Origin of the sequence: Pseudoxanthomonas suwonensis, assembly GCF_010093235.1 — a bacterium.
GTDB lineage: Bacteria > Pseudomonadota > Gammaproteobacteria > Xanthomonadales > Xanthomonadaceae > Pseudoxanthomonas > Pseudoxanthomonas suwonensis.
Genome location: NZ_PDWP01000007.1, coordinates 57,672 through 112,165 on the forward strand (window position 1 = coordinate 57,672; position 54,494 = coordinate 112,165).

General features: G+C 70.2%; 50 protein-coding genes, 3 tRNA genes and 1 pseudogene. 23 read left to right on the forward strand and 31 right to left on the reverse strand.

Features of this window, described 5'->3' with window-relative positions; all coding sequences use genetic code 11:
- Positions 1–58: 58 nt before the first annotated feature.
- The 5 genes from CSC68_RS04580 to CSC68_RS04600 all read right to left on the reverse strand — a co-directional run bounded on the left by CSC68_RS04580 (position 59) and on the right by CSC68_RS04600 (position 1,563).
- Positions 59–134 (reverse strand) — tRNA-Ala (locus CSC68_RS04580).
- Positions 135–175: 41 nt separating this feature from the next.
- Positions 176–251: transfer RNA gene (locus tag CSC68_RS04585), tRNA-Glu, on the reverse strand.
- A 33-nt stretch (positions 252–284) separates the two neighbouring features.
- Positions 285–360: transfer RNA gene (locus CSC68_RS04590), tRNA-Ala, on the reverse strand.
- Positions 361–381: 21 nt separating this feature from the next.
- On the reverse strand, positions 382–1,164 hold the full coding sequence (locus CSC68_RS04595) for a sulfurtransferase (protein ID WP_162202358.1): 783 nt from the start codon (positions 1,162–1,164) through the stop codon (positions 382–384).
- Positions 1,165–1,197: 33 nt separating this feature from the next.
- Positions 1,198–1,563: a DUF6164 family protein gene (locus CSC68_RS04600; RefSeq protein ID WP_162202359.1), complete on the reverse strand. Its 366-nt coding sequence runs from the start codon at positions 1,561–1,563 to the stop codon at positions 1,198–1,200.
- 74 nt (positions 1,564–1,637) lie between these two features.
- Between CSC68_RS04600 and CSC68_RS04605 the strand changes: the two genes are divergently transcribed.
- Positions 1,638–2,075 (forward strand): FKBP-type peptidyl-prolyl cis-trans isomerase, encoded by a 438-nt coding sequence (locus CSC68_RS04605; RefSeq protein WP_162202360.1) that lies wholly within the window; start codon positions 1,638–1,640, stop codon positions 2,073–2,075.
- 3 nt (positions 2,076–2,078) lie between these two features.
- Positions 2,079–3,332, forward strand: a complete 1,254-nt coding sequence (locus tag CSC68_RS04610; RefSeq protein WP_162202361.1) for a TIGR03862 family flavoprotein — start codon at positions 2,079–2,081, stop codon at positions 3,330–3,332.
- A 10-nt stretch (positions 3,333–3,342) separates the two neighbouring features.
- Here the strand turns inward: CSC68_RS04610 and thpR are convergent, their stop codons facing one another.
- Together thpR and CSC68_RS04620 are read right to left on the reverse strand one after the other, a co-directional pair.
- Entirely contained in the window at positions 3,343–3,918 is a 576-nt protein-coding gene (thpR, locus tag CSC68_RS04615; protein ID WP_162202362.1) for an RNA 2',3'-cyclic phosphodiesterase, read from the reverse strand.
- An 11-nt stretch (positions 3,919–3,929) separates the two neighbouring features.
- On the reverse strand, positions 3,930–4,274 hold the full coding sequence (locus tag CSC68_RS04620; protein ID WP_162202363.1) for a RidA family protein: 345 nt from the start codon (positions 4,272–4,274) through the stop codon (positions 3,930–3,932).
- A gap of 197 nt (positions 4,275–4,471) precedes the next feature.
- Between CSC68_RS04620 and CSC68_RS04625 the strand changes: the two genes are divergently transcribed.
- The 4 genes from CSC68_RS04625 (at position 4,472) to CSC68_RS04640 (ending at position 7,929) form a co-directional block, all read left to right on the forward strand.
- On the forward strand, positions 4,472–5,620 hold the full coding sequence (locus CSC68_RS04625; RefSeq protein ID WP_162202364.1) for a tetratricopeptide repeat protein: 1,149 nt from the start codon (positions 4,472–4,474) through the stop codon (positions 5,618–5,620).
- A 9-nt stretch (positions 5,621–5,629) separates the two neighbouring features.
- Positions 5,630–5,848, forward strand: a complete 219-nt coding sequence (locus CSC68_RS04630; RefSeq protein WP_162202365.1) for an RNA-binding S4 domain-containing protein — start codon at positions 5,630–5,632, stop codon at positions 5,846–5,848.
- A gap of 60 nt (positions 5,849–5,908) precedes the next feature.
- Positions 5,909–7,063, forward strand: a complete 1,155-nt coding sequence (locus tag CSC68_RS04635) for a tetratricopeptide repeat protein (RefSeq protein WP_162202366.1) — start codon at positions 5,909–5,911, stop codon at positions 7,061–7,063.
- 260 nt (positions 7,064–7,323) lie between these two features.
- Positions 7,324–7,929, forward strand: coding sequence for a mechanosensitive ion channel family protein (locus CSC68_RS04640; protein ID WP_162202367.1), 606 nt, complete (start codon positions 7,324–7,326; stop codon positions 7,927–7,929).
- Between the two features lie 9 nt (positions 7,930–7,938).
- Here the strand turns inward: CSC68_RS04640 and CSC68_RS04645 are convergent, their stop codons facing one another.
- From CSC68_RS04645 to CSC68_RS04660, 4 genes are all read right to left on the reverse strand, one after another.
- On the reverse strand, positions 7,939–8,205 hold the full coding sequence (locus tag CSC68_RS04645) for a DksA/TraR family C4-type zinc finger protein (RefSeq protein ID WP_162202368.1): 267 nt from the start codon (positions 8,203–8,205) through the stop codon (positions 7,939–7,941).
- A gap of 209 nt (positions 8,206–8,414) precedes the next feature.
- Positions 8,415–8,891, reverse strand: coding sequence for a Cu(I)-responsive transcriptional regulator (gene cueR / locus CSC68_RS04650; RefSeq protein WP_162202369.1), 477 nt, complete (start codon positions 8,889–8,891; stop codon positions 8,415–8,417).
- Positions 8,888–11,386: a heavy metal translocating P-type ATPase gene (locus CSC68_RS04655; RefSeq protein WP_162202370.1), complete on the reverse strand. Its 2,499-nt coding sequence runs from the start codon at positions 11,384–11,386 to the stop codon at positions 8,888–8,890. The genes cueR and CSC68_RS04655 overlap by 4 nt, the downstream gene beginning before the upstream one ends.
- Before the next feature lie 135 nt (positions 11,387–11,521).
- Positions 11,522–12,559, reverse strand: coding sequence for a S66 peptidase family protein (locus tag CSC68_RS04660; RefSeq protein WP_162202371.1), 1,038 nt, complete (start codon positions 12,557–12,559; stop codon positions 11,522–11,524).
- Between the two features lie 123 nt (positions 12,560–12,682).
- Between CSC68_RS04660 and CSC68_RS04665 the strand changes: the two genes are divergently transcribed.
- The 4 genes from CSC68_RS04665 (at position 12,683) to CSC68_RS04680 (ending at position 17,222) form a co-directional block, all read left to right on the forward strand.
- Positions 12,683–13,951 (forward strand): efflux RND transporter periplasmic adaptor subunit, encoded by a 1,269-nt coding sequence (locus tag CSC68_RS04665; RefSeq protein WP_162202372.1) that lies wholly within the window; start codon positions 12,683–12,685, stop codon positions 13,949–13,951.
- 4 nt (positions 13,952–13,955) lie between these two features.
- The gene (locus CSC68_RS04670; RefSeq protein WP_162202373.1) at positions 13,956–15,158 is read left to right on the forward strand and encodes an ABC transporter permease; all 1,203 of its coding nucleotides are present in this window, start codon (positions 13,956–13,958) and stop codon (positions 15,156–15,158) included.
- Entirely contained in the window at positions 15,151–15,870 is a 720-nt protein-coding gene (locus CSC68_RS04675) for an ABC transporter ATP-binding protein (RefSeq protein ID WP_162202374.1), read from the forward strand. Before CSC68_RS04670 ends, CSC68_RS04675 begins: the two co-directional genes overlap by 8 nt.
- Positions 15,871–16,055: 185 nt before the next feature.
- On the forward strand, positions 16,056–17,222 hold the full coding sequence (locus CSC68_RS04680) for a PQQ-dependent sugar dehydrogenase (protein ID WP_162202375.1): 1,167 nt from the start codon (positions 16,056–16,058) through the stop codon (positions 17,220–17,222).
- A gap of 483 nt (positions 17,223–17,705) precedes the next feature.
- On the opposite strand, the gene CSC68_RS04685 is transcribed toward CSC68_RS04680, so the two are convergent.
- The gene (locus CSC68_RS04685) at positions 17,706–18,485 is read right to left on the reverse strand and encodes a 3-oxoacyl-ACP reductase (protein ID WP_246193445.1); all 780 of its coding nucleotides are present in this window, start codon (positions 18,483–18,485) and stop codon (positions 17,706–17,708) included.
- 267 nt (positions 18,486–18,752) lie between these two features.
- On the opposite strand from CSC68_RS04685, the gene CSC68_RS04690 reads away from it, so the two are divergent.
- The 3 genes from CSC68_RS04690 to CSC68_RS04695 all read left to right on the forward strand — a co-directional run bounded on the left by CSC68_RS04690 (position 18,753) and on the right by CSC68_RS04695 (position 19,951).
- A complete protein-coding gene (locus tag CSC68_RS04690) occupies positions 18,753–19,232 on the forward strand; it encodes a VOC family protein (protein ID WP_162202377.1) in 480 nt (159 codons plus the stop codon).
- Positions 19,233–19,343: 111 nt separating this feature from the next.
- Positions 19,344–19,481 (forward strand): hypothetical protein, encoded by a 138-nt coding sequence (locus CSC68_RS15780; RefSeq protein ID WP_170296335.1) that lies wholly within the window; start codon positions 19,344–19,346, stop codon positions 19,479–19,481.
- Positions 19,478–19,951: a YaiI/YqxD family protein gene (locus tag CSC68_RS04695; protein WP_162202378.1), complete on the forward strand. Its 474-nt coding sequence runs from the start codon at positions 19,478–19,480 to the stop codon at positions 19,949–19,951. Before CSC68_RS15780 ends, CSC68_RS04695 begins: the two co-directional genes overlap by 4 nt.
- 48 nt (positions 19,952–19,999) lie before the next feature.
- Here the strand turns inward: CSC68_RS04695 and CSC68_RS04700 are convergent, their stop codons facing one another.
- Complete coding sequence (locus tag CSC68_RS04700; RefSeq protein ID WP_162202379.1) at positions 20,000–22,702, reverse strand: glycoside hydrolase family 3 C-terminal domain-containing protein; 2,703 nt, start codon at positions 22,700–22,702, stop codon at positions 20,000–20,002.
- Positions 22,703–22,963: 261 nt separating this feature from the next.
- Here CSC68_RS04700 and CSC68_RS04705 point away from each other — a divergent pair, with 261 nt between their 5' ends.
- Entirely contained in the window at positions 22,964–23,935 is a 972-nt protein-coding gene (locus CSC68_RS04705) for an alpha/beta hydrolase (protein ID WP_162202380.1), read from the forward strand.
- A 16-nt stretch (positions 23,936–23,951) separates the two neighbouring features.
- Here CSC68_RS04705 and CSC68_RS04710 read toward each other — a convergent pair whose 3' ends face one another.
- On the reverse strand, positions 23,952–24,815 hold the full coding sequence (locus CSC68_RS04710) for a hypothetical protein (RefSeq protein WP_162202381.1): 864 nt from the start codon (positions 24,813–24,815) through the stop codon (positions 23,952–23,954).
- Between the two features lie 200 nt (positions 24,816–25,015).
- On the opposite strand from CSC68_RS04710, the gene CSC68_RS04715 reads away from it, so the two are divergent.
- Complete coding sequence (locus CSC68_RS04715) at positions 25,016–26,317, forward strand: hypothetical protein (protein WP_162202382.1); 1,302 nt, start codon at positions 25,016–25,018, stop codon at positions 26,315–26,317.
- 3 nt (positions 26,318–26,320) lie between these two features.
- Here the strand turns inward: CSC68_RS04715 and CSC68_RS04720 are convergent, their stop codons facing one another.
- Positions 26,321–26,572 (reverse strand): hypothetical protein, encoded by a 252-nt coding sequence (locus CSC68_RS04720; RefSeq protein ID WP_162202383.1) that lies wholly within the window; start codon positions 26,570–26,572, stop codon positions 26,321–26,323.
- Between the two features lie 123 nt (positions 26,573–26,695).
- On the opposite strand from CSC68_RS04720, the gene CSC68_RS04725 reads away from it, so the two are divergent.
- On the forward strand, positions 26,696–27,793 hold the full coding sequence (locus CSC68_RS04725) for an ROK family protein (protein ID WP_246193446.1): 1,098 nt from the start codon (positions 26,696–26,698) through the stop codon (positions 27,791–27,793).
- Here CSC68_RS04725 and CSC68_RS04730 read toward each other — a convergent pair.
- On the reverse strand, positions 27,766–28,191 hold the full coding sequence (locus tag CSC68_RS04730; protein ID WP_162202384.1) for an NIPSNAP family protein: 426 nt from the start codon (positions 28,189–28,191) through the stop codon (positions 27,766–27,768). The two genes, CSC68_RS04725 and CSC68_RS04730, sit on opposite strands and share 28 nt — an antisense overlap.
- Positions 28,192–28,323: 132 nt before the next feature.
- The gene (locus tag CSC68_RS04735; RefSeq protein WP_162202385.1) at positions 28,324–30,564 is read right to left on the reverse strand and encodes an LpqB family beta-propeller domain-containing protein; all 2,241 of its coding nucleotides are present in this window, start codon (positions 30,562–30,564) and stop codon (positions 28,324–28,326) included.
- Between the two features lie 131 nt (positions 30,565–30,695).
- On the opposite strand from CSC68_RS04735, the gene CSC68_RS04740 reads away from it, so the two are divergent.
- Together CSC68_RS04740 and CSC68_RS04745 are read left to right on the forward strand one after the other, a co-directional pair.
- Entirely contained in the window at positions 30,696–32,177 is a 1,482-nt protein-coding gene (locus tag CSC68_RS04740) for a PQQ-dependent sugar dehydrogenase (protein ID WP_162202386.1), read from the forward strand.
- Positions 32,178–32,213: 36 nt separating this feature from the next.
- Entirely contained in the window at positions 32,214–32,675 is a 462-nt protein-coding gene (locus CSC68_RS04745; RefSeq protein WP_162202387.1) for a heme-binding protein, read from the forward strand.
- Between the two features lie 25 nt (positions 32,676–32,700).
- Here CSC68_RS04745 and CSC68_RS04750 read toward each other — a convergent pair whose 3' ends face one another.
- From CSC68_RS04750 to gntA, 4 genes are all read right to left on the reverse strand, one after another.
- The gene (locus CSC68_RS04750; RefSeq protein ID WP_162202388.1) at positions 32,701–33,141 is read right to left on the reverse strand and encodes an HhH-GDP family DNA glycosylase; all 441 of its coding nucleotides are present in this window, start codon (positions 33,139–33,141) and stop codon (positions 32,701–32,703) included.
- Between the two features lies 1 nt (position 33,142).
- Entirely contained in the window at positions 33,143–33,706 is a 564-nt protein-coding gene (locus tag CSC68_RS04755) for a DUF6151 family protein (RefSeq protein WP_246193447.1), read from the reverse strand.
- Positions 33,707–33,791: 85 nt separating this feature from the next.
- The gene (locus tag CSC68_RS04760; protein WP_162202390.1) at positions 33,792–34,403 is read right to left on the reverse strand and encodes a DUF1989 domain-containing protein; all 612 of its coding nucleotides are present in this window, start codon (positions 34,401–34,403) and stop codon (positions 33,792–33,794) included.
- Entirely contained in the window at positions 34,400–35,107 is a 708-nt protein-coding gene (gene gntA, locus CSC68_RS04765) for a guanitoxin biosynthesis heme-dependent pre-guanitoxin N-hydroxylase GntA (RefSeq protein ID WP_162202391.1), read from the reverse strand. Before gntA ends, CSC68_RS04760 begins: the two co-directional genes overlap by 4 nt.
- A gap of 224 nt (positions 35,108–35,331) precedes the next feature.
- Here gntA and CSC68_RS04770 point away from each other — a divergent pair, with 224 nt between their 5' ends.
- Positions 35,332–36,132 carry an alpha/beta fold hydrolase gene (locus tag CSC68_RS04770; RefSeq protein WP_162202392.1) on the forward strand — a complete coding sequence of 267 codons (801 nt, stop codon included), beginning with the start codon at positions 35,332–35,334 and terminating at the stop codon, positions 36,130–36,132.
- An 87-nt stretch (positions 36,133–36,219) separates the two neighbouring features.
- Here CSC68_RS04770 and CSC68_RS04775 read toward each other — a convergent pair whose 3' ends face one another.
- Together CSC68_RS04775 and CSC68_RS04780 are read right to left on the reverse strand one after the other, a co-directional pair.
- Positions 36,220–37,320, reverse strand: a complete 1,101-nt coding sequence (locus tag CSC68_RS04775; protein ID WP_162202393.1) for an alkene reductase — start codon at positions 37,318–37,320, stop codon at positions 36,220–36,222.
- A gap of 45 nt (positions 37,321–37,365) precedes the next feature.
- The gene (locus CSC68_RS04780; RefSeq protein WP_162202394.1) at positions 37,366–38,127 is read right to left on the reverse strand and encodes an MBL fold metallo-hydrolase; all 762 of its coding nucleotides are present in this window, start codon (positions 38,125–38,127) and stop codon (positions 37,366–37,368) included.
- 108 nt (positions 38,128–38,235) lie between these two features.
- Between CSC68_RS04780 and CSC68_RS04785 the strand changes: the two genes are divergently transcribed.
- Positions 38,236–39,093 (forward strand): protein NO VEIN domain-containing protein, encoded by an 858-nt coding sequence (locus tag CSC68_RS04785; RefSeq protein WP_162202395.1) that lies wholly within the window; start codon positions 38,236–38,238, stop codon positions 39,091–39,093.
- A gap of 25 nt (positions 39,094–39,118) precedes the next feature.
- Here the strand turns inward: CSC68_RS04785 and CSC68_RS04790 are convergent, their stop codons facing one another.
- On the reverse strand, positions 39,119–40,369 hold the full coding sequence (locus CSC68_RS04790) for an amidohydrolase family protein (RefSeq protein WP_246193448.1): 1,251 nt from the start codon (positions 40,367–40,369) through the stop codon (positions 39,119–39,121).
- Positions 40,370–40,518: 149 nt separating this feature from the next.
- Here CSC68_RS04790 and CSC68_RS04795 point away from each other — a divergent pair, with 149 nt between their 5' ends.
- Positions 40,519–41,052: a hemerythrin domain-containing protein gene (locus tag CSC68_RS04795; RefSeq protein ID WP_162202396.1), complete on the forward strand. Its 534-nt coding sequence runs from the start codon at positions 40,519–40,521 to the stop codon at positions 41,050–41,052.
- Positions 41,053–41,100: 48 nt separating this feature from the next.
- Here the strand turns inward: CSC68_RS04795 and CSC68_RS04800 are convergent, their stop codons facing one another.
- Both CSC68_RS04800 and CSC68_RS04805 read right to left on the reverse strand, forming a co-directional pair.
- The gene (locus CSC68_RS04800; protein ID WP_162202397.1) at positions 41,101–42,033 is read right to left on the reverse strand and encodes a DUF4344 domain-containing metallopeptidase; all 933 of its coding nucleotides are present in this window, start codon (positions 42,031–42,033) and stop codon (positions 41,101–41,103) included.
- A gap of 108 nt (positions 42,034–42,141) precedes the next feature.
- The gene (locus tag CSC68_RS04805) at positions 42,142–42,963 is read right to left on the reverse strand and encodes a hypothetical protein (protein ID WP_162202398.1); all 822 of its coding nucleotides are present in this window, start codon (positions 42,961–42,963) and stop codon (positions 42,142–42,144) included.
- 205 nt (positions 42,964–43,168) lie between these two features.
- Between CSC68_RS04805 and CSC68_RS04810 the strand changes: the two genes are divergently transcribed.
- Both CSC68_RS04810 and CSC68_RS04815 read left to right on the forward strand, forming a co-directional pair.
- The gene (locus CSC68_RS04810) at positions 43,169–46,258 is read left to right on the forward strand and encodes a DUF3427 domain-containing protein (protein WP_162202399.1); all 3,090 of its coding nucleotides are present in this window, start codon (positions 43,169–43,171) and stop codon (positions 46,256–46,258) included.
- Between the two features lie 64 nt (positions 46,259–46,322).
- Positions 46,323–46,721: a DUF1801 domain-containing protein gene (locus CSC68_RS04815; protein ID WP_240626201.1), complete on the forward strand. Its 399-nt coding sequence runs from the start codon at positions 46,323–46,325 to the stop codon at positions 46,719–46,721.
- A 63-nt stretch (positions 46,722–46,784) separates the two neighbouring features.
- Here CSC68_RS04815 and CSC68_RS04820 read toward each other — a convergent pair whose 3' ends face one another.
- The 5 genes and pseudogenes from CSC68_RS04820 to CSC68_RS04840 form a co-directional block, all read right to left on the reverse strand.
- Positions 46,785–49,364, reverse strand: a complete 2,580-nt coding sequence (locus CSC68_RS04820) for a M14 family metallopeptidase (RefSeq protein ID WP_162202400.1) — start codon at positions 49,362–49,364, stop codon at positions 46,785–46,787.
- Positions 49,365–49,477: 113 nt separating this feature from the next.
- Positions 49,478–52,099: pseudogene (locus tag CSC68_RS04825) on the reverse strand (TonB-dependent receptor plug domain-containing protein).
- 378 nt (positions 52,100–52,477) lie between these two features.
- Complete coding sequence (locus CSC68_RS04830) at positions 52,478–53,158, reverse strand: lysoplasmalogenase (RefSeq protein WP_162202401.1); 681 nt, start codon at positions 53,156–53,158, stop codon at positions 52,478–52,480.
- Between the two features lie 7 nt (positions 53,159–53,165).
- Positions 53,166–53,537, reverse strand: a complete 372-nt coding sequence (locus CSC68_RS04835) for a hypothetical protein (protein WP_162202402.1) — start codon at positions 53,535–53,537, stop codon at positions 53,166–53,168.
- Positions 53,538–53,649: 112 nt separating this feature from the next.
- Complete coding sequence (locus CSC68_RS04840; protein WP_162202403.1) at positions 53,650–54,153, reverse strand: hypothetical protein; 504 nt, start codon at positions 54,151–54,153, stop codon at positions 53,650–53,652.
- Positions 54,154–54,494 lie beyond the last annotated feature (341 nt).

The window sequence follows — 54,494 nt, forward strand, 5'->3', positions numbered from 1 at the left end:
CACGGAATTCCCGGGCAATGTCGTCAAAGAGGGAATGGCGCGCGGCAACGCCAGAAGATGGTGGAGCCAGGCGGGATCGAACCGCCGACCTCCTGCATGCCATGCAGGCGCTCTCCCAGCTGAGCTATGGCCCCACGAGCATCGGCCACCAGGCCTCTGCGTACCGCTGGAAATGTGGCGTCCCCACGGGGATTCGAACCCCGGTCGCTACCGTGAAAGGGTAGTGTCCTAGGCCTCTAGACGATGGGGACAATATCGTCGCTTCGCCCGACTTGCGTCGGATTTGGTGGAGCCAGCCGGGATCGAACCGGCGACCTCTTGCATGCCATGCAAGCGCTCTCCCAGCTGAGCTATGGCCCCACGAAGCTGAGGGCGCGAATATTAGACAGTCTCCGTAACTTGCGCAAGCGTTTCTTCACGAAAATTTTCGTCCACCAGCGGACGCAGTTGCGGATCGAGCGCGACGCGCTCGTCGAACACGAAACAGCGGCCTTCGTACCCCTGCCCGCCGACCTGCTCGAACCAGCCGAGGATGCCGCCCTCCAGCTGCAGCACGTTGTCCATGCCGTCCTGGCGCATCCATAGCGCCGCCTTCTCGCAGCGGATGCCGCCGGTGCAGAAGCTGACAACGGTCGCGTCGGCCAGCGCCTGGCGATGCGGCTCCAGCGCGGCCGGCAGGTCGGTGAACTTCGTGATCGGCAGGGTCAGCGCGCCCTGGAAGGTGCCGTAGGCCACCTCCTGTGCATTGCGGGTATCGAGCATCACGACCGGCCGGCCCTGGTCGTCGCGGCCGCCCTGGGCCAGCCAGCGCGCCACCGTGGCCGGATCCACCGCCGGCGCGCGCGCACCCTGGGCCAGCGGCGTGGCCTCGGGATGGCGGAAGCTGATGATCTCCGGCTTCACCTTCACCTTGAGGCGGGCGAACGGCACGGTGCCGCTGCGGCTGTAGCGCGGCTTCAGCCCGGCCAGGCGTGGATCGGCATGCAGTCCGTCGACGAAGCCGCGCAGGGCCTCGTCCGGTCCGGCGAGGAACAGGTTGATGCCCTCGCCGGCCACGAGGATGGTGCCCTTGAGGTCGGCCGCCCGGGCGGCTTCATGCAGGTGCCCGGCGAGCGCGTGCGGATCGTCGATGTGGACGAACAGGTAGGCGGCGAGATTGAGCATGCCGCCATTGTAATGGCCGCCCCTGCCCGATCCTCAGCGCAGCAGCCACCACGGCAGCGACAGGGTGAACGCCAGGATCACCAGTATCGCCAGCAGTCGCGGCAGCACGAAGGCCGGGCGCGTACGCAGCAACTGCATGAAGGACTCCCCTTCGCCGCGCTGCTGGCGCTCCAGCGCCTCGGCCTGGACCCGGCTCCGGCGCTGCAGCTGGTACTCGTCCAGCAGCGCCCGGGCGCGTGGATACTCGCCGGCGTCGCGCAGCCACAGGCCCGGCGCGGACAGGCCCAGGATGCCGGCGTCGGTCTCGTACCAGCCGAAGCCATATTGATCGAGCAGCGCACGCACCTCGGATGCCTCATCCTCGGGCACGTTGCGCAGGGAAAACAGCAGCTTGGCCATGCGCGCATGATACGCGCCATCGCCGCGGCCGCCGCCGGCGGTTTACCCTTGCGTCCCCTCGAGGACCCGAAGTCATGCGTCTTTTCCTGCTTTCCGCCCTGCTCTGCTCCCTGCTGCTGGCCGCCTGCGGCCAGTCCGGCCCGCCGCCTGGCGGTTCGGTCGCGCAGCTGGAGCGCATCGACGAGGTGACCGGCCAGGGCGACCTTGCCACCCCCGGCAGCCGCGTCACCGTGCACTACACCGGCTGGCTGTACGACGAGCGCCTGCCGGAGAAGCGCAGCCGCAAGTTCGACAGCTCGCTGGACCGCGGCGAGCCTTTCACCTTCGTGCTCGGCGCCGGCCAGGTGATCCGCGGCTGGGACGACGGCGTGGCCGGCATGCGCGTCGGCGGCCGGCGCATCCTGATGATCCCGTCCGCGCAGGCCTATGGCGCACGCGGCGCCGGGCGCGCGATCCCGCCGCACGCCTCGCTGGTGTTCGAGGTCGAGCTGCTGGGCGTGGAAGCGCGCTGATCCATGCCTGCGGAGCTGACCACCCTGCCGGGCCTGGCGATCGTCGGCGGCGGCGCGGCTGGCCTGATGGCCGCCGAGGTCGCACGCGCGGCCGGCATCGAAGTCGACCTTTACGAAGCCAAGGGCTCGGTCGGGCGCAAGTTCCTGATTGCCGGCAAAGGCGGCCTCAACCTCACCCACGCCGAGCCCATGCCCGGCTTCGCCCGGCGCTACGGTGTCCGCGCGCCCCAGGTCGCCGCCTGGCTGGCCGACTTCGGACCGGGCGAGCTGCGGGACTGGGCACGCGGCCTCGGCGTGGAAACCTACGTGGGCAGCTCGGACCGCGTGTTCCCGCAGGACCGCAAGGCCGCGCCCCTGCTGCGCGGCTGGGTGCGCCGACTGAAGGAACAGGGCGTGCGCTTCCACGTGCTGCACCGCTGGGAAGGCTGGGACGATGACGGTGCCCTGCGCTTCCGCAACGGGGATGGCGAGCTGCGCGTGCGCGCCCCGGCCACGGTCCTGGCCATGGGCGGCGGCAGTTGGCCGCAGCTCGGTTCCGATGGCGCCTGGGTCGGGTCCGTGGCCGCCGCCGGCATCGAGGTCTCGCCGCTGGTGCCCTCCAACTGCGGCTTCGACGTGGGCTGGAGCGAATACTTCGCCGGGCGCCACGCCGGCGCCCCGCTCAAGCCCGTGGTCGCCCACTGGCAGGACCTGGACGGAACCCCGCGCTCGCTGCAGGGCGAATGCGTGGTCACCGCCACCGGTATCGAAGGCAGCCTGGTCTACGCGCTGTCGGTGCCGCTGCGCGAGGCGATCGCCCGCGACGGCCACGCCACCCTGCACCTGGACCTGGTGCCCGGCCGCGAGCTGGAACGCCTGCGCGCCGAGCTGGGCAGGCCGCGCAAGGGCCGCAGCTTGAGCGAACACCTGCGCCGCCAGGCCGGCGTCGACGGGGTCAAGGCGGCGCTGCTGCGCGAGGTGCTGGATCCACAGTCCATGGCCGACATGGAACGGGTCGCCACCACGCTCAAGCGCCTGCCGCTGGTGCTCAGGCGCCCGCGCCCGCTGGACGAGGCGATCAGCAGCGGCGGCGGCGTGCGCCTGGAGGCGCTGGACGCGGACCTGATGGCTCTCGCCCGGCCCGGCGTGTTCTGCGCCGGCGAAATGCTGGACTGGGAAGCGCCGACCGGCGGCTACCTGCTGACCGCCTGCTTCGCCAGCGGCCTGCGTGCCGGCCGCGCCGCGGCGCGCTGGCTGCAGGCTGCGGACAAGTCCTGACCCCGGCGCCTCAAGCCGCGGACAGCGGCCACTCTCCCAGCACGCGGTAGCGGGTTCCCGCACCGGTACGCAGGCTCTGCAGCAGGGCGAAGCGGTCCACCCGCCATTCCACCGGCGGCACCGGCTGCGGCGGGAAGCGCACGCTTGCCCGGCGTCGCACGGTCACGTGCGGCGCGAGCGAAGGCCCTACCGGCACGCGCACCCGCCGGGCGGCCAGGGCCGCCGCCAGTGCCCGGTGCAGTTCCTCCAGCTGCCTGGGCGGCTGCGAGGGCCGGAGTACCCAGATCGATTCCGCGTGGCCGAAGCATTCGGCCTGGTCCAGGCGCAGTTCGAAGCCGGACAGCCGCATCCGTGCAGCCGCGGCGCAGGCATCGTCCACCAGCGCCTGCGGCAGCCGGGACCACTCGCCCAGCCAGTGCAGGGTCAGGTGCAGGCGTTCGTCGGGCACGCCACCGCCGCGCTGGGGCGCCAGGCCCGCCTCCAGCGCCTGGCGCGCGGCCTGGATGGCGGCCACCACCGGCGGCGCCGGCACCAGCGCGAAGAACAGGCTGTGGTGCTCGTCCGCGGCAGCGAACAGGTCGCCCATCACACGATCGCTCAGACCGCGGCGGTGACCACGATCTCGACCTTCCAGGCCGGATCGGCCAGCTTCGCCTGCACCGTGGCGCGGGCGGGGGTATGCCCCTGCGGCACCCACTCTTCCCAGGCCTTGTTCATGCCGGCGAAATCGCCGATGTCGGCGAGGAAGATCTCCGCGCGCAGGATCTTCGTCTTGTCGCTGCCGGCCTGGGCCAGCAGCGCATCGATCGCCTGCAGCACCTGCCGGGTCTGGCCGGTGATGTCCTGGCTGGTGTCCTCCGGGATCTGCCCGGACAGGTAGGCCACGCCGTTGTGCACGGTCATTTCGGACATGCGCGGACCGGTTTCGAAACGCTGGATCATGGGGAAGCTTCCCTGGTTGCGGGTCATGGGAGCCGCGCGCGCGGCAGCGGCGCAGGATACAACGCCCGCCAGCGGCCGGAGCGCAGGAAAACGTTGCCCGGGAAACGGCTGCCGCGCATGCCGGATGGGCCATCCGGGTCATTCCAGGGACGGCTGGCGGGCATACACTGGCGACAGCAGGCAGCGGGAGGTGGGTCATGTACGCAATGGCATTGGCAGCGGCCCTGGCCGCATCCCAGCCGGCGACGCCGCCGGCCGTTCCCCCGGCGGAGCAGGCCCCGCCGGCAGTGGCTGTCCAGCAGCCGCCGCATATCCCGGACCTGGCCGAGATCATGGCCATTCCGCCGGAACTGCAGGTGCTGCTGCAGGAGCGGGTGATCGCCCCCGGCGGCACCCGCCAGGAGCAGCTGGAGCGGCTGGTGGTACTGGTGTTCGACCAGACCGCACTGGCGATCGAATACGACAACGACCGCACCCGCACCGTGGCCGAGACCTGGCGCGACCGCAGGGCCAACTGCGTGTCCTACACCCTCCTGTTCGTCGCCCTCGCCCGCGCCGCCGGCATGGATGCCTACGTCCAGGAGGCCGGCGAGGTGCTGGCCTGGTACCGGGACGCGGGCGTGATCTACAGCGCCAGCCACGTCAATGCAGGCATCCGCAGCGGCATGCGGCAGCAGACGGTGGACGTGGACCGCAACATCCTGGCCACGCGCGGGCGGCCGCGCGGCGTCAGCGACGCCCGCGCCCTTGCCCATGTCTACAACAACCGCGGGGCGGAACTGATGGCCGACGGCGACCTGGCCGGCGCCCGCGCCCTGCTGGAAGCGGCGCTAATGGCCGACCGCAAGTTCGTGCCGGCCTGGAACAACATGGGCGTGCTGCAGCAACGGCTCGGCGACGAACGCAAGGCGCTGGAGGCCCTGCACACGGCGCGCCGGCTTGCCCCCGAGCACGCCTCGACCCTGTCCAACCTTGTGAACGCGTACCAGCGCAACGGCCAGCCCGAGCAGGCGGCGCGTTACGCCGCCAGGCTCGAAGAGATCCGCCGCACCGACCCCTTCGCCCAGTTCATGCTCGCGCTGGAATGCGAGGACGAGGGCGACTACGGATGCGCGATCGCACGCTACCAGCGCGCCATCCGCATCCAGGGCGGCGAGCACGCGTTCCATTTCGGACTGGCGCGGGCGTACTTCCTGGACGGCCAGCTGGAGCACGCGCAGCGCGAGATGGCCAAGGCCGCCAGCCTCGGCGATACCGAACGCGTGCGGAACGTCTACCGGCGCAAGCTGGAGAGCCTGGAGCGCTGGCGCATGGCGCAGGCCAGCCGGGCCCCGCGCGCGCGCTAGACTTCGCGGATGGAAACCATCGATTTCGAGCTCCAGGGCGAGCATGTGGAACTGAACCAGCTGCTCAAGCTGGTCGGCGTTTGCGACAGCGGCGGCGCCGGCAAGGCGCTGGTGGCCAGCGGCGTGGTCCGCGTCGATGGCACGCCGGAGCTGCGCAAGACCTGCAAGATCCGCGCGGGCCAGACCGTCACCGCGCCCGGCGTGCAGGTGCGGGTGCACGCGCCCTGACCGCCGCCGTCGCCCGCGCGGAGGCGTACACTCGGCGTGGCATGGACCGGGAGGCGGGTCATGTACGCACTGGCACTGGCAGCGGCACTGGCCGCAACCCCACAGGCCGGACCTGCGACCGGGTCCACGGCGCCGCCATCGGCGCCTCCCACCCTGCCGGCGATCCAGGCCCTGCGGCCTGTTCCCGGGATCGATGAGGTCCTGGAGATCCCTCCCCCGCTACGGGCGATGCTGCAGGAGCGCGTGATCGACCCGGGCGGCAGCCGCGAGGACCGGATCCAGCGGCTGGCGGCCATGGTCCTGGAACCTGACGGCCTCGGACTCGAATACGACAACGACCGCACCCGCACCGTGGCCGAGGCCTGGCGCGACCGGCGCGCCAACTGCCTGTCGTTCACGCTGGTGTTCGTCGCCCTGGCGCGTGCGGCCGGGATGGACGCCCACGTGCAGGAAGTGGACGAGGTCCTGGCCTGGTACCGCGACGCGGGGGTCATCTACGGCGCCAGCCACGTCAATGCCGGAATCCGCGGCGGCCTGCGCCAGCACACGCTGGACGTCGAGCAGAACATCCTGGCCATGCGCAGCCGTCCGCGCGTCGTCGACGACGCCCGCGCCCTGGCCCATTTCCGCAACAACCGCGGCGCCGAACTGATGGCCAGCGGTGACCTGGCCGGCGCACGCGCGCAGCTGGAGGCGGCACTGGAAGCCGATCCGCGCTTCGTGCCGGCCTGGAACAACCTGGGTGTGCTGGAGCTGCGGGCGGGGCATTTCGAGGCCGCCGGCACCGCGCTGCGCGCCGCCTGGCGGTTGGCACCGAAGCACACAGCGACCCTGTCCAACCTGGTGAACCTTTACCAGCGCAGCGGCCAGGCCGGACTTGCCGCGGACTTCGTCGCCAGGCTGGAAAAGGTCCGACGCACCGATCCCTTCGCCCAGTTCGTGCTCGCCCTCGGCTGCGAGGACGCCGGCAACTACGCCTGCGCGGCCACCCATTACCGCAAGGCCATCCGCCTGGACGGCGGGCAGCATGCCTTCCACTTCGGCCTGGCCCGGGCGTACTTCCTGGCCGGCCAGCCGGAACTGGCCCGACACGAGATGGCGCGCGCGCTGAAGTTGGCGGATACCGACCGGGCGCGGGGGATGTACCGCCGCAAGCTCGACCATCTGGAACGCTGGCCCGGCGTCGAGGACGGCCACGCGCTGCATGCGCGCTAGCCCTGCCCCGATGCGCGCCACCTGCCGGAAGCCACGCATGGCTGGAGCCCCCCACTCGCCGGGGCAGCGGTACCGACGGCACCAGCCGCCGCACGGTTAGCGTCGCGGTTCCGGGGCGACTTAAGCGTCCAGCTGCAGCGATGCTGCAAGCATTGCAGCCATCCTGCGGATGCGATCCGATGCGCGGCGCGCGCGTCGGGGGCAGCGTCTCCTAGAATGAGAGGCGAAGCGGCCGGCGCGGCCGTATCCATGCCAAACGGATGAAGCAATACCTGCCCGCCTGGGTACAGGGCTGGCTGGGCACGGTCACGCCGATCGTCCAGGCCGTGCTGATCGTCCTGGCCGCCTGGCTGCTGCAGCAGCTGGTGCGCCGGATCGTGCACCGCCTCATGAACAAGCGCGACGTTCCGCCGGAGATGGGCGTTGCACTGCACCGGGTCAGCGGCGGCCTGATCGGCTTCGGCGCCCTGCTGCTGGTGCTGGAACGACTGGGCGTATCGGGGACGGTGCTGTGGACTGCCTTCACCAGTTTCGCCGCGGTCGGCGCGGTGGCGTTCTTCGCCGCCTGGAGCGTGCTGTCCAACATCTTCTGCACGGTGCTGATCTTCACCACCCGCCCGTTCCGCCTGTACGACTACATCGAGGTGGTGGAGAACGGCGAAAAGCCCGGCCTCAAGGGCCGCGTGGTCGACGTCAACCTGATCTACACCACCCTGCAGGAAGTGGCGCGCGACCCGGCCCATGCCGGCAGCAGCCTGCAGGTCCCCAACAGCATGTTCTTCCAGCGCGTGGTGCGCCGCTGGCGCGGCAGCGAAGTGCCGGCCGCATGGCTGGCGCCGCCGGCCACCGAAAGCGCCCCGAAGTAACCGCTGGACTCAGCGCAGCTGGCTGTCCTTGCTGCCGCGCCGGTTGTAGCCGGCAAAGCTGGCTTCGTCCTCGTCGTGCGCGGACTGGCAGGCGACGCACAGGCGCACGCCGGGCACCGCGCGACGACGCGCCTCGGGGATGGGCGCGTCGCATTCCTCGCAGCGCTCCAGGCTCGGCCCCTTCGGCAGGCGCGAGCGGGCGCGCTCGATGCCGTCCTTCACGGTCGCGTCGATCTGGTCGTTGACGGCGTTGTCGCCGGCCCATCCGGTCGCCATGGAAACCTCCTCCTCGGCACTACAGATACAGGGTGCCTGCGGCGATGTGAATCCCCGGCAAGCGCATGCCATCAATGCGTATCCCCGTCCCCTCCGGAGGGGACAGGGGGGTGAGGGCCGGCTGCTTTGCGATGGCACTGCCGCGGTCGGCAGAGGTGATCGCGACCAGACAGGCCGGATCGCAGCGAGCATCGACCGCGCCGGCCGCCCTACCCTCGCCCCAGCCCCTCTCCCGATGGGAGAGGGGTGCCTCCGCAGCCACCCTCGAGGTCGTCGAGGATCGGGCAGTCCGGGCGGTCGTCGCCGTGGCACTGACCTGCCAGGGCTTCAAGCGTGCGCTGCATGGACTGCAACTGGGCGATGCGCTCGCCCAGCTCTGCCGCGTGCTGCAGCGCCAGCCGCTTGACCTCGGCGCTGGCGCGGGTGCGATCCGACCACAACGCCAGCAGCCGCTCGATCTGCTTCATCCCGAAGCCCAGCAAACGCGCGCGGTTGATGAAACGCAGGCGGTGCACATCGGCCTCGGCGTACAGGCGGGAGCCGGCAGCGGGGCGCGGCGGCGGCGGGGCCAGGCCGATCCCCTCGTAATGTCGGATCATCTTGGCCGACACACCCGAATGCGCGGCCGCCTCGCCGATCGAGTACAAGCCCTTGTCCCGGGCGGCCTTCGCGGCTTCGTGCTTCATGGCGTCGTCCCCGCGCCGGCCGCGGGACGCCAGCGCCGCAGCAGCAGGGTATTGGCGACCACGCTCACCGAGGAGAACGCCATCGCCGCGCCGGCCAGCGCCGGGCTCAGCATGCCGGCGGCCGCCAGTGGAATGCCGATGACGTTGTACCCGAAGGCCCAGAACAGGTTCTGGTGGATCTTGCCGGTGGTGCGCCGCGAGACATCGATGGCATCGGCCACCAGCTGCGGCTCCGGCCGCATCAGGGTGATGGCCGCCGCATGCATGGCCACGTCGGTGCCCGAACCCATGGCGATGCCGACATCGGCCGCCGCCAGCGCCGGCGCGTCGTTGATGCCCTCGCCGACCATCGCCACCACGCCACCGGACTTCAATGCCTCGATTGCGGCCACCTTCTGCTCCGGGCGCACCTCGGCCTGCACCTCGTCGATGCCCAGCGCCTCCGCCACCGTGCCGGCGGCGCCGCGGTTGTCGCCGGACAGCATCACCGTGCGCACGCCCATCGCGCGCAGGCGTTCGATCGCAATGCGCGCACCAGGGCGCGGCTGGTCGCGGAAGGCCAGCAGGCCGCGCAGTCGCGGCTTGCCGCCCTCCTCCACCGCCAGCCAGGACAGGGTGTGGCCACTGGCTTCCAGTTCCTCCGCACGCCCCAGCAGTGCGTCCACGGCCACGCCGGCTTCCCGCATCAGGGCCAGGTTGCCGATCCAGGCCATGCGCCCGTCGACCCTGCCGCGCACGCCGCGGCCCGGCAGCGCCTGCAGCCCGCTCGCCGGGGCCGCGTCGACGCCTTCGCGCAACACCGCCAGCGCCAGCGGATGCGCGCTGTGCTGCTGCAGGGCCGCGGCCAGGACCAGCAGCGCATCGCGGTCGCCGTCCACCGCAACCGCCTCCAGCAGGCGGGGCTCGCCCACGGTGAGCGTGCCCGTCTTGTCGAAGGCCACCACCTTGATCGAGCGCGCCAGCTCAAGCGCATGCGCATCCTTGACCAGGATGCCGGCGCGCGCGGCCACGCCGGTGCCGGCCATGATCGCCGTCGGCGTGGCCAGTCCCAGGGCGCAGGGACAGGCGATGACCAGCACCGACCCCGCGTTGAGGATGGCGCGGTCCCAGTCGCCCGTGCCCAGGCCCCAGCCCAGCAAGGTCAGCAGGGCAAGGCCCAGGATCACCGGCACGAACACCGCGGCGACCCGGTCCACGGCGCGCTGGATCGGCGCCTTCACCGCCTGCGCGTCCTCCACCAGCCGGACGATGCGGGCAAGCGCGGTCTCCGCCCCCACCGCGGCGGTGCGCACCACGACCACGCCATCGGCGTTCACCGCGCCGGCGGTGACCCGGTCGCCCGGCGCCTTGGCCACGGGCACCGATTCGCCCGTCACGAGCGACTCGTCGGCATGGGTAAGTCCTTCCTCGACGATGCCGTCCACCGGGAAGCGTTCCCCGGGACGCACGACCACCCGGTCGCCCACCGCCACCTGGTCTACCGGCACCTCGGACTCGCCCTGGGCGGTGCGCAGGCGCGCGGTGGTCGGGCGCAGCGCCTGAAGGGCGCGGATCGCGGCGGTAGCCTGGCGCTTGGCGCGCCCCTCCAGGAACTTGCCCAGCAGCACGAGGGTGATGATCGCGGCCGAGCCTTCGAAATACAGCGGTGCATGCCCGCCCTCGCGCAGCAGGTGGAACAGGCTCAGGCCGTACGCCGTGCTGGTGCCCAGTGCGACCAGCAGGTCCATGTTGCCGGTGCCGGCCCGCAACGCGCCCCAGCCGGCGCGGTAGAACCTCGCGCCCAGCCAGAACTGCAGCGGCGTGGCCAGCAGCAGCTGGATCCAGCCCGGCAACATCCAGTGCCTGCCGAAGGGCATGCCAACCATCGGCAGGACCATCGGTGCGGCCAGCACGATCGCGATGACCAGGTGGCGGGCTTCCTTGGACAACCGTGGGTCTGCAGCCGTAGCCAGCCCCGCCGGCTGCCCCGCAAGGGACGTTTGCGTTCCGGAAGGCAGCGCTGCCGCGGGCGCCTCCGGCGCCGCGATCCGGTAACCGGCCTTGCGTACGGCCTCTGCCAGGACGGCCGTATCAGCGGGACCAGCGGTACGTACCCGTGCCCGCTCGGTGGCCAGGTTGACCGAGGCCTCGACCACGCCCGGCACCGCGGCGAGGGCGCGCTCCACCCGGCCTACGCAGGAAGCGCAGTGCATGCCCTCGATCGCCAGCTCGGCCTCGCCCGCCGGCACGCGGTAGCCGGCCTTTTCCACTGCAACGACCAGGTCGGCCGCCGGTGGCAGCGCCGCGCCGCGGACCTCGGCGGTGGCGCTGACCACGTTGACGCTGGCCGACTCCACGCCCGGCAGTGCCGCCAGGGCGCGTTCGACCCGCCCGGCGCAGGAGGCGCAGCTCATGCCCTCCACGGGCAGACGCAGGACGGCGGGAGTTGTGCCGGCCGCGGGGACTACAACGATGTTCGGGGTATCCATGGCGACCATGGTGAACCTTCCCATCATGGGAAGGTCAAGTCCGGCCAATGACTTTGCTCTGCCGCCACTCCCGGTTCCCGCTCCTGACGAATCCCCAATCCCGAATCACCAATCACCAATCACCAATCACCAGTCACCAGTCACCAGTCACCAGTCACCAATCTACGAGAACACAGGCTCCAGCAGGCGGAAGGTGCCGGCGTCGGCATCCATCTCGACCTGGCCGCCGACCGGGATGATGAACTGCTCGCGCAGGTGGCCGATCTGGGCGCCACGGTAGGCCGGGATGGCCAGCGGACGGACATGGTCGTCCAGGACCTGCTCCAGGGTCAGCGAACCATAGCCAGCGCGCGGCTCGCAGTCCGTGCACTGGCCGAAGATGAAACCCGCGATGCGATCCAGCACCCCGGCGAGCTTGAGCGTGGTGAGCATCCTGTCCACCCGGTACGGCGCCTCCTCCACGTCCTCCAGGAACAGGATCGCCCCGTCGAATGCCGGCAGGTAAGGCGACCCCGCCAGGCCCACCAGCACCGACAGGTTGCCGCCCAGCAGCCGGCCGCGGGCGCGTCCGCCGTGGATGGTCATGGTGCGGTTGCGGCGCGGCACCAGTTCGTCCTCGTCTTCGTCCGGCGGGTTGCGGTATTCGAGCAGTTCGTGCTGGAAGAACACCCGCCGGAACTGGTCGACCACGAAGCGGTTCCAGCTGCCCGAGCCGATCGGGCCATGGAAGGTCACCAGCCCGGTCTGCGCCTGGATCGCGCAATGCAGCGCGGTAATGTCCGAATAGCCAAGCAGCACCTTCGGATTGCGCCGGATCAGCCCGTAGTCCAGCAGTGGCAGCAGGCGTGCCGCGCCGGCCCCGCCGCGCCCGCACACCAGCGCCCGCACTTCCGGGTCACCGAACATGCGGTTGATGTCCCCGGCGCGGTCGGCATCGCTGCCGGCCAGGTGGCCACGGCGGTCGCCGTAATGCTCGCCGGCGCGCACCTTGAAGCCCAGCGCCTGCATCGCCTCGGTCGCCAGCTGCAGCTTGAGGCTGTCGTCGGTAGCCGAGGACGGGCTGACCAGGCCCACCATGTCGCCCGGGCGCAGCGCGGGTGGCAGCAGGCGCACCGGCCCGGCGGCCAGCGCCCGTCCCGGGCCGGTCAGCGCCAGCAGGGAGGCGGCCATCGCGCTGCCGAGGAACTGCCGTCTGTGCATGGGTTACCCCCTCGTCGCCAGCAGCGAGCCTAGCAACCCCGGGCCAGCGGCGGCCGGCCGCCGTCGTTGTCGCACTCACGCGATGCGGGCGAAGATTGGCGGCCTTTCGTGCCAGGTATGTCCATGCCCCACCTTCCCGCGCGGCGCCGCTGGATGATCGCGACCGCCCTCGTCCTCCTGCTGGCGCTGCTGTCCTGGGCCGTGGCGCGCTGGCTCGGACCGGTCCTGCCGGGCTACGAGGTGGCTTCGGGCCCGCTGGTGCAGAACGTGGTGGCCACCGGCCGGGTCGCGGCGCTGTCGCGGGTCCAGGTCGGCGCCGAGATCTCCGGCCTGGGGCTGGAGCGGCGGGTAATGGAGGGCGACCGGGTCGCGCCCGGCGACGTGCTGGTGGTGCTGCGGGCGCTGGATATCGAAGCCCGCCGCAACGAGGCGCGTGCCGCGCTGGAGACCCTGCGCAAGGCCGACCGTCCCGATGCCCAGGCCCGCTACCGCCAGGCCCAGGCCGATCTCGCCCAGGCCGAGCGCGAGGCCCAACGCCGGCGCGAACTCGGCGAGCGCCGGCTGGTGTCTCGCGAGAGCGTCGAGCAGGCCGCGCAGGCGGTGGCGGCCGCCCGTGCCGCGGCCGAGCAGGCGCGCGGGGCTGCCGAAGCCGTGGCCAGCGGCGGCGCGCTGGAAGTCCAGGCGATCGAACGCCTGCGCGCGGCCGAGGCCGACCTCGAGCGCGCGGTGATCCGCTCCACCGTGGCGGGCACCGTGCTGGTCCGCCAGGTCGAGCCCGGCGATACCGTCACTCCGGGCCAGGTGCTGCTGGAGATCGCGGCCGACGCGCCGGGGGAGATCCTGCTGCCGCTGGACGAGAAGAACCTGTCCCTGCTGGAAGTCGGCCAGGCGGCCACCTGCGTGGCCGATGCCTTCCCCGGCCGCCCCTTCCCCGCCACCGTGTACCACGTCGCCCCGGGCATCGATCCGGCGCGTGGCACCGTGGACGTGCGCCTGCGCATAGACCCCTCGGCCGACTTCGTGCGCCAGGACATGACCGTCACCGCGACCATCCTTACCGGCCGCCGCGACAAGGCGCTTGCCGTGCCCAACGATGCCTTGCTCGGCAACGATCCGGGGGCCACCCGTGCCGAGGTGCTGCGCGTGCGCGGCGGACGCGTGCAACGGGTGCCGGTGACGCTGGGCCTGCGTGGCCTGGCGATGACCGAGGTCAGCGAAGGCCTGACCGAAGGCGACCAGGTGCTGGCCGCTGGCACGCTGGACGATGCCGCGCTCCCGGCCGATGGCGACCGCGTACGCCTGCGCGTGCAGCCGCTGCCGGCGGCGCTGCCCGCCGCGGCGGCGAGCAAGGACCAGGCCCTGCCCACCGCCGTCCAGGGCGGCGCGGGCTGATCCCATGTGGATCGAAACCACCATCGCGATGCGTTTCCTGCGCCATGGGCGCGCGCAGTCGCTGCTGATCCTGTGCGGCATCGCCGTGGGCGTGGCGGTGATCGTGTTCGTCACCGCCCTGATCTCCGGCCTGCAGCAGAACCTGATCGAGCGCACCCTCGGCAGCCAGGCGCACGTGCGGGTGGAGGCGCCGCGCGAAGTGAACCTGCTCGCGCCGCCCGAGGCCGGCACCCTGCAGCTGGTGCTGGAGGATCCGCGCCCGCAGGCCATGCGCCCGATCGACAACTGGCTGCAGGTGCGCGACGTGATCGAGCGCCTGCCCGGTGTCACCGCGGTCTCGCCGGTCGTATCGGGTCCCGCCTTCGGCCGCCGCGGCGACGCCACCGAATCGGTGGCCCTGGTCGGGATCGACCTGCAGCGCTACCTGCGGGTGATTCCGCTCGACAAGCACATCATCGACGGCCGGCTGGACGTCGGCTCGGGCAACGGCCTGGTCGGCCGCAAGCTCGCCGAGGACCTGGGCCTGCGCACCGGAGGCAAGCTGCGCCTGGATGCCGGCGATGGCCGCGAGGCGGTGATCAATGTCGCCGGCATCTTCGAACTGGGCGTGAGCGAACTGGATGCGCGCTACGTCTACCTCGACCTCAAGCAGGCCCAGTCGCTGCTGGCCCTGCCCGGTGGCGTGACCGTGATCGACGTGACCGTCGACGACGTGTTCGACGCCGACCACACCTCCGCGCGCATCCGCGGCCTCACCGGCCTGCAGGCCGAAAGCTGGCTGGAAACCAATGCCCAGCTGATGAACGCGCTGACTTCGCAGAGCATGTCCACCCGCATGATCAGCTTCTTCGTCGCCATCTCGGTGGCACTGGGCATCGCCAGCGTGCTGGCGGTGAGCGTGGCCCAGCGCACACGCGAGATCGGCATCCTGCGCGCCATGGGCACGCGCCGTCGGCAGATGCTGCGGGTGTTCCTGGTCCAGGGCGCGGTGCTGGGCCTGGTCGGCTCCGCCATCGGCGCGCTGGCGGGCTGGGGCCTGGCCGTCTCGTTCAATACGTTCGGGCCGAAGCTGTTCACCATCGACCTGCCGCCGAGCCTGGTGCCCGCGGCAATGGCGCTGGCCACGCTCGCCGGCATCGGCGCGGCCCTGGTCCCGGCCTGGCGCGCCTCGCGCCTGGATCCGGTGGAGGCGATCCGGCATGCCTGAGTTGCGCGAGGTCCTGCGCCTGGAAGGGCTGCGCAAGTCCTACAACATCGGCCAGCCGAACGAGGTCGAGGTCCTGCACGGCATCGACCTGCGCCTGGACAGCGCCGACTTCGCGGCCCTGGTCGGTCCCTCGGGCTCGGGCAAGAGCACCCTGCTCAACCTGGTCGGCCTGCTCGATTCGCCCACCGCCGGGGAGCTTTACCTCGGCGGGCAGCCGACCCGCGGGATGGACGACGCGGCGCGCACCGCGCTGCGCGGCCGCCACATCGGCTTCGTGTTCCAGTTCCACCACCTGATCGGCGCGTTCACCGCGCTGGAGAACGTGCTGATGCCGTGGATGGTCGCCCACGGCAGGCCCAACGCGGAAATCCTGGACATCGCCCGCGGCCTGCTGGCCGACGTCGGCCTGGAGAAGTTCGCCGACCGCCATCCGGACCAGCTTTCAGGCGGCCAGCAGCAGCGCGTGGCGATCGCCCGCGCCCTGGTCACCCGCCCTTCCCTGCTGCTGGCCGACGAACCCACCGGCAACCTGGATACGAAGACGGCGGCTTCGGTGTTCGAGCTGCTGCGCCGCTTCAACGAGCAGTTCGGCTGCGCGGTGCTGGTGGTGACCCACGATCCGCGCCTGGCATCCACCTGCGACCGCACCATCACCCTGGTCGACGGCGCCATCGTCTCCGACGAACGCCACCCGCAGCCTCGCACCCCGTAGCCCGGACAAGGCCGCAGGCCCGCATCCGGCAATGGAGTGCCCGCGACCTTCGATCACGTGGAGGCCTCGCCCGTTCCCGGGGGCGCTTCGCTTACCCGGGCCGCGGAGCAGGCGCCGATGTTGACGCAGGCCCAAGGTCGCCCCCGCTACGGTGGCCGCCACTCCGCATCCTGCAAGGAACCGCCATGAAATCGACCGCGCTTTCCCTCGCCCTGGCCGCGGGCCTGGCGCTGCTGGCCGCCGGCTCCCTGGCCATCGTCGAACCCGTGCACGCCGCGCCGCAGGGCCCGGCCACCCCGGCCAATGCCCCGTTCAAGGTCACCGAGATCAAGCGCTTCGAAGCGCCCTGGGCGATGACCTTCCTGCCCGATGGCCGCCTGCTGGTCACCGAGATGGCTGGAACCCTGCGCCTGTTCGATCCGGCCAGCGGCAAGCTGGGCACGGTCGGCGGCGTGCCGAAGGTGGCGCATGGCGGCCAGGGCGGTCTGTCCGACGTGGTGCTGCATCCGGACTTTGCCGGCAACCAGCTGGTCTACATCAGCTACAGCGAGGCCGGCGAAGGCGGCACCGCGGGTGCGGCGGTGGCGCGGGCGAAGCTGGTGGCCGACCAGGCCGGCGGCGGCCAGCCCGAGGACCCGCGGGTGGTCTGGCGCCAGGAGCCGAAGGGCAGCGGCCAGGGCCACTTCGGCCAGCGCATCGCCTTCGATCGCGACGGCAAGCTGTGGATCAGCTCCAGCGAACGGCAGAAGTTCGATCCGGCCCAGGACATGAAGACCAACCTGGGCAAGATGATCCGCCTCAACGACGACGGCAGTGTCCCGGCCGACAACCCGTTCGTGGACCAGGGCGGCGTGGCGGCGCAGGTGTGGACCCTGGGCCATCGCAACATCCTCGGCGTGGCCTTCGACGGCGAAGGCCGGCTGTGGGCGCACGAGATGGGTCCCAGGGGCGGCGACGAGCTCAACCTGATCGAGCGTGGCGCCAACTACGGCTATCCCATCGTCTCCAACGGCGACCACTACGACGGCAAGCCCATCCCCGACCACGACACCCGCCCGGAATTCCATGCCCCGGCGGTGAGCTGGAACCCGGTGATCTCGCCGGCCGGCTTCGTGATCTACAGCGGCGACCGCTATCCGGGGTGGAAGGGCTCGGGCCTGATCGGCGGCCTGTCGTCCAGGTCGCTGGTGCGGATCGCCTTCGACGGCACCAGCGCACGCGAGGCCGAGCGCTTCGAACTGGGCCGCCGCATCCGCGAGGTCGAACAGGGCCCGGACGGTACGGTCTGGCTGCTGGAGGACGGCACCCGCGATGCCCAGGGCTGGCTGCTGCGGCTGGATCCGAAGAACTGATCGACCAATCCGATCCCCGGGTGCGCTGCGCTTACCCGGGCTACGTCAGGCGTAGCCCGGATAAGGCCGAAGGCCGCATCCGGGAGAGTGCACCAGCGCATGCATCGTCATTGCCTGACGGCATAGCCATTCCCGGGTGCGCTCCGCTTACCCGGGCTACAGGTACGTAGCCCGGATAAGGCCGAAGGCCGCATCCGGGGGAGTGCACCAGCGCATGCATCATCATTGCCTGACGGCGTAGCCATTCCCGGGTGCGCTCCGCTTACCCGGGCTACAGGTACGTAGCCCGGATAAGGCCGAAGGCCGCATCCGGGGGAGTGCACCAGCGCATGCATCATCATTGCCTGACGGCGTAGCCATCCCCGGGTGCGCTGCGCTTACCCGGGCTACGGCCAGACGTAGCCCGGATAAGGCCGAAGGGCCGCATCCGGGGAGTGCACCAGCGCATGCATCGTCATTGCCTGACGGCGTAGCCATTCGGCATCAGTCCTTCACCAGCCCGCCATCCACCACCAGGTTCTGCCCGGTCACCGCGCGCGACCAGGGCGAAGCGAAGAACAGCACCGCATCGGCGAACTCCTCAGGCGTGGTCACCCGGCGTAGCGGCGTGCTCGCGGCGATCAGGTCGAACACCGCCTCCGGCGTGGCCGCGCTGGCGTCGGTGGTACGCAGCAGGCCGCCGGAAACCATGTTCACGGTGATGCCATCCGGGCCAAGGTCCGCGGCCAGGGTGCGGGTCAGCGACAGCAGCGCGGCCTTGGACGCGGTGTAGTCGTGGTAAGGCACCACCGGGTTCTGGAACAGGTTGGTGCCGATGTTGACCACCCGGCCAAAACCGGCCTCGCGCATCCCGGAGAGCGCGGCCTGCACGGTATTGAGCGCGCCGCGCACGCCGCCCTGGAACTGGACGGCGAAGCGCTCCCAGGCGATGTCCCCGGCCTTCGGGCGCGCATCGCCATCGAACACGAAGTCCACCAGTGCATTGTTGACCACCACCGTGACCGGCGCGCCGAAATGCGCCCGGGCCGCGGCGAACATGGCCGCCACCTGTGCCGGATCGGTGACGTCGGCCTGTACGGGCAGCAGCTGACGTTCGCCGAACTCGCGCCGCAACGCCTGCGCGGCCGCCTCGCTGCGGCGGTAATTCACCACCACCCGCGCACCCTGCCCCGCGAACGCGCGGCTGATCGCGGCGCCCAGCCCCCGGGCCCCTCCGGTGACGAGGACGACAAGCGACGAGAATCCGGGTGTGACAGCGTTCAAGACGGGCTCCTTGGATGGTGGGAGCATGCGCCATCGTGGCGATGCCGGCGAAGTCTAGACGGTGCCGTGGCCCCACGGCAGGCAACATGGGTGCGCCCACCGCCCGGAACCGGGGCCGGGGAACGGGCGCATGGATCTCCCGGCATGTCCCGCCGCATCGCGACGACCGTGCCGTGTCGAATTCCGCCCACGCCAGACGACGTACAACCAGACCCCTGTCGCTGCGGCAAGCAGTCGCCGCGCCCCCCCCTCCAACAGGAGACAATCATGGTTGCGCGCAACACGATCTGCCTGTGGTTCGAACGCGATGCCCTCGACGCGGCCCGCTTCTACGCCAGCGTCTTCCCCGACAGCTCGGTTGGACGGATCTTCCATGCCCCGAGCGACTTCCCTTCCGGCAAGGCCGGCGACGTCCTCACCGTCGAGTTCACCGTCCTCGGCATTCCCTGCGTCGGCCTTAACGGAGGCCCGATCTTCAAGCAGTCCGAGGCCTTCTCTTTCCAGGTCGCCACCGCCGACCAGGCCGAAACCGACCGCTACTGGAACGCCATCGTCGGCAACGGCGGCAAGGAAAGCGACTGCGGCTGGTGCAAGGACCGCTGGGGCGTGTCCTGGCAGATCACCCCGAAAGTGCTGATCGAGGCGATCAACAGCCCGGACGCGGGCATGGCCCGCCGTGCATTCGAGGCGATGATGACGATGCGCAAGATCGACGTTGCCGCGATCGAGGCCGCAATAGCAGGCTGATCGGCGGCGATCGCCGCATATGGACGCCGAATTCCCACGGATGCGACGGCCGTTCCGCCGGGCTTCGGGCATAACCACGTACACTGCATGCTCGATATCACGAGAGCAGAGATGGCAAAGCCCAATTATTCGTTCGAGAAACGCCAGCGCGAACTGGCCAAGAAGAAGAAGCAGGACGAGAAGGACGCGAAGAAGCGCGCCGCCAAGGATGCGGCAAAGACCGGTAGCGAACCCGCCGCCCAGGGATGAGCGAGGCCGGCTCCCGCCCCGGCTGCATCTGGGTGGATGCCGACGCCTGCCCGGTGCCGGTGCGGGAGATGCTGTTCCGTGCAGCGACACGCGCAAAGGTCCAGGTCACCCTGGTCGCCAACCAGTGGCTGCGCACCCCGCCCTCGCCCTTCATCCGCGCGATCCAGGTGCAGGGCGGCTATGACGTGGCCGACGATGCCATCGCCGAGCGTGCAGCCGCGGGCGACCTGGTGGTCACCCAGGATATCCCGCTGGCCTCGCGGGTGCTGGCCAGGGGCGCAATGGCCGTCAATCCCCGCGGCGAACGCTTCACCGCCGACAACATCGCAGAGCGGTTGTCGGTGCGGAACTTCATGGAAGAGCTGCGCGGCGCCGACGTGCAGACCGGCGGGCCTTCGGCCTATGGCGCACGCGAGCGCCAGGCCTTCGCCGCGCAACTGGACCGCTGGATCGCGCAGCGACGTTCCTGATCCGCGGCAAGCAAGGGATGCCGCCATCGGGCGGCATCCCGCAATCGCTCAGCGCTCGACCGGACGCGTCTGTCCGACCTTGAACGCGGCGTCCCGTCCGGGCGCGCCCGTACCCGGCTGCCCGCCACCGACGAATACGCGGTAGTTGCCGGCGAATACCTGGCGCTGGCCTTCGGGCGTGACCGCGCTGAGAGCGCGCGGATCCAGGTCGAACTCCAGCACGCGGCGCTCGCCCGGGGCCAGGTGCACGCGCTGGAATCCGCGCAGGGCGATCCGCGGCAGGCCTTCGACGTCGGGGAAGTCCAGGTACAGCTGCGCCACCTCGTCGCCGGCGCGCCGTCCGGTATTGCGCACTTCGGTGACCACCTTCAGGCCCTCGTGCGCGCCGGCCGCCGCCGGCTGCAGTTTCAGCGGCGCGTATGCGAACGAGGTGTAGCTGAGGCCATGGCCGAACGGATACACCGGCTCGCCTTCGAAATAGCGGTAGGTACGCCCGCGCATGTCGTAGTCGTCGAACGGCGGCAGGTCCTCGACCGAGCGGTAGAAGGTCAGCGGCAGGCGTCCGGCAGGATTGGCGTGGCCGGCGATCACATTGCCGATGGCCAGGCCGCCGGACTGTCCGGGATACCAGGCCTCGATGATCGCCGCCGCATGCTGCTTCGCCCAGGCCAGGTTCACCGGGCTGCCATTCATCACCACCACCACCAGGGGCTTGCCGGTGGCGCGCGCGGCCTCCAGCAGCGCCTGCTGGTCGGCCAGCAGGTCCAGGCTGGTCTTGTCGCCGCCCTTGAAGCCCGGCACTTCGACCGGTGCTTCCTCAGCCTCCAGGTCCGAGGTCAGGCCGACCACGGCAACCACCACGTCGCTGCCGGCCGCGGCCGCGCGCATGCGACCGAGCGGATCGTCGACCACGCGCTTCCACAGCAGGCCGATACCCGCGAGCACGCGTGCCTCGGTGACCACCTTGATCGGATAGCGCTTGCCGGCCTCCAGCTGCACGGTCTTCAGCGTCGGCAGACTGTTCCAGGACGCGCCGCCGAGGTCCAGCAGCGGCTTGCCGTCGAACTCCAGCGCGCCGTTGAAACCACCCAGGCCAAGCCGGTAGCTGCCGGTCTCGGGCGCCACCAGGTAACCGGTCCATTCCACGCGGTGGATGTCGTGCACCTGCCCCAGGTCCAGGCTGCGGCTGTTGACGTCGGCCTCCACGCGGGTGACGACCGGCGCGTCCTCGAAGCCGACACGCTGGATCCACTCGTCCATCTGCCCCGGCTCGAAACGCGCCGGTGGCTTCCGCCGGGTGTTGTAGTAGCGCGCGAGCAGACCGGGCTTTCCATCGGGCGTGAGCAGTGCCGAAGGCGGCACCGGATCGCCATCGGTATAGGTCTCGCCGAACGGCACGTGGTTGATCTCTGCCTCCGGCATCGCCTGGCGCAGGCCCTCCAGCACCGACACCGGCGGCGCGGACTGCGGCGACGAATAGTTGCCGCGCAGTACGCGGGTCGCATCGGCCAGCGGACCGACCAGGGCGATCCTCGTCCTGGGCCGCAGCGGCAGCACGCCGTCGTTCTTCAGCAGCACCAGGCTCTTTTCCGCCGCCTCCAGCGCCAGCGCGCCATGTTCCGGCCTGCCCAGGTCCTGCGGCGAGGCGGTGTCGGTCGAGAGCGGACGCAGGCCCGGCAGGTCGCCATTGCGGTAGCGGGCGGCGAACAGCCGCACCAGGGCGCGGTCGACATCGCCCATCCCGATCAGGCCGCGGTCCAGCGCATCGCGGTACGGACGCGCAAGCCCGGCGGTATCCACCAAGGTGGCGCCGTTGCATTCGTTGTCCACACCGGAGCGCATCGCCGCGGCGACCGCGGCCGCGGCATCGGGCGCGTAGTGGTGGTGGCGGTTGATGTCGGTCACCGCGTCGCAGTCGGAGACCACGTAGCCCTTGAAGCCCCAGGCACCGCGCAGGTAGTCCTTCAGCAGCAGGTCGTTGGCGCAGGCCGGCTGGCCGTCGACGCGGTTGTAGGCGCACATCACCGAACCGGCGCCGCCTTCCACGATCGCGGCGCGGAACGCCGGCAGGTAGGTGTCCTCCAGGTCGTGGCGGGAGACGTAGACGTTGGCCGAATGCCGTGTCGATTCCGGGCCGCTGTGCACGGCGTAGTGCTTGGGGGTGGCGATGATGTCGTACCAGCGCGGATCCTCGCCCTGCACGCCCTTCACGTAGGCCACGCCCATGCGCGCGGCCAGGAATGGATCCTCGCCGTAGGTCTCCTGGCCACGCCCCCAGCGCGGATCGCGGAAGATGTTGATGTTCGGCGACCAGGTGTTGAGGCCGGTGCCGATCCGACCGGTGCGTCCGGTCTGGCGCGCCAGCGCATGCAGGCCTCGGACCTCGGTGGCGATCACCCGGCCTACCCGCCGCACCAGTTCGTCGTCGAAGGTCGCGGCCAGGCCGATGGGCTCGGCGAAGTTGGTGGTCGGCAGCGTGCCCATCGCCCCGTGCAGCGATTCGGTCCACCAGTTGTAGGCCGGCACGCCCAGGCGCGGGATCGCCGGCGCGGTGTTGAGCAGCTGCTCGAGTTTTTCCTCCGGAGTCAGCTGCGCGACCAGGGAGGCCGCCAGCGCCTCGGCGTCGCGTGCCGCGTCCTCGCCGTGCCTCGCGCCCTGCCCGGGAGCCTCCGGCGACGGCGTGGAAGCCTGGGTTGCACTGCACAACGCCAGCGCCAGCAGCAACGGGGCGGCTCGCAGGGAACGGGTCATTCGAATCCTCCGGGAATCCCTTCCGCGACACGCGGAAACGAGGCCAGAGGGTAGCCGCATGCGACGGCTACGGCGATTTCAAAATGGATATGGCTGCCAGCTATTTTTCTATACCGGCGGAACCGCACGCATTGCTGCCGTATGCTCGCCCGCGCCCCGCATCCGGCATCCCCCATCGCCACGCCGACGGCAGCCGTGTCCTTCCGCGGTTGCCGGTGCGCGGGAAGCAAGACATCCACGGACGACAAAGGGAGACCCGCAATGCCCCTGCATTCCCCTGCCAGGCACGCCAGGCAAACCCTCCGCCGCGGTTGCGGCCCGCTGCTGCTGGCGCTGTTGGTGATCGGCGCCGGCCTGGCCCCGGCCCACGCGCTCGACGACCGCATGACGCCGATCGCCACCCCGGCCCAGCCCGACGCGATCAAGCTCCCGACCGGCCCGCTGCCTGATGCGAAGAATCCGGAGGTCTGGCACAAGCCGTACGGCAGCGTGTTCGCCCGCAACGTCCCCGAAGCCACCCTGACCCCGTTCCTGCCGGACCCGGCCAAGGCCACCGGCGCGGCGGTGATCGTCGCCCCGGGCGGCGGCTTCCGCTCGCTGTCGATGGAGAACGAAGGCTGGGACGTGGCGCGCGCGCTCAACGAGAAGGGCGTGGCCGCCTTCGTGCTCAAGTACCGCCTCAACCAGACCCCGGCGGACCTGGACGGTTTCGCCGAGTCGATCCGGCAGATGCTGTCCGGCCCGCGTCCGCCGCGTGACCCCGGTGCAGCCAATGCAGCGCAGATGCTGGCCCCGCAGCTGGCCGACGCGCGCGCCGCCTTCGCCCTGGTGCGCAGCCGCGCGAAGGAATGGAACGTGGACCCGGACCGCATCGGCATGATCGGCTTCTCCGCCGGCGCGATGCTGACGCTGACCACCGCACTGCATGGCGAGGATGCCAGGCCGGCCTTCATCGGCAACATCTACGGCCCGATCGCGGCGATCGAGAAGGTGCCGGCCGACGCGCCGCCGATGTTCGTGGCCCTGGCCGCCGACGACGGACTGTTCTCCAATACTGGCTTCGGCCTGGTCGAGAGCTGGCAGAAGGCCGGGCGCCCGGTGGAGTTCCACTACTACGAGCAGGGCGGCCACGGTTTCGGCATGTACCAGAAGGAAACCACCAGCACCGGCTGGTTCGAAGCCTGGGCCGCGTGGCTGAAGATGCACGGCTACCTGGACCGCAGGAAGTCGTGAGCCTGCCCGGCGCGGGTCAGCGGTAAGGCCCTGGCCCGCGCCACACGAGCTTGCCGAGGTGGTACACGTAGCGCACGCTGATCACCTCGCGCGCATCGCCGATGCCGATCATCTCCGGCGAGGCCGGATCCACCATGCGGCATTTGCTGGCGCCACGGCGCAGCGCCACCTCGGCCGGGCAGACCATGAAGTGGCGGGTGCCTGGCAGCGGGATCGCCACCTCGGTCATGCCCTGCTCGATCCAGTCGCGCAGCTTCCGTTCGCCAAGCAGTTCGTAGATGACCTGGTAGCCGCCCACGTCCATGGCCGGCTCGCCACCGGTATCGACCTGGTTCGGTGCGCCGCCGTTGTCGACGATGCCGGCGTTGCGACCGTTGTCTGGCGATTCCACGTCCTCTTCCACCATGCCCGGCGGCCGTCCGTTCCAGGGATGCGGCGGCGCCCGGGTCGGCGCGGTGACCGGTGCTGAAGGCTGGCTTGCGGTCCGGGGCGACGGCTCCGTCCGCGGGCGTGGCTGCGGCTGGGGACGCGGCGGTTGCGGTTGCGGCTCCGGTTGCGCGGGCAGCAGCACGCGTCGTGGATCTGCCAGTTCACGCGCATCCAGTTCGCGCGGAGGCGCCGCGTCGGCGGGCGCGGGTTCCGGCTCCCGCACCTCGGGCGATGGCGGGCCCGGCTGCGGTCGTCCGACGAAGTCCACGCGTATCCGCCCGGCACTGGAGGCGCCCTGCGGCTGGGTCACCACCGGCGGCGGCTCGGCCATGAGCAGGAGCAGCAGCAACAGCAGGTGCAGCACCACGCTGGCCGCGGCGGCCAGCCATGGCTGCATGCGGTCCATGCGCGGCTCGACCGCGGGCGGTGGGGACGCCACGCCGTCGTTCATGCCGCTGGGGCGGAATCGATGCTGGCCCGCATGCGGGGAATCCGGGAAGAATCGGCGGAGGAACGCGCATCGTAACGTGTGCGGCCGGCTGGCGGCCGCGCTCGGTCCGGCCCGCGTTCATCCGCGACGCGGCCACGGGCCGCAGCGATGGCGACGGTGCTATCGTCGCTCGTCGCCCCGCCTGCCACAGGAAGCCGACCATGCCTTCGCCCCGCATGCGCCTGCCATGCCTTGCCGTCGTGCTGTGCGCGCTCGCGCCGACCGCCCATGCGGCGCCCGACCCGGCCGTGGCCGGATATGTATTCGGCGAGGCCAGGCGCCTGTGCAAGGCCGACGGCGGCGCACTGTGGGGACGGTCGCTGTGCGGGCCGATCATGATCGTCGATCCGGCCGATCGCGCCATCGTCGCCAGCGAGGCCGACGCCGGGGGCGTCCTTGTCGAGGCCGATGGCCTGTACACCGGCACCCTGCCGCGCGAGGCCATGCTGGCCAACACCGCCACCGGATGGTCCGGCACGCGCTGGACCCAGCTGGTGTGGCCACTGCCGCTGGAGCCCAACCTGCTGCGTGCGATGCTGGTCCACGAGCTGTTCCACCGCGTGCAGCCGGAACTGGGCCTGGACCGCCCCGAGGCCGGCAACCGCCATCTCGACAGCCAGCACGGCCGCTACCTGCTGCAGCTGGAATGGCGCGCGCTCGCGCGTGCGCTGATGGCCGACGATGCGGCGGTGCAGCGCGCCCACGTCGCCGATGCGCTGGCGTTCCGCCAGGCCCGGCGACGCCTGTTCCCGGCCGCCGCACGCGAGGAGGCGGCACTGGAAATCAACGAGGGCCTGGCCGAATACACCGGCGTGCGCGTGGCCCTTGCGCGCGACGAGGAACGGCGCGCTTACGGGGTCTACGCGCTTGCGCGCTTCCTGGATGCGCCCAGCTTCGTGCGTTCCTTCGCCTACGCCAGCGGTCCGGCCTATGGCCTGCTGCTGGACCGTGCCGACCCCGGCTGGCGCGGGCAGCTTGGCGCCGATGCCGACCTTGGCCGGATGCTGGCCACCGCGTTGCACATCGACCTCGATGCCACGCCGGACCTGGCCGCACATGAGCGTCGCTACGACCCGGACCGGCAGCTCCACGCCGCCGAGGAGGCGCGTGAGCGGCAGCGGCTGGAGAGACTGGCCGCCTGGCGCCGCGACCTGGTCGATGGTCCGGTGCTGGTACTGCCGCTGCAGGCCAGCGGCTTCCAGTTCAATCCACAGACCCTGGCCGCGCTCGACGACGTCGGCACCGTCTACCCGACCCTGCGCCTCACCGACCGCTGGGGCGAGCTGGTGGTGGAAGGCGGCGCGGCCCTGGTGCACGCCGACCGCAAGCGCGCGGTGGTGGCACTGCCGCGCGGCGGCGACGGCCTGCACGGCGAAGGCTGGACGCTGGCCCTCAAGCCCGGCTGGAAACTCGTGGAGGGGCCACGCAAGGGCGACCTGACCGTCACCGGCCCGGCGCCCTGAGGCTTACCAGCGGCTGCGCTTCATCCCGGCCGGCATCGCGCCCTGCGGCAGCTTCCGCGTGGCCACGGCGACGATGGCCGCGCTGGACAGCAGCGTCCCCACGACCAGGCCGGTGACCGCCAGCAGGCCACGGGTGGAGATGGCGGCCTTCGCGCGCAACGAGGCCCGGCCGATGCGGATCCGCAACACGGCCGTATGGACATCGACGCCGGGCAGGCGTGCCGCCGCTTCGCGGCGCTGGAGATCATGGGGCATCGCGTCGGTTCCGCTGGAGGAACCGGCATGGTCGGCGCACGGCCGTGAACGCTGCGCGCCCGCCTCGACCGCGGCCTCACCGCACGGCGTACAGGATGGGCCAGCACCCGTCCGGACCCGCCCATGGCCCGCATCCGCCGCACGCCTGCCCGCCCCGATGACCGCGGCCGCCACGCCGCGGTGCACCTGCCCGGCCTGGACATCGACGCCTACAGCCTGCCGGTACGCGATCCGCAGGCCGACGGATTCATCGGCGACCGCGCCAGCCAGACTGCCTTCCGCGGCCTGGTCGATGCCGCGCGCCAGCACCACCTCACCGCGAAGGACCCGTTCGGCCGCAAGCCCTCGCGCGAACTGAAGAAGGATCAGATCGACCTGGTCCTGGTCGGCGGTGGCCTCGACGCATCGCATGCCATGCACCTGGCCGTCGAGGAGTACGCGCGCCAGCTGTGCTACGTGGTCCAGGTGTTCATGGCCCAGCGCGACTGGGCCGGCGTTGAGCGCATCGTGATCGGCGGTGGCTTCCCCGAACACCAGACCGGTGGCCTGGCCATGCGCCGCGCCATCCGCCTGCTGGAGCTCGCCGATACCGGGGTCGGCCTGCTGCCGCTGCGCCATGACCCGGACGAGGGCGGCCTGCTCGGCTGGTCGCCTCTGCTGCCGCGGGAGATGCACCGCTACGACGCCTTCCTCGCGGTGGACATCGGCGGCACCAAGCTGCGCTGCGGCATCGTCCAGCACCGGCTGCGCCGCGACCCCACCGGCGGCCACGGCCGGGTGCTGGAAAGCATGGTGTGGCGACACAAGACCGACCGCCCGGACCGCGAGGCCGCCGTAAGGCGCACGGCGGCCATGCTCAACGGCCTGGCGGCGCTGGCGCGCACCCTGGGCCTGGCGCTGGCGCCGTTCGTGGGCATCGCCTGCCCCGGCACGATCGAACCGGACGGCTCGATCTCGGCCGGCGCGCAGAACCTGCCCGGCGAGTGGGAGCGTCCGTTCCACCTGCCCGAGGCGCTCGCCGCGCACCTGGACCGGATCGATGGCCAGGCGCCCGCGGTCGTGATGCACAACGACGCGGTAGTCCAGGGCCTGAGCGAACTGGACCGCATGCTCGATGTGCGGCGCTGGGCGATCCTGACCATCGGCACCGGACTGGGAATGCAACCTACACCACGCGCTGAGCAGCCTCCCGGTCAGCGCACCCGGCCAGGTGGCGAGTAGTCCACCAGGTGCAGGGTGCGGTCCTCGATGTCGCCCACGAACTGGCCGTGCTCGGCCGCGGTGGCGCGCTTGATCGCGGCCCATTCCGGATCGGCCATGAAGCGCTCCCAGGCCGCCTTCATCGTGGCTTCGTCCTGCCAGCGCAGCAGGTACACGAACTCCGGCCCCTCCTCCGAACGCGATTCCCACATCGCGACGATGTCGAAGCCATGCCCGGCCATGATCCGCGCGGCGTGGCCGCGGAAGCGGTCGTGGAAGGCGACGCGGGTCCGGTCGTAGATCCGGTAGATCCGCAGCTGGTGCACCGGCCCATCGCGGACCACCGGATCGGCCCTGGCTGGAACGGCAAGGCTGACGACCGACAGCAGGCACAGCGTCAGCGCGATGGCGCGGGACATGGCGACTCCTTGCAGTGGGCCCAGGTTTCCGACAGGCCGCCGGCCACGTCGGTTCCCGCGCAGGCGCGACCCTGGTCACGCTCCGGCGGATCCGGTTGAAGGCATGCCCCGATACCCGTGGCCGAGCCACCGCTACGTGTCCGGCTCGCGCAGCACCGCGATGCGCAGGTCGCTTTCATGCCTGGTGGGCTCGGAATAGATGATCCGCTGCTGGTCCGGCGAGAGCTGGAAACCCCAGCCTTCGAACCCGGACGCCAGCGGCAGCACGTCTTGCGTACGGCCGCTGTCCGGATCGAACAGGGCCAGCTGCGACACTCCGTCCTCCGGCCGCCGCACGTAATAGATGCCTGCCTCGCCCGGCACCCAGCGGTCCACGTCACCGCCGCGCAGGTCCACCTCCAGGCGGGTGGCGGCCACGGGCGCCTCGCCCGCCCAGTCGAGCCGCGGCATGCGCCAGATCCCACCGGTATCCGGACGCGCGTACAGCAGCCAGCGAGCGTCGGCGGATTCGCGCGGACGCTCGCCCGGCCCGGCGGCCAGGACGACCGGATCGCCTCCCTCCAGCCGTCGCGCCATCGGCCGCCACTGCCCGTCGTGGTTGGCCTCGTAATAAAGCCACTGCCCGTCGCGCGACCACGATGGATGCCTCGCATCGCCCGGGCCGGTGGTGATGCGCCGCGGCTGGCCGCCATCGGAGGCGACCACGTAGATCGCGCTGGTGCCGTCCGGGCTGGCATCGAACGCGAGCAGGCGACCATCGGGCGACCAGGCCGGGTTGTCGATGAAGGCACCACCGAAACCGGCCACCTGGACGGCATCGCGTCCGTCGCTGCGGCTCACCCAGATCGCATGCGGCCCGCTGCGGTTGGAGCTGAAGGCGATGCGCTGCCCATCCGGAGACCAGGCCGGGCTGGAATCCCAGCGGGTGCTGTGGAAGAACGGCCCGGCGTCGCCTTCGCCGCGCGTGCCCAGGTCCCCCAGCCGCAGCTGCGAGCGGTGCGCCCAGTGCTCGAACACGATCGCATCCACGCCGGCCGCCGTCGTCGGCTGCTGCACCACCTCGTTCCCCAGCGCCACCTGGCGCAGGTCGCTGCCATCCGGCGCGGCCGACCACAGCGCGTACATGCCCGAGCGCGTGGAGGTGAACAGCAGGTGCTCGCCGTCCGGCGACCAGGCCACGCCGTTGAGCTTGCGGTTGTCGAAGGTCAGGCGCGTGGACGCGCCGCCACCGAGGCCGGCGCGGTACAGGTCACGGGTGACCTCGTTTATCGCACGCACGAACACCAGGTAGCGGCCATCGGGCGAGAATCGCGGGTCGAGGTCGCCCACGGAGCCGCCCGGGGGCTGCGAGACGACGCGGGGCGTGCCTCCGTCCAGCGCCGCCAGCACGACGCGGTAAGGCGCATCGGCATGCTCGCGGGCCGAATAGGCCAGCAGCCGCCCATCGGGCGAGATCGCCATCCCGCGCACCGCCTGCACCCGGGCATCGCCCATGACCCGGATCGGCGCGCCGCCCAACGCCGCCACCCGCATCACCGCCAGCCCGTCGCCATCCACGCGCGCGTAGAGCAGGCTGCGTCCGTCCGGCATCCACAGCGGATAGCGCTCGTCGCCCGGGGACCGGGTGAGGTTGAGCGTGTCCTCGGCGCCCACCGTCTTCACGTAGATGTCCAGCGCGCCCTGGCCGCCGTCCCAGACGAAGGCCACGCGACTGCCGTCCGGCGAGAGCGACGGCTCGACCTCCCGGCCCACGTAGCTGGTCAGCGGCTGCACCTCCCAGGCTCCATCCAGGGGCGTGGCGGCCGGCCGCATGCGCCATGCGGCCAGGGTGACGAGCAGCGCCAGCGCTACCACGACCAGGGGCGCCAGCAGCCTCCAGCGCCCCCGGGCTGGCGGTGGGGTGGCGGCCGCGCCGACAGGCTCCGCTTGCGCTGGCGATACCGCGGCAGGTGGCGGGCTTCCGACGCCGGGCGCAGGCACGGCCGCGGCGACCCGCGCCGGTGCGATCGGCGCGACCAGGCGGTAGCCGCCCTTGCGTATGGTTTCGATGTAGCGCGGCGTGCGCGGATCATCGCCGAAGATGCGGCGCAGCTCGGAAACCGCGCGATTGAGGAGGTAGTCGTCGCCGACCGTCCCGGCCCAGACGGTCTCCAGGAAGGCTTCGCGGCCGACCACGTGGCCGGGACGTGCCGCCATGAGCAGCAGGACCTGCATCACCTTCGGCTCGACCTGGTGGACCTGGCCATGCACCGTGATGCGGTTCAGCGCCGGCTGCACCAGTGCCTCGCCAGCGGTGAAGTCGCTGCCGGGCCCGCCTGCGCCAGGCAGGGCGGCCGTTTCCTCGATCCTGCCGATGGCCCTGTGCTCGCTCACGGTCCCGTTCCGGCGGCGCCTGCATCGAATCTATAGCAAAACCGGAGGTTCCCTCCATCCAGCCCGCCGGCCCGCGGCGCTCCCATGCGCAGACGCGGCACGAGGCCGCGCAGCCAGAAAGGGAGGACTCCATGCCACGCCATCGTCTCCTGTACGCCATCGCAGTCCTGGCCGCCCTGTTACCGGCCGGCGTCGCCCGTGCCCAGGACGCGCCCCAGGCCCCGGGCCAGGCACCCGACGCGGCGGCGCTGTTCCAGCGCAACTGTTCCGGATGCCATGGCCCCCACCGAGAGGGCACCAGCCTGGGCCCGCCCCTGTCGCCGGCCACCTACCGCTACGGCGGTACCCGCTCCGACATCGAGCGCATCATCCGCCGCGGCATTCCGTCGCAAGGCATGCCGGCGTTCGGCCAGACCCTGACCGAAGCCGAGATCAACGCGCTGGCCGACTTCCTGCCCACCCGCGCCACCCGGCCCGAGGAGGAAGGCCCGCCACAACCGCGCCAGTCCGACCCGGTGCCGGGCGTGGTCGATACCCTGGACTACGCGGTCCGTGCCGAGGTCTTCGTCGATGGCCTGGTCGCCGCCTGGTCCATGGTCTTCATCGACCGCGACACGGCCCTGGTCACCGAACGCGTCGGGCGCCTGCGCGTGGTGCGCAACGGCGTGCTCGATCCGCGCCCGATCTCCGGCACGCCGGTGGTGCACTCCAGCAGCCATCGCTGGAACCAGGGCGGCCTGCTCGACCTGGCGCTGGATCCGGATCACGCGCGCAACGGCTGGATCTACCTCAGCTACAGCCACCCGCTCAATCCCGGCGCGCCCGACGAGGAAGTGCGGGCCATGACCCGGGTGGTGCGCGGCCGCATCCGCGACCATGCCTGGGTCGACGAGCAGGTGGTGTTCCAAGCCGACGAGTCCAGCTACGACACCACCGCCTGGCATTACTCCGGCCGGCTGCTGTTCGACCCGGAGGGCTACCTGATCCTTCCGGTCGGCGACCGCGGCACGCCGGAGCGCGCCCGCGACCCGGCCGACCCCGCCGGCAAGATGCACCGCATGCGCGGAGACGGCACGCCGGCCGGCCACCCCTTCGCCATGCAGGGCACGCTGCCCACGATCTACAGCATCGGCCATCGCAACGCCCAGGGCCTGGCCCTGGATCCGGACACCGGGCGCATCTGGGCCACCGAGCACGGACCGCGTGGCGGCGACGAGCTCAACGTCATCCGCGCCGGCGGCGACTACGGTTGGCCGGTGGTGACCTACGGCATCAACTACGACGGCAACGAGATCACCCCGCACACCCGCGCCGAAGGCGTGGAGCAGCCGCGCCATTACTGGCGGCCCTCGATCGCCACCGCAGGCCTGGCGTTCTACCGCGGGGACGAGTTCCCGCTGTGGAACGGCAAGCTGCTGCTGGGCACCCTCGGCCGCCGCGAACTGCACCTGCTCACGCTGGACGGCGACCGGGTGCTCCATGACGAGGTCGTGTTCCGCAGCCCGGGCCGGATCTACGAGCCGGTAGTCGGCCCCGATGGCGCCATCTACCTGTGCACCGACGACCCCGGCCAGATCATCCGCCTCACCGCCGCGGCCCAGCGACGGATCTAGCGTTGTCCGCATTCCTCCCGAATCAGGAGCATCCGCATGAAAGCACTGCCCACGAGCATCGTCTTGGCCTTCGCCGTGGCCGCCCTGCCCGCCGCCGCGCAGCAGTCGCGTCCGGTGCTGGAACCCCGCACCGCCGATGCCATCGTCGACCACTGCCTGGACTACGCGCGCCAGGCTGGCTACCAGGTCGCGGTGGCGGTGTTCGACCACGGCGGCAACCTGGCCAGCTTTTCCAATTCCCATAGCCCGGCCAGCGGAGCACTTGCGCAGTGGAAGGGACACTCGGCCGCGGTCTATCGCGTCTCCACCCGCCAGGCCGCCGACTGGAACCTGCCGCAGGCGCCGATGATCGCCACCGCCGAAGGCGGCCTGCCGCTGTTCGTGGGCGACGTGGCGGTCGGTGGCGTGGGCGTCTCCGGCGCGCCTTCGGCGTTCGATGCCCAGTGCGGCACCCACGCTGCCGAGGCCGCCGGCCTGTCGGTCACGCCCCGGACCTGAGCCCTGCACAGGCGGGGCCGGCGCGCTATCCCTCCCCGTACAGCGCCCGCCCCGCCTCGCGCATGAAGATGCCCAGGGTCACCGGGCCTACGCCGCGGAACGCCAGCAGCCGCCGCTCGAAGTCGGCGCGGTCGCGGGAGGCCTCGAACACGCCGAGGATCCGTCCGTCGTACTCGTCCACCAGGCTGCGGCACAGCTGGGACAGCCGGATGGCGGTGGATTCGTCGTAGCGGCGGTAGCCGCCCTCGCCCAGCATCCGCACCAGCTGGGCGTGGCTGCAGGCGCACAGGCGCGCCGGGGTATCACAGCCGTGCTGGCGCACGATCACCTCCCAGGTGCGCGCTGCCAGTGCCTGGCTGATGCGGTTGCCGAACAGGAACGCCGCCAGGAACCAGGCGAACAGCGAGGCCTCGTCACCGGCCTGCACCTCGAAGCCAAGGTCCCGTGGCAGCAGTTCCCGGCGCACGTCAGTGCCCGGGCATCGGGATCCGCTCGGGCTCGCGGATCGGCTTGCCGTTTTCGTCGAAGAACGGGGAGCTGCGGTCCTTGCGCAGGCGCCCGCCAAGGATGCCGACGCCGACCTTGAGCAGCACTCCGGTCAGGGCGATATGCGAACCGCGGACCGGGCCGTGCGCGGATTCCGTATTGGCCTCGGCACGGCCTTCCGGACCGACCAGCGCCTGCACATCCGCGACATTGGCGACGCAGGCGATGGGTACGCCGACGTACTGCAGGTCGGGCGTGGGCGCGGTGCTGGCCAGCGGCGTGCGGCAGCAGCTGGCATACCAGCGCACCACCCGCTTGCTGAGGCTGATGCAGGCCACCTGGTCCTTGCCCTGGGTGATGCGCATGCGCGAAGGCCTGGCAGCAAGGATATCGGTGCCGCCCTGGGCGTCGAGCAGTCCCGGCGTGCCCAGCCACTGGGCGAAGGCCTGGCAGTAGCGGCAGTAGCAGGTCACGCGCGCATAGGCGCCGCGGTCGTCGATCTCGCCCTGCACTGTTCCGCAACGGCACTGGATCCTTACGGTCATCCACTTCCCCTTGGTCGAACCCGAGCGCACGGTCCATCCGTGCGCCTCCATTCTGGCACCTGCGACTGGGGCTCGGGTGCGGCGATCAGGCCTTGGCGCGATCAGGTGCGCGCTCGACCCGGAAGTCGATCGGCTTGTAGCTGAAGTTGTTCGACTGGCCCGCCGAGCAGGCGGTCATCGCCACCACCAGCGGCATCTCCGCGCGCAGGCGTACGTGGTCGCCGGCCCTGCTCAGCGGCGGCAGCACCGCGATCTTCCCCTCGGCATCCACCGACACGTGCATGAAGATGTTGAACGCCACCGGCACCCGGTCACGGCTGATGCCCCACGGCGCCAGCGCCCTGGCCAGGTTGCCCTCGCAGCCCGGACGGCCCTCTTCCTCGCCGTAGAGCTTCTCGAACATCTCCTTCGAGCAAGGCGTCAGGGTGAAGTCGTGGCGGCCGCAGGTGTCTTCGATGATGGTGAACATCGGGCGGCTGCGGTTGGAGTAAAGCGTGTCGCCGGTGGTGAGCCACAGCTTGGAGGCGTAGTCGATGCTGCGGCCCGAGGACAGGTATTCGTCCAGGTCCTCGCGGTTGAACGCGGTCAGGTCGCTGACCTGCTGCCCCAACGGATCGATCACCACAAGTTCGTCCCCGGCCTCCAGCTCGACCGCATGCCCCGAGCAGGGGGCGATGCGCACGGTCTCACCTGTCATTGCGGCCTCCGCACGTGGAACGGGCAGGTCCATTCTGCCTCCACCTTGCGCCCGCTGTACTGGCGCGTTTCCGGCGCCGTGCCGAAATCGGCGAGGTTGGGATTGATGCTGCCCTGCAGGGCGGTGTCGCGCTTGCGGGTGGCGGCCTGCATCTTGGCGTAGCGGCCGTCCTCGCGCAGGCGATCGAACTGGCGATGCGAATTGAACACCATCGCCGGCACCTCGAACCTGCGCGCGATCCGCGAGGCACCCGGATGCAGTCCGATGACGAAGAACGGATGGCCGGCGATGCTGAGGCTGAAACGCGGATCGTCCGGATCGCGGCTGACATCCGCGGCCCAGGGCGTGCCGCGGCGCGCGTCCAGGTCGTGCAGGCGCTGCAGCTGCGACCACAGCATGGCCTCGAAGCGGCGCTCGTCGGTATCGGAGGGACCGTCGAACAAGGCTACGAACGAATGCACGGTGGTATCCGCCGCGTCCATGGATTCGATGCGGCGCGCGAACGCGGCAAGGGCGTCGAGCAGCGGCGCATCGTTGCCACGGTCGCCGAGCCGCCCGAACTCGTTCGGCTGGATCGCCGCGCGCGCCAGGGCGGCCTTGGATCCGACGCAGGGAAAGGCCGGATCGTCGATGAAGGAAAGGAAGCGTTCGGAAATGCTGCCTTGGCTGGGCCTGGTCGCAGGCGTGCGGGCTGGGGTGATCATGGCAACGCAGGCTATAGATGCGCGCTGGACGGCCGCGTGTAATCCAGGACCTGGAGCGGATCATGGTCATGGCCGGTTGGGAAGGATGACGGGAGCGCGAAATCCGGGCCGACGATCCGCGATTTGCTATCCCTCCATTCCAATGCTGGATGGCGGGCGCCGGCACGCTCCGCGCGGCGCTTGCCTGTGGCACTCTCCGCCGGCCGTTCACCCGGAGTCCACGCATGTCCCTGGCAACGCCCATCCGCCGTCTCCATGCCCTGCTCGCCTCGATCGCCCTGTTCGCGGGAATCGCCATGCCGGCGGCTGCCGCCGAGCCGCAAACCTTTGTCATGGTGCACGGCGCCACCGCGGGTGCCTGGGAATGGAAGCGCACCGGCACGTTCCTCACCGAACAGGGACACACGGTCTACCGGGTCACGCTCACCGGCCTCGGCGAGCGCGAGCACCTCAACAGCACCGAGGTGGACCTGGAGACGCATATCAACGACGTGGTCAACACCATCCTGTTCGAGGACCTGCACGACGTGGTGCTGACCGGCCACAGCTATGGGGGAATGGTGGTCACCGGCGTCATGGACCGCATCCCCGAGCGCCTGAAGCACGTGGTCTTCCTCGACGCGGCGGTGCCGGAGGACGGCCAGTCGCTGTGGGACATCTTCGGCGCCAACCAGCCGCTGCCGCCGGACCGCTTCAAGGACGGCTTCATGCAGGTACCGTGGGTCAAGCCGGGCGACAAGCCGCCGTACAGCGTCAAGCACTCGGTCAAGTGCTTCAGCCAGCCGGTTTCGTTCAAGAACCCGGCCGCAAAGGCCCTGCCGGTGACCTATGTCGCCTTCGTGCCCAAGGACCAGTCGATCGAGGAACGCGCGAAGACCGACCGCGGCTGGCGCACGGCCGAGTCGCGCGGCTGGACCATCCGCACTTTCCCGGGCGGCCACGTCGCCCAGCAGGAAGACCCCGAGGGCGTGGCGAATTTGATCGTCGAAGCCACCGGCGACCGCAACAAGGCGCCGAAGAAGTAACCCGCCTGTGCCACGCCGATCCGGCCACCGTCGTCCCGGCCTTGGGCCGGGACCCGGTGACCCGGTCTTCCAGGCGTCCCCGCAGCCTTAATCGCCCAGCGTCGGGTAATCGGTATAACCCGTGGCTCCACCGCCATAGAAGGTCGAAGGATCCGGCTCATTGAGCGGCGCGCCCTGCGCGAAGCGCTCCACCAGGTCCGGATTGGCAATGAACGGCCGGCCGAAGGCCACCGCGTCGGCGCCGCCGGAGGCTATCAGCTGCTCCGCCCTTTCGGCGGTGTAGCCACCGCAGAACACCAGCACGCCAGCGAAAGCCTCGCGCAACGCGGCGCGGAACTGGTCGCTCAGCCTGGGACCGCCCGCCCAGTCCGGCTCGGCAATGTGCAGGTAGGCGATGCCACGCCGGGTGAACTCGCGCGCCAGGTAAAGGGCACTTTCCTCCGGCTCGGCGTCGGCGATGTCGTGGCCGGCGAAGTGCGGCGACAGGCGCACCCCGACCCGCTCCGGGCCCAGCTGCGCCACCACCGCATCCACAACCTCCAGCGGGAACCGGGCGCGATTCTCCAGCGAGCCGCCGTACCGGTCCTCGCGCTGGTTGCTGTTGCTGGAGAGGAACTGCTGCAACAGGTAGCCATTGGCACCGTGCACCTCGACCAGGTCGAAGCCCGCCCGGTGCGCGCGTCGCGCCGCCTGGGCGAACTGCTCGACCACCCCGGGGATCTCCTCGGTCCGCAGCGCCCGCGGAACCGAGGTCGGTTCGTTGCCCGCGCTTCCGTCCGGGCGCACCACGAAGGCATTTGCGCCCGCTGCTGCGATCGCCGACGGCGCCACCGGCGCCGCCCCTTCCGGCTGCAGCAGGACGTGCGAGATGCGCCCGACGTGCCACAGCTGCGCGGCGATATGGCCGCCGCGCGCATGCACCGCGTCGGTCACCCGCTTCCAGCCGGCCTCCTGGGCATCGCTGTACATGCCCGGGGTCCAGGCATAGCCCCTGCCCTGCGGCGAGACCTGGGTGGCCTCGGACACGATCAGGCCCGCGCTGGCGCGCTGGGCGTAGTACTCGGCATTGAGCTCGGTCGGGACATCGCCCGGCTGGCCGGCCCGGGAACGCGTGAGCGGCGCCATGAAGACACGATTGGGAAGCCGGAATGGCCCCAGCTCCAGCGGTGAAAGCAGACGGGAAGTCATGGGTCTGTAACTCCTTGGGAAGATGGACACAGGCCTGCCCCGGGCTCAACCGTGGCGCCTGCGGTGCCGGTCCAGCGTGCGCCGTACCCGTTCCAGCGCGTCCAGCACCTCGCGCTCGAAACCACCTGGCGGGAGCTCGCGCACCGCCGAATGGGCCGCACAGACGAAGCGGGTATCGGACCATCGTCCGGCCAGGCCCCGCGCCCAGCGCGCATAGTCGTCGGCGGCGCCGGGGCGCTGTTGCAGCGCCCGGCCAAGCATCGGATGCATGCGCAGGCCAGACTGGGGAAGCAGTCGCCCGAGCACACCGGGCGCGGCGATCACGTTGAGCGTGTCGTCCACGTGCACGATGCGCGAGGCCGGATGGCGCACCAGCACCGAGGCCACGTGCACGCGCTCGTCGGGGCAGACGAAATCCACGCCTTCGGGAACCGAGAGCTCGAAGACATCGGCCAGCGGATGTCCCGCCTGCCATCGTTCCACGGGCTCGCCAGCCCATGGCAAACCGGGCATCAGCCGGCGGTGGCGCGCCGTCCCGTGGAGGGTCGCGGATGGAAACAACCGGTGGAGCGGCTCGACCTGCAGGGTGTGGAACGGATGCACGTGCACCACCGCATCCACCAGGCTTCCGCCTTCGGTCAACGCCATCAAGGCCTCGCGCGACGCATCGTCCAGCGCTGCCGCATCGACCAGGACGAAGCGCCCGTCCGGCCGCCGCACGGCGGACATGTGGGTCCCGATATCAAGCACGCCCGCGACGCGGTAGGCCGCGCGGATGTTCCAGAAGTCTTCGGCAAGCTGCTGCATGGCGGCAGTGTGGGGCAAGGACAGTGAAGGAGCAGCAGAGACCGCGATCTGGATAGGTCTCGCACCAGCCGCTAACCTGGCAGGCCAGACAGGACCCCAGGGGGAACGATGGCCACGGGCGAAGACTGGACCGAGCTTGAGGTTGAGGCCTGCGTGGCCTCGTACCTGCGCATGCTCACCCTGGAACTCAACGGCCAGCGTTACAGCAAGACCGAGCATGCAAACGCATTGATGCAGAAGCTGGATGGGCGGAGCCGACCCTCGATCGAGTTCAAGCACTGCAACATCAGCGCGGTAATGGTGTCACTTGGATATCCCTACATCGACGGATACAAGCCCCGCGGCAACTTCCAGGGCCTGCTCCTCAAGGTGGTGGAAGCCCAGGCAAGCAACAATCTTGCGTTGCAGGAGGCTGCCCAGGCCGCCGTTTCGCGGCCCGCGAGCGAAGCCAGCGTCGCGGATGCCGACGTCGCGAACGTCTGGGTACCCCCACCCGCCGCCAAACGCCTGCGTGAAGTCCCCGCCCCCTACGCCCCAACCTTCTCGCCCGCGCGCCGCGACTACATCGCCCAGGAAGGCCGGAACCGCTCGCTGGGCCTGGCCGGGGAACTGTTCGTACTCGACCTTGAAGCACGGCGATTGCACGCTGCCGGGAAGAAGGCGCTGAGCGAGCGCGTCGAGCATGTCGCGGCGACAAAAGGCGATGGCCTCGGCTTCGACGTGTTGTCCTATGAAGAAGATGGACGCGAGCGCTTGATCGAGGTGAAGACCACTGCCTTCGGCGAGCTGACGCCATTCTTCGTCAGTCGCAACGAACTCGCCCGCTCTGAGCGGGATGCAGGGCAATACCACCTGTATCGCGTTTTCGACTTCCGTCGACGACCTCGGGTATTTGGCCTGCCCGGGGCTATCAAGTCGAACTGCGAACTCGAAGCGGTTTCCTATCTTGCACGGCTCGCGGGATAGCGCTGCCACGAACCGGCGTCGGTAATCACGGTTTCCGGTAGATCACCTCGCCGGCGCGCACTGTCCAGGCCACGTCGGCGAAGGCCTGCGCGCCCCGGGCCGGATCCAAATCCAGGGCCACCAGGTCCGCGACCAGCCCGGGAGCGACGCGACCTCGCTCCCCGTCCTCGCCAAAGACCCGCGCCGGCGTCGTCGTCAGGGTCGCCAGAAGCTGGCGCCAGCCCATGCCCGCACCGGCCAGGAGCTGCAGCTCTCGGCTGGTGTCGTACTGGTCGATGTATCCGGCATCGGTACCGAACAGCACGCTGCCGCCAGCGGCCTGCAGCATGGACCCCTGCGACTGCGCCGCACCGACGAAGCGCCGCACCACCGCCTCCGGTACGTGCTCGCGCCGGATCTCGATCTCGAACATCGCAAGCGTGGGCACCAGCGCCATTTCCTCGCGCACCAGCCGGCTTACCGTCGGTGCGCTCCAGGGCCCGGCCGCGGGCGTGGCATGGGCCAGCACGTCGACGCCGGCCTGCAGCGCGACCACCAGGCCGCCTGCGTCGGTGGCATGCGCGAATACCGGCTGCCCGCGATCCCTGGCGACCTTGCCGATAGCCCTGGCCACGGAGGCATCCATCAGGCGCACACCCTCCGTGCCGCCGACGATGGCGCCGGTAAACAGCTTCACCCCGTGCAATCCCTGGTCGAGCTGCGTCCGGGCGCGATTGCGCCCGGCATCCGCGTCGGCCACTTCCGGATCGACGCCATCGGCGGCAAGGTCCAGGTCACGGGCATACACCGGCGTACCGCCCTGCGGGAAGAATGGCGATCCGGTACTGAGCACGCGCGGGCCGCGCACCTCGCCTGCCCCGATCCGCCGCATCAGCGCCAGCGCATCGCCCGGTGCCGAGGCCAGATCGAAGATGGTGGTGAATCCCCAGCGTCCATACTGTTCGCGCAGCGTGGCCTCGAGCTGCCCGGCAGGAAGCCTGCCGGCGTTGCGGTAGGCCGGACCCAGCAGATGCACGTGGCTGTTCCAGAAGCCGGCCAGCACGACCTTGCCCCTGGCATCCAGCTGCCGCGTTCCCGCAGGGACCACCACCTCCGCTGCCCGGCCGACCGCCGTGATCCGGCCATCGGAGACCAGCACCACCGCATCCTCGATCGCCTCGTCCTGGGGCGAAGGCACGACCCGCGCCCCGGTGATGGCCAGGTCAGCCGCATCCGCGGCGGCGCCCATCGCCATCAGGGTGGCGGCAAGCAGAAAAGCGAATCTGTTCCTGCCCATGGCTGTTCTCCCTGGGGTGGCCGCGACGCCACCCGCACCGGTCCCGGCCCCACCGGCCGGCCGGCAGCTCGAGCATAGCGCCGGCGCTCACGTGCCGACCACGATCCCTGCCGCATGGTCCGAAGCCCCACTCCCCCGAGGACCAGGCAATGGCGACGCGCGACATACTCCGCACCCTCAAGGCCGAACATGACGAACTGCGGGCGCTGTTCGCACAGATGGAGGAAACCAGCGACCGCGCCGGCAAGAAGCGCGCCGAGCTGCTCGGGAAGATCGAGGCCAACCTGCTCCCGCACGCCAAGTGGGAAGAGACCGTGTTCTACCCGAAGTTCGCCGAACGCGCCGACCGTGAAGGCCTCAAGACCCATGCCGAGGCGGTGGAGGAGCACCGCGCGGTGGAAAAGACCGTGATCCCGGACGTGCACGCCGCCGACATCACCACGCCGCAGTTCGCAGGCCGGGTAAAGGTGTTCGGCGAGCTGATCGACCACCACGCCAACGACGAGGAGAAGGAAATGTTCGCCATGGCGCGCAAGCTCTTCACCGCACAGGAGCTGGCGGAACTGGACGAAGCCTACGAGGAATGGAAGGCATCCACGGCCTCGACCGTCGTCTCGGCCATGGCCGGAGTCAAGACCGGGATGCAGGCAGCGGTGCGCAAGGTGACGCGGCGGGCCCAGTAATCCCCGGCCGATCGCCGCGCCCTCGCCTGCGCAGCGGGACCTGCGCGCTCAGGACTCCGCCCCGGAGGCCGTTGCAGTTTGCGGCCCCGGCGAGCGCGTACGCTTCAGGTAGCGCATGGCCTCTTCGCGATAGGCCTCATGCCCAGGTGCCAGGTACGGCACCAGCAGGCGCACCCAGGCACGGGTGACCCGCACCGTCTCACCGGGGCAATGCGCGGCACGGGCAGCGGTCAGGTCGCCGGAATCCACCATGGACGCGAATCCTTCCGGATCGGTCCCGTAGATCAGGCACTGCAGGTTGAAGTAACGCTGCTCGGCCAGCGCATGCTCGTCGGCATAGGCCGCGAGGTTGTAGGCACCGGTGCTGCGCGAGAGCATCCAGTTGGCGGCAAGCCCCAGGTTGTCGGTGACCTCCTGCGGCGTTTCATCCAGGTCGGCGAAGCGCAGCATCAGGATCGCCGCCAGTTGGTCGACCGCATCCTCCTGGCGTCCGGTCACCGGCAGGTCCAGCAGGTGGACGAGCGCATGGCCGGTCTCGTGCAGCAGGATGAAGCGCACGTTGGCGCGCACATAGCGCAGCGGGTGGTCGTCAGCCAGGCCCAGCGCCTGCTGGTGCTCCACCCCGCGCTCATAGAGCGTGCGCAGAGTCTCGTAGCACAGCACCACCTCGGCCCGGTCCGGGCGATAGAACGCTCCGAACTCGCCGCACTCGGCGGCGACGTAGCGCAGTGGACGCGTGAGGGCGAACAGGCCGTCGATGGCCTGGATCTCCGGCAGTTGACGCAGCAGGTCCGCCTCGCGCACGCGGCGGTGGATCTGGCGCAGTTCCGGCGAGGCCGGGGTCTCATAGGCGTAGGCGAAGCGCGGCGCCGTAGCCGCCTGCCGCCCCGCCGGCGCTTCGTGCCCCGCCATCGCCGGCAGGATCGCGAGCATGCCGAGCATCACGAGGGCCAGGGCGGGGAGGCGGATCCGGAACGGCATCGGGCGCGGTCTCTTGCGGGTCGGGCGGCAAGCGTAGGGGAAGCCGCCGCGTCCTGCACGCCGCGCCGTGCCGTCAGAGCGCGGCCAGCTGCAGCTGCGAAGCGGCCTTCAGCACCGGCGGCACGCCATCGCGCAGGCCGAGGTGGCCGGATACGCCCACCTCGCGCCCCTCCGCCGGGTCTTGAGCAGGGAGGCAAACGCGTAGGGATGGTTCTCCCAGATCACCGCGGCCAGCCGCCACTCCTCGCCCCAGGCTTGGCGCAAGGCTTCCTCCAGCACCGTCTCTGGAAGCGCCAACGTCCGCACGGCTTCGTACTGGCTATCCACCGGATCCAGACCCTGCAGGCCGGAGCGCCGCGCCAGCGGCATGGCCAAGGCCTGCCGGGTGGGCTCCGGCATGACCTGCGCCTTGGCCCTCGTTTCGGGAAACAGGTAGCACCATTGCAGTGCCGCGGAATCGAACTCGAAGGCCGCCAGCAGCAGGCCCACCAGTTCCACCCGCGCCGGCCCGGCCAATCCGGGCGCATCCGTCAGCAGCGCCTCAGCCTTCGAGCGGGCCATGGCGCGGCCCACGCCCAACGCCTGCTGCATGGCACGGCCGTGGGTGACGATCGGCCCGGCAAACTGGTCCAGCACCTGCTGCGCGCCGCGATCATGCACGGCGCGCTCCAGCAGCAGCGCCACCTCGTCCGGCGACAGCCGCTCCACAGCAATGCGCGTCGGCGCGAACCACGCCAGCAGATCCAGCACGCCGTCCAGGTGTGCCGGCTGGATCCAATCGATGCCGGCCAGGTGCGCGGTGCCAACCACCAGGACCTCGCTGCGCAGTTCCGGGCGCACAAGAGGCCCCAGCTGCGTTTCCACCGCCGAGCCCGGCGCCCCCGGGGGAGCGGCGGACGCCGGCGGCAAGGCCAGCAGCAGGCCGAGCATCAACGGCGGGATGCAGCGTGGATTCGAGCCTTGGTTCCTCTCCGTTCCAGCCCGTAAACCGTGCGATATCTGGCACGGTCATCATGAACCTAGCGCCGTGGCCGCCTGGGTCCATGGGGCAAAGGTCACACAGGCATGCTCCACCCCATCCGTCCCCTAACGTGGAGCAGATGATTTCCGCCACCAAACTGGTAGCCTGGCGCACATGCCGGGACTGCATCGCGGGCTGTACGAACAACTGGTCACCGAGGCGCTCGAGGACGCCCTTTCCGAGCTCGATGCCAGGCACAAGCCCGTACGGGAAGCATTGCATCCGGCGGAGGCGGCCGATCGCATCTCCCTGCATCTGGCGTCGCTGGTGCGCCGGGCCATCGATTCCCTGGACACCAAGCTGCGGGTCCAGGTGGGCACCCGGCTGGCGCGCGAAATCGCCGAGCTGCTGGCCGCCCAAGGTCGCGGGGTGGAAGCGACTGACCGGCTCTCGCCCGCTGGCGACCTGCTCCGGGCGGTTGTCGCCTTCCGACCCGATAGCCAGCCGGAGGAGATCCTACCGCCAGCCACTCCGCTGCTGGACACGACGCTGCTGACCAATGCCCCAGGCGAGCCCCACATCGGCTTCCAGCTCCGCTCCGAGGTCACCTCGGCGGACCGCATCGACGTGCTGATGGCGTTCGTGCGCAATACCGGGATCCGTCCGTTGCTGGAGCTCTTGCGCCAGCACGTGGACCAGGGCCGGCCATTGCGGGTTCTGACCACCACCTACACCAACTCCACCGAGCTATCGGCGCTAAAGGCGCTGCGCGACCTCGGTGCGCGGATCAAGGTGTCCTATGACACCTCCAGTACCCGCCTGCATGCCAAGGCCTGGCTGTTCCATCGACACTCCGGTTTCTCCACGGCCTATATCGGCTCCTCGAACCTGACTCACTCGGCCCAGGTCACGGGCCTGGAATGGAACGTGCGTGTCTCCGGTGCCCGCAATCCGGACGTCATCGACAAGTTCTCGGCCGTGTTCGAGAGCTACTGGCAACATGACGACTTCCGCGACTTCGACCCGGACGAGTTCCAGGAGCTGACCCGGAGCCGGGCGGAAGGCCCGCAGGTCTATCTAAGCCCGGTCGAAATCCGCCCGGAGCCATTCCAGTCGCGGCTGCTGGAGCTGATCGAGCTGTCGCGGCTACAGGGCCACCACCGCAACCTGCTCGTTTCCGCGACGGGCACGGGCAAGACCGTCATGGCCGCCCTGGACTACCAGCGGTTGCGCAAACGCCTGGCAAGATCGCGGCTGCTGTTCGTGGCCCATCGCCAGGAAATCCTGGAACAGAGCCTGGCCACCTTCCGGCATGCGCTGCGCGACCCGGCATTTGGCGAGCTATGGGTCGGCGGCGCACGCCCTGCCCGCTTCGAGCATGTATTCGCGTCGATCCAGAGCCTGACGGCCAGCGGCTTGCAGCCCCTGGCACCCGACCATTTCGACGTGGTGATCATCGACGAGTTCCACCACGCCGCCGCACGCACGTACAGGGAGCTCATCGAGCACCTGGCACCCTTGGAGCTGCTGGGCCTGACCGCCACCCCCGAACGTGGCGACGAAGAGCCCATCCTGCACTGGTTCGGGAACAGGATCGCAGCGGAACTACGGCTGTGGGACGCCATCGAGCAGCACCGGCTGGTGCCTTTTGCCTATTACGGCATTGCCGACGGCACCGACTACCGGAACCTGGCCTGGCACAGGGGGCGGGGCTACGACCTCGACCAGCTGAGCAACCTGGTGACGGGCGACCATGCCCTCGCCAGTAGCATCATCTACAAGACGCTCAGGACCGTCCCCAACCCGGGGTCCATGCGTGCCCTGGGCTTCTGCGTATCCGTCGCCCACGCCAGGTTCATGGCCGAGCAGTTCAATCGCGCCGGCATCGCGGCGGTTGCGGTCTGGTCGGCCAGCAGTGACGAGGAACGCCGCCAGGCCCTGCAGGACCTGGCCAACGGCAGGGTCCGCGTGGTGTTCTCCGTGGACCTGTTCAACGAAGGCGTGGATATCCCCACGGTCGACACCTTGCTCCTGCTGCGCCCCACCGACAGCCCCACGGTGTTCCTGCAGCAGCTGGGTCGCGGCCTGCGCCGCGAACCGAGCAAGAGCATCTGCACGGTGCTGGACTTCGTGGGCCAGCACCGCAAGGAATTCCGCATGCACCGCCGCTTCGGCGCCCTGCTTGGCGGCGGCCGCAAGCAGATCGAACAGCAGATCGAACAGGGCTTCCCCTTCCTGCCCAGCGGCTGCCACATGGAGCTGGACCCGGTTGCATCGGAGCGAGTCCTGGCCAACATCCGCGGAAGCCTTCCGACCACCTGGCGCGGACGCGCCTACGAGCTGCGCCGGGTCGCCGAATCGCAGCCGCACGTCACCCTGAAAAACTTCCTGGAACTCAGCGGCATCGAGCTGGAAGACATCTACTCGGCAAACCGCAGCTGGTCGGACCTGCTGGAAGCCGGCGGCGTGGCCACCTTGCCCGCAGGCCCGCACGAGGCCGTGCTAAGGCGCGGTATCGGCCGCTTGCTGCACGTCGACGATGCCCTGCGCATCGGCAAGTACCGCGAGTTTGCGGCCATGCCGCAGGCCCCGGACATCGCCCAGCTGGACCAGACCGCTCGCCGTCTGTTGCACATGCTGGCTGCGGTGCTGTTCGACAAATTCCCGGTTCCCGTCCACGACCTCCGCCAGGCAGCCCAGGTCCTGTGGAGCCATCCGCAGGTGCTGGCCGAGCTTGGGCAGCTGATGGAAGTGCTTGCCGACCGGGTCGACCACCTCCAGCAGGCGTTGTCCACCCATCCCCACGTCCCGCTGCGGGTGCACGCCCGCTACACCCGCCGGGAGGTGCTGGCGGCGTTCGCCAGCCATACAAGGCTTACCCTTCCAGCCTGGGCGGGCGGCGTACATTGGGACCAGACCGAAAGAGTGGACCTGCTGGCCATCACCCTGGACAAGAGCGTCGGCCACTTCTCCCCGACCACGCGCTACCGCGACTACGCCATCAGTCCCACCCTGCTGCACTGGGAAAGCCAGTCCACCCCCCGCGAGGACGGCGAGGTCGGCAGGCGCTACCGCAACCATGCCAGCCAGGGCAGCACCATCCTGCCCATGGCCCGCCTGACCGTGGACGACCGCGCATTCTGGCTGTTGGGACCGGCTACCTACGTCAGCCACGAGGGCGAGCGGCCCATGGCCATTACCTGGAAGCTGCAACACGAGCTACCCGGGGATCTTTACGCGCGCTTCGGCGCCGCGGTGGGCTGAGTAGCACTTCGAGCCGCCCATCCGCCGCGCTAGCATCGGACCCTTCCGTGCGTCGGAGCCGACCATGGCCAAGTCGATCAAGCCCACTGGCACCCGCAAACCCCCGCTGCCTGGCGAGGACCATGCACCCGTCGAGGCCTGGATCAGTAGTTCAATGCCGCGCCTGCAGCCCGTGCTGCGCCACCTGGATGCGCAGATCCGGCAGTCCCTGCCCGGGGTCGGCTATGCCGTGAAATGGAAGAAGGCCTACTACGGCCTGCCCGGTCTTGGCTGGGTCATCGAGCTGGCGGCCTACGATGTCTCGGCGAACGTGGTGTTCTTCGCCGGCGCCCGCTTCGATCCACCGCCTCCGCTTGGCGAGGGTTCGCGCTACGTCAAGCTGCACTCGCTGGAAGAAGCCCAGGCCGCGGAGGTGGCGGCCTGGATCGAACAGGCCGGCAGGCATCCAGGTTGGGCCTGGTAGCCCGCCGCCGTATCGCCTTGCAAGGCCAGTCCGCCCGGCTTGCCCGGGCAGGCCCGGCACGGCTCATTCGCCGCGCTGGCGGATTGGATTGAGGTGGTTGGAGAACAGCGCGGCATTGAGCAGCAGGCGCTCGGTGCCGTGCCAGTACTTGCGGTGGGCGGGGTCGTCGGCGAAGACGACCACGTTGCCCTTCTCCACCGGTGCCACCTGCAGGAAGGCACTGCCGGCGACGCGCTTAAGGTTCTCCTCGGAGAGGTAGCCGTTGACCGTGGGCCGGTCGTCGATGCGCACCACGTTGAGGTAGGGGTTGGTGCTGTTCTCGAACACCAGGCCGGTCTCCTTGTTGACCAGCAGGCGGCGGTCCTCCAGGCCGAAGGCCAGCGGGTGGCTGAGGTCGACGTCTGCGCTGAGGATGTTTCCGCTCACACGACGCAGGGCGAACACCTCGCGCTGGCTGCCGAAATCCAGGCGCTCGGCCTGCGGCGGCGGCGGGTCACGCAGCTTGGCCGGTGCCAGGCCCTTGTCGATCGCCCAACGGGCGCCGCTGTTATAAGCCACCAGTGAACCGCCGGCCGCGATCCAGCGCTTGAGCGCCGCCACTGCATTCTCGGGCAGGCCGGCGTAGTTGCCGTTGGCCAGGACGATGGTGGTGTAGCGGTCCAGCGAGACCTCGCCCAGCTGCGCCGGCTCCAGCTTGCTGGTCGGGTAACCCAGCGCGGTATCGAAGGCGTGCCAGGCCGCACCGATCTCCGGCGGCGACACGCCCTGCCCCATCACCAGGGCGATGGCCGGCTTGCGGATCGGCTTGACGCTGTCGCTGCCCAGGTCGATGCCGGCCGCGCTCTTGCCGCTGGCCAAGGCATGCACGCGTACGCCCAGCGACCTGGCCAGCGTATCGATGCGCGCATGCAGGGCGTCGGCCGCCAGCGGCTGGCCGGCGACCGGCACCAGCACCACGCCGCGGCGCGGCTCGTCCTTGGCGTCGGCCGAAGGCAGCACCAGCGGCGCGAAGGCTGCACGCAGGCGGATGTCCTGGGCCAGCAGGGCGCCGACCAGGCGGTAGGCACCGTAGTCGCGCAGGTCCAGCGCGTAGGCATAGCGGGCCACGCCATCCACGCCCCCCGCCACAGCCGGCACCTCCTGCACGCGAGGTCCGGCCGGCAGTGCTGCACGACTGGCGGCGTAACGCAGGCCGTAGCCCGGCGCCACCGCGTACGAGGTGCCGCTGTAGAACACGTCGCCCTTCACCGGCGGGGTGAACTCGAAGATCGCATGGGCCAGGCGGAACGCCGGCTGCCGCGCCGGCACCACCCAGGCGCTGCCCGGCTCGAAGCGCTTGCCATCCACCTCGACCGCGCGCTCCAGCTCATGCACTTCGATGCGGTGCTTCAACAGCAGCGACAGCAGGCGTCGGCTCAAGGTCGGATCGTTGCCGTCGCCGAATACCCACGCACGCGCGGGATGCTTGCTGGCCTGGTCCAGCGCGCTGCGGAAGAAGTCCTTCTGCAGGCGGAACAGGTACTCCTTCTGCTCCACAGCGCCACGCACCGTGGCCAGGCCCACGTTGAGGTGGTTGCGGATGGTGAACGGGAATTCCAGCAGGCCGTTGACCGACTCCTGCACCCGCCCGCGCGAGCTGGCCTGCTCGACCGTGGCGCCCACGGCGCCATGGAAGTCCGGATAGGTCGAGCCGTAGATCGGCGAGAAGTTGTCGAAGTTCTCGCCGCTGTAGTACAGCGATCCGATCGCGTCCAGCGCCTGGGCGTGGTAGCGCGCCACCACCTTGTTGGCCTCGTACGAGCTCTTTGGCAGCAGCGGGCTTTCCATGCTTTTCGGCGAGGGTTCGAAATAGTAGGTACTATCCTTGCCCATCTCGTGGAAGTCGATCTGGACGTTCGGGTACCAGCGATGGAAGTGCTCGACCTTGGGCACGCTGTCGGCCTGGGCCAGGGCCAGCCAGTCGCGGTTGAGGTCGGTCAGGTAGTGGTTGAAGCGCCCACCGGGGAACGGTTCGACGTGCTCGCGGTCGGCCGGATCGGCCGAGGGCGGGTTCGAACCCCAGGCGTTGTGCCAGTTGGCGGTGCGGTCGCGCCCGTCGGGGTTCTGCGCCGGATCGACCAGCACCACCGCCTCGCGCAGCCAGCGCCGGGTGCTTTCGCTGCGGTCGGCGGCCAGGAACCAGGCGGTCAGCAATGCCGCTTCGCCACTTGAGGTTTCCGCGCCGTGCACGCTGTAGGTCAGCCACACCACCACCGGTGCCCCACTGGCGGCGCTTTCCGGGGCCGAGGGATCGACCAGGCTGTTGTGCGCCTGGCGCAGCTGCTCGAGGTTGGCATGGTTGGCCGGATCGGTGATGGTGGCCAGCAGCAGCGGACGCCCCTCGTAGGTGCGCCCGATGCGCTCCACCTTCACCCGCGGCGACACCCGCGCCAGCTCCTCGAAGTACGCCACCAGCTCGTCGTGGCGGGTATAGCGGCTGCCGATCGGGTAGCCGAGGAACTCCTCGGGCGTGGGCACGGCCGGATCCGGATCAACCGGGGTAGCCGGAAAGAAGTACGAGGTCTGCGCATGGGCCGGGAACAGCACGGACAGCGACAGCAGTAGCAACGAGGCGAGGCTCAGGCGGCGGACAAGCGGGTACATCGATACTCCGGCAGACGGCGGCGGACCGGCACGGCCCGCGGGGATGTTCGGGAAGGATCGGGAAGGATCGAAAGGCCCGGGCACCGGGCGGCCGCATGCGGCCGCCCGCCCTCTCAGAAGCGGTAGTCGAACCCGACCGAGACGTAGCGCCCTCGCAGGTCGTACTGGCTGAAGTCGTACGGGGCGCGGATGCCCGGGAACGAGGCGTCGTACGGCGGGTCCTCGTCCAGCAGGTTCTGAAGCTTGGCGTACAGGGTCAGCTTCTCGATCCCCTTCCACGCCAGGTACAGGTCGAACTGGTCGTAGCCGTCCACCCGCGACTGCGCGGTGCTGCGGGTCTGGGCGTAGCCGCTGGTGTGGTACCAGGTCAGCGCCGCACTGAAGTCGCTGTAATCCCAGTCCAGCGTCGTGGCGGACTTGCTGCGCGGCAGGGTGAAGCTGAGGTTGCTGCCTGCATAGTCCACCAGCGGCCCGCCGGCGGTGTTCTGGCGCCGGTACTCCAGCACGTGGGTGTAGACGCTGGATACGCCGAAGCCGCCCGCCGAGGCGGTGTTCCAGCGCTGGCGCAGCTCGACGTCGATGCCGGAGGTCTTCAGCTCGGTGAGGTTCTGGTAGCGGTTTTAGACCGCCAGCAGCTTGCCTCGCGCATCCCGGATCACGTCGGCCGGATCGTTCTGCTGCACGATGCTGGCGCTGTTGCTGGTACCAATGAGGTTGTCCAGTTCCACCCGGTACCAGTCCACGCTCAGGCTGGTGTCGGCCCAGGGCGACAGCACGATGCCAGCGTTGTAGCTGTGGGTGCGCTCGGGCCGCAGCGCGGTGTTGCCGACGGTGAAGAAGGTCGGGCTCTGGCGCGAACCGGCGATGTCCGGGTCGTGTGGATCGACCACCGATCCGTAGGAGATGTTGGTGCTGGCCGCGTTCTCCGAAAGCGAGGGCGCGCGGAAGCCGCGCGAGGCCGCCGCGCGTACCAGCAGCGCATCCAGCGGTTGCCAGCGCAGGCTGGCTTTGGGCGAGAACGCGTCGCCGAAGTCGCTGTAGTGGTCGCCCCGGCCGGCCAGCTGCACTTCCAGGCGCTGGTGCAGGGGCACGTTGAACTCGGCGTAGACCGCGGTGACCTCGCGGTCGCCGTCCACCGCGGCGATCGCCGGGCGGATCTGCAGGCCGGCATCGATCTGCCAGGGGTTGCTGGAGACCAGCTCCTCGCGACGCCACTCCGCGCCGGCGGCGAAGCCCACGCGTCCGGCCGGAAGCTCGAACAGCTCGCCGACGACCCGGGCGTCCACCCCGGTCAGGCGCGAATCGGCCGGGCGCACCGTGCTGAGGTTGATCGCATCCAGCACCGCCTGCGGCGTGGCCGCAGGATCTTGCAGGTTGTAGCTGCCGTCGGCCAGTGCATCGAACAGCGCCCAGCGGTTGGCGAATCCGCCAGCGACCCGCTCATCCTCCTTGCTGCGCGCATGGAAGCCTGCAGCCTCCCATTCCCAGTCGCCAGCGGTGCCGCGAGCCCCGCCCACCACGCGATAGGCATCGGAGCGGTTGGTCTTGATCGTGCTGCCGAGGTTGAAGAACGTGTACTCGATTGGCGTATCCACGCCATAGGGGTTGTAGGGATTGCCCGCCGGCAGCAGGTTCGGCACCGGTTCGGCCAGGCCACTGTCGGCGTTGAGTGCGAAGCGGCCGCCTTCCAGGGTGAAGAACGGGCTGTTGCCGAACCACGAGGTGCCGCGGATATAGCTGTACAGCGCCTCGCCGAACACCTCCACGTCGTCGTTCACCCGCCAGGTCGCATTGGCATAGCCCTGCAGGCGTTCGGTGGCCGGAATCAGCGTGGTGTATGGGGCCTGGTTGAAGGCGCAGGTATCGCCGCGCAGGCCGTCGATCGGCGCGCTGGCGGTCAGCACCGTGCCCTCGGGGCAGTGGCCATCCGCATCCAGCAGCGGCACCGACACGCCGTCGACCAGGAAGCGGGCGCCCTTGGCCGACCAGCCGTTCCAGCGCCCGCCGGGCCCCGGATAGATGCCGGAACGGGTAAGGTCGCGCTCGTCCTGGTCCAGGCGCTCGCGGTCGTAGTAGTCCAGGCTGTAGAGGACGTTGAAGTGGTCGCTCTCCAGGTCGCCGAAGCCGCCGATCAGCTTGGCCTGGCGTTCGTCCAGGCCGCCCTCGTCGGAGGTGCCAAGACGGCCGCCGACATCCAGGCCGCGGAAGTTCTGGCGGGTGATGATGTTGACCACGCCTGCCACCGCATCGGATCCGTACACCGCCGAGGCGCCGTCCTTGAGCACCTCGATCCGCTCCACCGCCACCAGCGGCAGCGCGTTGAGGTTGACGAAGGTGTCGGACAGGCCATTGGCCGGGAAGCCGTAGTTGGCCAGGCGGCGGCCGTTGAGCAGGACGAGCGTGTTCTTCTGCGACAGGCCGCGCAGGCCGATGCCGGCCGAGCCGGAGGCCCAGCCACTGTTGGAGGTCTCGTTGGTGGCGTTACCGGTATTGGCTGAGATGGAGCGCAGCAGGTCGGCGACGGTGGCCTTGCCGGAAACCTCCAGCTGCTCGCGGGAAATGACCTGGACGGGATTCGGCCCCTCGGCATCCACGCGGCGCAGGTTGGAGCCGGTGACCACGACCGTGGCCAGGGTCCTGCTGTCGCCGGCGGCGCTGTCCTCGGCGTGGACGATTCCAGGGATGAGCGGGAGTGCGGCCGCGACGGCGGCGGCCAGGGTAGCGACACGAAGCATGTGGGAGAGGTGCTGATCGAGTGGAGCCTCGATTCAGCCATGCCGCGTATTCAGCATGAAATAAGCGTTAAGAATCTCCTTATGCCGCGACCAGGGCAGCTCGTGTCGCGCAGGCATCGCGTTGCACCGTGATATGCGTGACCGGGCTCGCAGTGCAAACCTGGTGATGCATGTCCTCGATTTGCGCAAATCCCTTGCCCCGTGGGGCTTTGGCGGCGCCAGGGCGATCATGCGATGTTGCGCCCCCCTGCGACGCGCGCGGTCTTCGGCGAGCACGGCCTGCCCCGGGTGGACCCGCAGTCCATCCGCCCCCGGGTTGATGGTTGCAATCAACTTCAGACCTGCAGCCTTGGCTGCATCAGCGACGCGGCCTGGCGTTCAACCGTCCGCCCGCTTCAGCACCACCGAACGTGCGATGCACCACTGCGCCGCGAAATAGGTGGCGAGGATGGGAAGCATCGCAACAGACACCCCATCACTGAAACGGTCCCAGGCCAGCACGCTGTCGCTGGCCACGAAGAGCAACGCCCCCAGCGCGGCCATGCGCGCGGAAGCGGCCAGGGCCGGATCGCGGCGAAGGCTCCATGCACGGGCGGCGGCCGCGGCCGCCATCACCACCAGCACCAGGACATAGGCGAGCACAGGCACGCGCATGTCCGCCGGCACCCGTGGCAACAGCAGGGCCAGGTTGATGCCCGCGAACACGGCATAGCCGAGGGTGCCCACCAGGCGCCCGGCGATAGTGCCCCCGGGAATGAAGGCGACGATGTAGCAAAGGTGCGCCAGCAGGAAGGCAAGCAGCCCCGGCACGAACAGATCCTGCGGCAGCATCAGCAGCACGTCGCCCGCCAGCGAGGACAGCATCCCCACCAGCACCGCCGTGCGGTAACGACCCACGCGCACGCCTGGCACGTTGAGCGTGGTGATGATCATGACCATGGCCAGCGGCTTGCACAGGTAGTGCAGCCACAGCCACGGCCCGCCCAGTTCCGCGCCGAGGATGGCGCCGGTCGCCAGGATGACGACGGCAAGACCCGTCACGTCGGACCGCAGCTGCATTCCTGCCTCAGAGCGGCGCGAGCCGGTGCCCCGGGCCGGCGCAGACCGTAAGCGTCGCCGACCGGGCGTCCCCGGCGGCGCCGATGGCCTGGACCCGCGTGCCCACGGCCAGCGCCTCCACGTCCACCGGACTGGCCTTGCACAGGTTCCAGCGCGCGGGCAGCTGCACGGCCACCCGTCCCCGCCCCGGCACGTCCACTTCCACCACCGCATGCCCGTCGTAGGCCCAGGGCGCGGTGTCGATGGAGACCACCGTGCCCTCGATCGAGGCATTGCCCGCTGCAACCGGGGCATCCCCCTGCGTGGTGGCACAGGCGGCCACGACGATCAGCAATGCCAGCGGGAATACCGCGGGAAGACGGCCGGAAGCTCGCTGCATGGGCATGTCCTGCTATCTCGTGATGTTGAGTCCGAGACTAACCGGCCAACCTCCACGCGAGATAGTGGAAGTCCATGCCGCCGGTCGGACGGCGCCGGATTCCCGACGAACGTCATTCCAGCTCCTCCAGCAGGATCCCCCAGCCTTCGACCGGCCGGTGCGCGACCAGCGCATCGCGCACCGTCTCGTCCACCACCAGGGTCGCCGGGCTTTCGGCCAGTCGGAACATGTGCAGTCCGTCCGGCCCGCCGACGCCCGCACCCGCCCCGTCCGCCCCGCCCGCGAGGCTGGGGACACCGAGCACGTTGAACAGGTGGTACCCGGTGCGCTCCCTGCCCGTCCCTGGATTGACCAGCCGTGCGGGGAAGCACTGGAAGTTGTCCACGCCGATGCCGCGCAGCACGGCGATGAGGGCATCGCTGGCGATGACCGTGCCACCGGTCATGAAGTGCGGGCATGGTTCGGCGTCGGGCACGTTTATTTCAAACCGCAATCGCGGCAGCTGGCTGCCATCGACCGGCTCGCCGGCCATGACGCTGCGCTCCGGCAGTTTCGGCCCGGCGGTGATGCCGTGGTCATGGAAGTAGCCCTCGGACATTACGTAATAGCGGGACACGTGCCGGCACTCGGCAATGGTAGGACGCCGATCCTAAGCCTTCCGTCCCTGCTGCGGACCCGGAGACTGCCGGGTCCATCGTCCATCCCCCACAACCACCACCCGCGCCACCACGGCAGGGTCCGGTCCTAGTGTCGATTCCAGGGGCGCCCGCACGTCGCCTGGGCACGGTGCGACGCAAGCCGTCCACCTTCGGACAACGCATGGAGGCAGACGATGTAGAAGCGCCCTATCCCGCCGGCGATCCGCAGGCACGAGTCTCCGCACTCGCCCCGGCCACCCCGCCCACGGAGCCGCAGGGCAGACCGGATGCCGGCCTGCCGGGTCCCGGCCACGAACCC

What these genes read in the sequence shown, in the direction of transcription:
- CSC68_RS04725 (WP_246193446.1), top strand. Translation starts at nt 26,696, where the DNA reads ATGGCCCGCATCCGCCGCACGCCTGCCCGCCCCGATGACCGCGGCCGC.
- gntA (WP_162202391.1), bottom strand. Translation starts at nt 35,107, where the DNA reads ATGATCACCCCAGCCCGCACGCCTGCGACCAGGCCCAGCCAAGGCAGC.
- CSC68_RS04710 (WP_162202381.1), bottom strand. Translation starts at nt 24,815, where the DNA reads ATGAACGACGGCGTGGCGTCCCCACCGCCCGCGGTCGAGCCGCGCATG.
- CSC68_RS04670 (WP_162202373.1), top strand. Translation starts at nt 13,956, where the DNA reads ATGTGGATCGAAACCACCATCGCGATGCGTTTCCTGCGCCATGGGCGC.
- CSC68_RS04630 (WP_162202365.1), top strand. Translation starts at nt 5,630, where the DNA reads ATGGAAACCATCGATTTCGAGCTCCAGGGCGAGCATGTGGAACTGAAC.
- CSC68_RS04790 (WP_246193448.1), bottom strand. Translation starts at nt 40,369, where the DNA reads ATGGGCAGGAACAGATTCGCTTTTCTGCTTGCCGCCACCCTGATGGCG.
- CSC68_RS04730 (WP_162202384.1), bottom strand. Translation starts at nt 28,191, where the DNA reads ATGTCCCGCGCCATCGCGCTGACGCTGTGCCTGCTGTCGGTCGTCAGC.
- CSC68_RS04745 (WP_162202387.1), top strand. Translation starts at nt 32,214, where the DNA reads ATGAAAGCACTGCCCACGAGCATCGTCTTGGCCTTCGCCGTGGCCGCC.
- thpR (WP_162202362.1), bottom strand. Translation starts at nt 3,918, where the DNA reads ATGGGCGACCTGTTCGCTGCCGCGGACGAGCACCACAGCCTGTTCTTC.
- CSC68_RS04690 (WP_162202377.1), top strand. Translation starts at nt 18,753, where the DNA reads ATGGTTGCGCGCAACACGATCTGCCTGTGGTTCGAACGCGATGCCCTC.
- CSC68_RS04605 (WP_162202360.1), top strand. Translation starts at nt 1,638, where the DNA reads ATGCGTCTTTTCCTGCTTTCCGCCCTGCTCTGCTCCCTGCTGCTGGCC.
- CSC68_RS04600 (WP_162202359.1), bottom strand. Translation starts at nt 1,563, where the DNA reads ATGGCCAAGCTGCTGTTTTCCCTGCGCAACGTGCCCGAGGATGAGGCA.
- CSC68_RS04665 (WP_162202372.1), top strand. Translation starts at nt 12,683, where the DNA reads ATGCCCCACCTTCCCGCGCGGCGCCGCTGGATGATCGCGACCGCCCTC.
- CSC68_RS04755 (WP_246193447.1), bottom strand. Translation starts at nt 33,706, where the DNA reads ATGACCGTAAGGATCCAGTGCCGTTGCGGAACAGTGCAGGGCGAGATC.
- CSC68_RS04820 (WP_162202400.1), bottom strand. Translation starts at nt 49,364, where the DNA reads ATGTACCCGCTTGTCCGCCGCCTGAGCCTCGCCTCGTTGCTACTGCTG.
- CSC68_RS04675 (WP_162202374.1), top strand. Translation starts at nt 15,151, where the DNA reads ATGCCTGAGTTGCGCGAGGTCCTGCGCCTGGAAGGGCTGCGCAAGTCC.
- CSC68_RS15780 (WP_170296335.1), top strand. Translation starts at nt 19,344, where the DNA reads ATGGCAAAGCCCAATTATTCGTTCGAGAAACGCCAGCGCGAACTGGCC.
- CSC68_RS04770 (WP_162202392.1), top strand. Translation starts at nt 35,332, where the DNA reads ATGTCCCTGGCAACGCCCATCCGCCGTCTCCATGCCCTGCTCGCCTCG.
- CSC68_RS04660 (WP_162202371.1), bottom strand. Translation starts at nt 12,559, where the DNA reads ATGCACAGACGGCAGTTCCTCGGCAGCGCGATGGCCGCCTCCCTGCTG.
- CSC68_RS04805 (WP_162202398.1), bottom strand. Translation starts at nt 42,963, where the DNA reads ATGCTCGGCCTGCTGCTGGCCTTGCCGCCGGCGTCCGCCGCTCCCCCG.
- CSC68_RS04625 (WP_162202364.1), top strand. Translation starts at nt 4,472, where the DNA reads ATGTACGCAATGGCATTGGCAGCGGCCCTGGCCGCATCCCAGCCGGCG.
- CSC68_RS04715 (WP_162202382.1), top strand. Translation starts at nt 25,016, where the DNA reads ATGCCTTCGCCCCGCATGCGCCTGCCATGCCTTGCCGTCGTGCTGTGC.
- CSC68_RS04645 (WP_162202368.1), bottom strand. Translation starts at nt 8,205, where the DNA reads ATGGCGACCGGATGGGCCGGCGACAACGCCGTCAACGACCAGATCGAC.
- CSC68_RS04740 (WP_162202386.1), top strand. Translation starts at nt 30,696, where the DNA reads ATGCCACGCCATCGTCTCCTGTACGCCATCGCAGTCCTGGCCGCCCTG.
- CSC68_RS04720 (WP_162202383.1), bottom strand. Translation starts at nt 26,572, where the DNA reads ATGCCCCATGATCTCCAGCGCCGCGAAGCGGCGGCACGCCTGCCCGGC.
- CSC68_RS04775 (WP_162202393.1), bottom strand. Translation starts at nt 37,320, where the DNA reads ATGACTTCCCGTCTGCTTTCACCGCTGGAGCTGGGGCCATTCCGGCTT.
- CSC68_RS04800 (WP_162202397.1), bottom strand. Translation starts at nt 42,033, where the DNA reads ATGCCGTTCCGGATCCGCCTCCCCGCCCTGGCCCTCGTGATGCTCGGC.
- CSC68_RS04620 (WP_162202363.1), bottom strand. Translation starts at nt 4,274, where the DNA reads ATGATCCAGCGTTTCGAAACCGGTCCGCGCATGTCCGAAATGACCGTG.
- CSC68_RS04680 (WP_162202375.1), top strand. Translation starts at nt 16,056, where the DNA reads ATGAAATCGACCGCGCTTTCCCTCGCCCTGGCCGCGGGCCTGGCGCTG.
- cueR (WP_162202369.1), bottom strand. Translation starts at nt 8,891, where the DNA reads ATGAAGCACGAAGCCGCGAAGGCCGCCCGGGACAAGGGCTTGTACTCG.
- CSC68_RS04830 (WP_162202401.1), bottom strand. Translation starts at nt 53,158, where the DNA reads ATGCAGCTGCGGTCCGACGTGACGGGTCTTGCCGTCGTCATCCTGGCG.
- CSC68_RS04810 (WP_162202399.1), top strand. Translation starts at nt 43,169, where the DNA reads ATGCCGGGACTGCATCGCGGGCTGTACGAACAACTGGTCACCGAGGCG.
- CSC68_RS04760 (WP_162202390.1), bottom strand. Translation starts at nt 34,403, where the DNA reads ATGACAGGTGAGACCGTGCGCATCGCCCCCTGCTCGGGGCATGCGGTC.
- CSC68_RS04595 (WP_162202358.1), bottom strand. Translation starts at nt 1,164, where the DNA reads ATGCTCAATCTCGCCGCCTACCTGTTCGTCCACATCGACGATCCGCAC.
- CSC68_RS04640 (WP_162202367.1), top strand. Translation starts at nt 7,324, where the DNA reads ATGAAGCAATACCTGCCCGCCTGGGTACAGGGCTGGCTGGGCACGGTC.
- CSC68_RS04635 (WP_162202366.1), top strand. Translation starts at nt 5,909, where the DNA reads ATGTACGCACTGGCACTGGCAGCGGCACTGGCCGCAACCCCACAGGCC.
- CSC68_RS04835 (WP_162202402.1), bottom strand. Translation starts at nt 53,537, where the DNA reads ATGCAGCGAGCTTCCGGCCGTCTTCCCGCGGTATTCCCGCTGGCATTG.
- CSC68_RS04705 (WP_162202380.1), top strand. Translation starts at nt 22,964, where the DNA reads ATGCCCCTGCATTCCCCTGCCAGGCACGCCAGGCAAACCCTCCGCCGC.
- CSC68_RS04655 (WP_162202370.1), bottom strand. Translation starts at nt 11,386, where the DNA reads ATGATGGGAAGGTTCACCATGGTCGCCATGGATACCCCGAACATCGTT.
- CSC68_RS04780 (WP_162202394.1), bottom strand. Translation starts at nt 38,127, where the DNA reads ATGCAGCAGCTTGCCGAAGACTTCTGGAACATCCGCGCGGCCTACCGC.
- CSC68_RS04795 (WP_162202396.1), top strand. Translation starts at nt 40,519, where the DNA reads ATGGCGACGCGCGACATACTCCGCACCCTCAAGGCCGAACATGACGAA.
- CSC68_RS04700 (WP_162202379.1), bottom strand. Translation starts at nt 22,702, where the DNA reads ATGACCCGTTCCCTGCGAGCCGCCCCGTTGCTGCTGGCGCTGGCGTTG.
- CSC68_RS04695 (WP_162202378.1), top strand. Translation starts at nt 19,478, where the DNA reads ATGAGCGAGGCCGGCTCCCGCCCCGGCTGCATCTGGGTGGATGCCGAC.
- CSC68_RS04610 (WP_162202361.1), top strand. Translation starts at nt 2,079, where the DNA reads ATGCCTGCGGAGCTGACCACCCTGCCGGGCCTGGCGATCGTCGGCGGC.
- CSC68_RS04815 (WP_240626201.1), top strand. Translation starts at nt 46,323, where the DNA reads ATGGCCAAGTCGATCAAGCCCACTGGCACCCGCAAACCCCCGCTGCCT.
- CSC68_RS04785 (WP_162202395.1), top strand. Translation starts at nt 38,236, where the DNA reads ATGGCCACGGGCGAAGACTGGACCGAGCTTGAGGTTGAGGCCTGCGTG.